Below are 46,640 nucleotides of genomic sequence, written 5' to 3'. Positions count from 1 at the left end.
GGCCGTGATGCCACCTTCGACGGACGAGCCGTCCCCGGTCTGGACTGCCTCGGCTCGGGCCCCGAAGACGTCGCGGAAGCCGTCGAGACGGCCGCGTGACGACAGGTACGTGTCACCCGTCAGGTCGTCCGGACTGATGGCGCCGGCGCTCGACCGGGCGGTCAGCGACATCGCGACGTGGGCAACGCGGCGGTGTCCGAGGCGCCTGACGTGGCGGGCGATCTCGGCTCCTGCCGCCCGCTCATCGATGCGCACCTGTGTCACGCGCTTGTCGTCCGGGACGCCCGTGCCGAACATCGGGATGCCGCGCGCCGAGAGGTGGTCGACGAGAGGCGAGGACTCCGGCCCGCAGAGCGAGAAGACGACGGCGTCGAGGGCGAGGCCCGCGATGAGCGGGAGCAGGCTGTCCTCGTCATCGGCGGGCTGGCCGAGCAGCAGCAGACCGGTCGGGATCGCGTCGAGCTCCTCCGCGAGCCCGTCGAGGACGGAGATGGCGAACGGGTCCCGGAAGGCGATCCGGACCCGGCCCTCGACGACGACCCCGACGACGCCGGCGCGACCCTGGCGCAGCGAGGTGGCGAGCGGGTTCGGGCCGGCGAAGCCGATCTCGGCCGATGCGGCGCGCACCCGCTCGGCGGTCGCCGCCGCCACTGGGCCCTTGCCGCTGAAGACGAGCGAGGCCGTCGAGACCGAGACGCCGGCCCGGGTCGCGACATCGCGCAGGGTGGGCCGCTGGGGGCGGGGTCCGCGACGTGGGCTATCGGTTTGACTGGGAGGCGCCATGCGAGGCATCATACTCGAATCGTTTCGATCGAATCGTTTCGACGCCTCCATCCGAGACCCGCTGCCCGTGACCGCCCGAGAGGCTCGCCGTATGTCCGTCATCGCACCGCCGCGGCCCGTCGTCCGAACGGCGCGCAACGCCGTCTTCACGGCATTCGCGGTCAACGGGGCGGCCTTCGCTGCGCTGGCCTCGCGGGTGCCGGACATCAAGCACCAGCTCGGTCTCAGCGCCGGGGAGCTCGGGCTCACCCTCTTCGCGCTGTCGATCGGGGCGGTCGTCGGCCTGCCGCTGTCCGGCTGGCTCGTCCACCGCTCCGGTGCCGCCAGGGCGGCGCTCGGCGCTGCCGCGGTCCAGGTGGTCGGTCTTGTCGTCGTCGGCCTCGCCGTCACGGCGCTGACCAGCCGTGGCGTCGCGATGGCGGGCCTGCTCCTCGTCGGCTTCGGCAGCGGCGTCTTCGACGTCGCCATGAACCTCGAGGGCGCCGCGGTCGAGCGTCGCCTGTCTCGCTCGATCATGCCGCACTTCCACGCGGCGTTCAGCGGCGGAACGGTCGTCTCGGCCCTGGCGGGCGCGGGGCTCTCGTTCCTGCACGTGAGCGTCCTCCTGCACTTCGTCGGCACGGCCGCCCTGCTGCTGCTCGTCACACCGTGGTTCCCGCGCGCGTTCCTCCCGCGCGATGCGGAAGATGGGGCTGCCGACGACTCCGAGCCGGGGCGCGCAAAGGCCGGCATCGCGTCTGCCTGGCGCGAGCCGCGGACGCTGCTCATCGGGGTCGTGGTGTTCGCCGCCGCCTTTACCGAGGGCACCGCCAACGACTGGATCGGGGTCGCGCTCTCGGATGGCTACGACCTGCCGCGGTGGGCCGGAGTACTGGGCTTCGCCGTCTTCCTCACCGCCATGACGACCGGCCGGATCCTGGGCACGCGCCTGCTCGATCGGCGTGGTCGCCTGCCCGTGCTCCGCGTGCTCTTCGTCGCCGCGGTGGCCGGGAGCCTCCTCGTCGTCTTCGGCGGCCCCGTCCTCGCCTTCGTCGGTGCGGCCGTCTGGGGCATCGGGGCCAGCCTCGGCTTCCCCGTCGGCATGAGCGCCGCCGCGGACGAGCCGCGCCGGGCCCCGGCCCGCATGAGCGTCGTGTCGACGATCGGCTACACCGCCTTCATCGCGGGGCCGCCCCTGCTCGGCTTCCTCGGCGACCACGTCGGCATCCTCCGGTCGCTCCTCGTCGTCGGCGGCATGGCGGCCGTGGCCATCGTGGCGCTCCCGGCCGTCCGCGAGCCCGCCCGCCGCTGAACCGAGCTGCGGTGGCCGTCTCAGGCCGGGGCCGTCAGCTCAGCCGCGGGGGATGGGATCGAGCTCTGGCTGCCCCCGGTGGGCCCGCCACTCCCGGGCGAGGATCGCCATGTCGTGCGCATCGACCCAGCTGCCGTCGTAGCGCAACGCCTCCCGCCTGGTGCCCTCGAGGACGAACCCCACCTTCTCGTAGACCCGTCGCGCTCGCGGGTTGAAGTCGAACACCTCGAGCCCGACGCGGTTGAGCCCCTGCTCGTCGAACGCGTGCCGCATCGTCAGCCGGGTCGCCTCGGTGCCGAGGCCGCGGTCCCGAGCGCCGGAGATCCAGATCCGGAAGCCGCACGAGAGGCTGGCCGCGTCCAGGTCGTTGAGGACCGACTCGCCGACGACGGCGCCGGTCGACCGCTCGACGATCGCCCAGACGATGCGGTCGTCCGCCGTCGCCCACCGGGCATAGACCGCCTCCAGCTCGGCCACGGGCCACCTCGCGGTGAAGTCCTCCTCGGCCGAGTGGATCGCTCCCGTGAGCCGCGCCGTCTCCACATCGGCCAGTCCGGCGCGCAGCGGCACCGCGTCGGCCGCGGTGGCAGGACGGAGGACGACGAGCTCGCCCTCGAGCGTCGGCTTGCGGGTGAAGTCGGGGGTCATCAGAAGTACTCCGTCATGAAGGGTGTGCACGAGAAGATCGCGTCGAGCGCGGTATCCGCCGCCGGGTCGCCACCCGTCGCCAGCCCGGCGAGGCGGAGTCGTGACATCGTCCACCCGCACCAGAGGGCCGCCATTCCGCGCGGTCCCAGCCGCACCGGTCCACGACCCATCCCGGATGCCGCTGAGGCGCCTCCGCCCGGAGCCGCACTGTCGACCGGGGCGGGGCGCGCGCCTGGTCGAGTGGACAGCTTCCAGGCCCGCCCGGCCCCGGCGGCGACCGAGATCGCCCACGTCGCAGTGTTGGCGGGGACCTCGGGATCGTCGAGCATGATCTGCGCCGACGCCGTCACGTGCGCCGAGAAGCCACGTGCCGCCATCGCCGCCGGCAGGTCGATGACCCTCAGCATCCAGCCGTGCTCGCGGACGTCGACGTCGGGCAGTCCGCCGAAGACGAGGCGGCCCGGGTTTCGCGGGTCGAGGTAGCTGCGCACGGTCGGAGCGGCGGACGACCCGGACCCGACCACGGCCCACAGCGCCGCCGTCGCCTCGGCCGACTCCGCGACCAGCTCCTCGACGGTGAGCACCTCCTCCGCGAGGGAGTACGAGACGAAGCCGCGCCGTCCAGCCCCGTCGTCGAGCACGTAGTTGATCAGCTCCTCGTCCTCGAGATGTTGCCGCCACGTCTCGACGGTCGGCAGCATCGGGCCGCTCAGGGCATCGCGCTCCTGGTGACCCCGGATGAGGGAGCAGATCAGCTCGGCGTCACCCGGCACCGCGGGCCTGGGACGCAGCCCACCACTTCGGGAACGGGCCGCGCGGACGTCGTGAGCGGCATACGAATAACGGGTGTGGACGCCACCGACCTCGTAGCCGACGCTCCGGTAGAGGTCGGGTGCCGTGGGGAACAGACAGGAGACGACGTCTCCCAGCTGCGCCATGCGCTCGACGAGACCGCGCATGAGCAGCGTGGCGACCCCTTGCCCGCGAGCGCTCGGCTCGGTGTAGACGCCGGCGATGCCGCCCATCCGCAGGTGCCGGCCGCCCCACACCTGCTCGTACGGGCGAGCCCGGCCCGTCGCGAGGACGGTGTCGTGCTCGTCGACGACGGCGAGCATGCGACCGGGGATGACCTCCTTGGCCACGCGGTCCCACCACGCTTGCCCGCCGGGGCCGAGGGGACCGAAGGAGCGGGTACGAATGACCAGCGCCGAGGGCAGGTCGGCCTCGGTGACGTCTCGGATGCGCAGGTCGTCCACCCTCCGGACTCTAGGGCGTTTGCGCCCACCGGCGTCCGCGGAGGTGCTCCGTGTCGGAGGCCGGCGCCCTCGGTGCCCGGTATTCCGCTGGCCGTCAGGCCTCTTGGGAGCGGTGCAGGTGGGTGAGTCGCTGCACTCGGGCCAGGCCCCAGCCCACCATGGCGGCCACCGCACCGCCGGCGCCGACACCGGCTCCGACCAGTCCTTCGCGGAGCACATAGCAGGTCACGGCGCCGAGGACGACGACGAGCGTGACGGGTCGGAGGTACCAGAGAACCATTCCCGTCGGTCCGGAGGCCGCTGTCGGCGAGCCGCGGAAGGCGGCCAGCAGATGGCCCGCGCCGAGCAGGGCCACGAGGAGCACGAGGGCGGCGAGGACCGTCGCGCTCCGACCGGCCCAGGCGCCGCCGGCCAGAGCATGGAGGCCGGCTGCCATGCCGAGGGCGCCCAGGGTCAGGGTCGCCGGCATGGCGAGGTGCGCGGCGGCCTGGGTCAGCGGTCCGACGCCGATGAGCGAGGGTGTGCCGATGTTGTCGGCCTGGAGGCGCAGCCCCTCGGCCCACGACCCGAATCCGAGGTAGAGCGGCACCATGCCGATCCCGAAGGCGATCGGCGGAGCTGCGGCTCGGGTCAGGGCCCACGTCACGACCACGGCACCGAGGACCACGAGGGCGGCACCGGACAGCAGGGCCGCGGGCTGCCGACGCAGGCCGAGCACATCCCGTCGGACGATGACCGGGACCGGCCGTCCGGGCCGGAGGCGCGATCCTCGAGCTCGTCGCACGGCCGGAGCGAAGGCCAGCCGGGCCGATCGCAGGTTGCCCGTGAGGGCGGAGCCAGCCAGCGTGGACGTGTTGGCCGAGTGGCGGCGCAGCGCCTCGGCGTGCAGGGTGCGCAGCGTGTCAGGCACCCGCCAGGGCCGGCGACCCACTCCCTCTCGCCTCGGGCCGGACCACGCCTGGGACCACAGCCACAGGCGTGCCGCCGCCAGTCCGATGAGGACACCCGCCAGGGCCACGCCGCCCATCGCCACCGCGCCGGTCACCTGGGCAAACGCCAGTCCGCTGCCGAGGACCAGACCGACGATGCCGCCGACGAAGCCCAGTCCGATGACGGCGAAGCGCCACCAACGGCGTACCCCGAGCGCCCGGTCGATGGGCGCGGCCAGCACGAGGTCGATCCACGGGAGTGGTGGAACGACCGGTCCGCGGATTCGTCCGGCCCAGAGGGCTGACGCAAGAACCGCGACGACGCCAGCGGTGATGACGGCAAGGCCGGCGGGCGAGGCGACCTGGTCCCGCAGCCACTCGCGATCGGTCGTGCGGAAGAGGGCCTGGACCAGGGGAAAGCCGTAGATCGCGGCGAAGAGCAGGAGGACGTATCCGGCGTAGATGCCCTGGCGCCGTGCCCTCCGCGCCGCCTCCCCGCCGATGATCCAGTCCGCCTGTCCCAGCCAATCGTGGTCGTCGACCTCGAGGACGGTCGTGGCGTCCTCAGGAGGCCCCGCGTCGCTCGCCATGGCCCCGCGCCGAGGCGTCACCGCGCAGGATCCACGTCGACGACGTGCGTGGCGAGCGCTCCCGTCATGACCGGGTCGTGACACGCCATGACGAGGGTCGCTCCCTCAGCGACACGCTCGTGCAGCAGGCGGGCCACGACCTGGCGGCGTGTCGTGTCCAAGCGCTGCTCGGGTTCGTCCAGGAGAAGCACGCTCGAGGGCCGGGTCAGGGTCAGGGCGAGCCGGAAGAGCTGCTCCTGGCCGGACGACAGCTCGTGCGGGAAGCGGTCGTCGAGCTCGCCGATCCCCAGCGCGTCGAGCAGCTCGATCCCCCTCTCGTCCGAGGTCGTGGGGTCGTGGCCCCACGTGGAGTCGATGAGGACGAGGTGGTCGATCAGGGTGAGGTCGCGGTAGGTCGTGGGGACGCCGATGAGTGCGGCCACCGCCGCACGAATGGCCGGATCGCGCTCGTCGGCCGCCCTCCCACCGATCGAGGCGCGGCCGGTCGACGGTGTCAGGAGGCCCCCGATGATCCGCAGCAGCGTGGTCTTGCCGGAGCCGTTGGGCCCGCGCAGGACGACGCACTCGCCGGGGTCGGCCTCGATGTCGGTTGCCCGCAGGAGGGTGGTGGTGTCGATGGTCTTGCTCACCGCTTCGGCGCGGACCTCACCTGTGAGCACCGCGACCCTGCTCATGGGACCCCCTCGACTGTCTGCGGGTGCAGACGGTCGTCACTCTACGGCGGGTGGTGCTCAGCCCTCGGTGCCCACCGGAGGACCGACCACCAGCGCGACACCAGTCAACGCGGCGACCGCGACGAACCCGACCGCGACGGCGACGACCGGGCGCGCGAGGAGCGCCGCGACGACACGCTCGGCCGGGTTGGCCGGCGCCTCCCCGTCGCGGCCGAGGCGCCAGCCCCCGTCGAGGCGCCCGGCTCGGTCGAGCCGGCGCTCCCACCACACGGTGAGGAACGGCGGCACGGCACTCGCGAGCCCGAGGAGGCCCTCGCGGACGGTCCACCGCTGGTTGACCCAGAGCAGGACGGTGACGAGGCAGAACGCGATGAACACGATGCCGTGGACCAATCCGAAGATCGTGACGCCGAGCTCGGTCGTCCGCGTGACGTACTTGAGGAACATCCCGGTGAGCAGGAGCGTCCAGGACACCACCTCGGCGAGGGCGATCCGGCTGTAGAGGATGCGGGGCGACATGGAACTCCTACGGGGCGTCGTAGCGGGCGCGGAGGCCCCATCCTCCGCAACACGCCCGGCTCCTCGCAACTCACCCTGTTGCTTCAGGGGTGCGTTTTGAGGAGCCGGGCGTGTTGCGGGAGGTGGTGGGCGTCCGGGCGGGGGGCGTCCACAACGCGGCCCAGCGGCATGCGACGTCGTCGGGGGTGGCGGTTAGGGTTCCTGCATGGCCACCGCCCTCTACCGTCGCTACCGGCCCGAGCGCTTCGCCGACGTCATCGGCCAGGAGCACGTGACGGAGCCGCTCATGCAGGCGCTGCGCACTGGGCGAGTGGGTCATGCGTATCTGTTCAGCGGCCCCCGCGGGTGCGGCAAGACGACGAGCGCGCGCATCCTCGCGAGGTGCCTCAACTGCGAGCAGGGGCCGACCCCAGAGCCGTGCGGCGAGTGCGACTCCTGCGTCGCGCTCGCCCGCGGGGGCCCGGGCAGCGTCGACGTCATCGAGATCGATGCCGCGAGCCACGGTGGCGTCGACGATGCACGCGACCTGCGCGAGCGGGCCTCCTACGGTCCCGCGCAGAGCCGCTACAAGATCTACATCATCGACGAGGCGCACATGGTGACGCCGCAGGGCTTCAACGCCCTGCTCAAGATCGTCGAGGAGCCGCCGGAGCACGTGAAGTTCGTCTTCGCGACCACGGAGCCGGAGAAGGTCATCGGCACGATCCGGTCGCGGACCCACCACTACCCGTTCCGGCTCGTCCCGCCGGTCAAGCTCACGGCCTACATGGAGCATCTCCTCGAGCAGGAGGATGTACCGGTCGCACCGGGCGTGCTGTCCTTCGTCGTGCGGGCCGGCGGCGGCTCGGTGCGTGACTCGCTCTCGGTGCTCGACCAGCTCATCGCCGGCTCCGGACCCGAGGGGCTGACCTACGAGAGTGCGGTGTCCCTGCTCGGGTTCACCGACGGCGAGCTGCTCGACGCCACGATCGACGCCTTGGCAGCGGGCGATGGCGCCGCGACCTTCCGGCAGGTCGACAAGGTCATCGAGTCGGGCCACGATCCGCGGCGATTCATCGAGGACCTCCTCGAGCGGCTGCGTGACCTCATCATCGTCGCGGCGGTGCCCGAGCCGGGCCAGGTGCTGCGCGGGACTCCGGAGGACCAGCTCGAGCGGATGCGGGTCCAGCAGGCGGCCTTCGGCCCGGGGGCACTCTCGCGGGCGGCCGACATCGTCAACACCGGGCTCACGGAGATGACGGGCGCCACCGCGCCGCGGATGCAGCTCGAGCTGATCTGCGCCCGCATCCTCCTGCCGGCGGCGTCAGGCGAGCAGGGCTTCGCCGCACGCCTCGACCGGCTGGAGCGCCGTCTCGAGGTCGGCGGGGTCCCCAGCGGCGCTGGCGGTTCCGCTGCACCAGCGCCATCGGTCCGTATGCCGCCGAGCTCGCCCCCGCCCGCACCCGCCGTCCCAGCCTCCACCCCACCGTCGAGTGTGCAGCACGCGCCGCCGCCCGCTCCGTCGAGTGTGCAGCACGCGCCGCCGCCCGCCCCGTTGAGTGTGCAGGACGCGCCGCCGCCCGCCCCGTCGAGTGTGCAGGACGCGCCGCCGCCCGCTGCGATGGACACCGACGCCATCCGACGCGCCTGGCCCCAAGTGCTGGGGCGCATCTTCGGGATGCGTCGCGGCACGTGGACCTTCGTCTCGCAGCATGCGAAAGTCATGGCCTACGACGGCAAGACCCTGACGCTGGGCATCTCGACCGCCGGGCTGACCAACGCCTTCCGTGCCGGCAACCACGCCGACATCGTCCGGCAGGCCCTCATCGACGAGCTCGGCGTCGAGGCGGTCATCGACGGTGTACACGTGGCCGACGCCGGTGAGTCAGCGGCGGTGGCTCCTCCCGCCGGTGCGGTCCGGCCCGCGCCAGAGCCCGTGGCCGACGCCGGGCCGCCTGCACCGACCGGTCGATCACTCGAGGACAACGCAGGCTGGGGCAGCGCCACGGCAGCCGCCCCAGATTGGGCCACGAGCGCCGCGCCGCCGGCGGCACCGGGTGCCGGGGCGGTGCGCGAGTCGCTCGATGCTGCCCGCAGAGGCGCGTCCGGCAGGTCGGGTGGCGGAGCCGATGACGCCTCTTCTGTCACCGACGACGCAGGGGTCAGCGACGACGACGAGGACATCGAGCTGTCCGGCGACGTGGGGCGCTCCGTGATCGAGAAGGTTCTCGGCGGGCGCGTCATCTCCGAGTCGGAGGAGTAACGCCCTCCTCGGAGCAATTGCCACGAAACGTCGTACCCGGGACTTCCTGACGGCGTACCCTCGGGTCCGTGTTCGACGTCGCTGCGGACGCGTACGCGCAGTTCATGGGCCGCTACTCCGAGCCGCTTGCCGAGCAGTTCGTGGAGTGGGTCGGCGTGCGCCCGGAGGACCGCGCGCTTGATGTCGGCAGTGGACCGGGCGCTCTCACAGCGCGACTCGTCGAACGACTCGGCGTCAACGCCGTCTCTGCGGTCGACCCGTCTCAGCCCTTCCCCGCATCCATCCGAGCTCGGCTGCCCGGGCTCGACGTGCAGTACGGCTCGGCGGAGCAGCTGCCGTTCCCGGACGACTTCTTCGACCATGCCATGGCCCAGCTGGTCGTCCACTTCATGAAGGACCCCTTGGCCGGGCTGGCGGAGATGGCCCGCGTGACCCGTCCCGGGGGCGCCGTCTCGGCGTGTGTCTGGGACTTCGCGGGTGGCCGGTCGCCACTGGCCACCTTCTGGCGGGCAGCGACGGATCTCAATCCCGAGGCGCGCACGGAGGATGACCTCACCGGGGCGCGGGAGGGCGAGCTGGGCCGTCTCCTCGAGGCCGCCGATCTGGCGACCATCCGCTCTGGCGAGCTGACGATCCGAGTTCCGCACCAGAGCTTCGACGAATGGTGGGAGCCCTACACCTATGGGGTCGGTCCGGCGGGTGAGTACTTCGCGTCGCTCGGCGACGAGGCGCGGGACGACCTGCGCGAGCGCTGTCGCGAGCTGCTGCCGCCGGCGCCGTTCGACGTCGAGGCCGTGGCCTGGGTGGCGGCCGGTCTCGTCTGACGTCGTGGCGGGCGCCGACCACAGGTCCGCCCTAGAGTGAGCGCATGTTCTACAGCCTCGGTCATGGGGTGCTCGTGCCGCTGAGCCGCCTGCTGTATCGCCCGACCATCGAAGGCAAGGACAACGTGCCGCTCCACGGGGGAGTCATCCTCGCGAGCAACCACCTCTCCTTCATCGACTCCTTCGCGATCCCGCTCGTGTCTCCGAGAAAGGTCCGATTCCTCGCCAAGGAGGAGTACTGGACCGGCGACGGGGTCAAGGGACTCCTGCAGAAGGGGTTCTTCTCCGCTGTTGGCATGGTCCCCGTCAACCGGCAGTCACCGACGGCGGCCCAGGAGAGCCTCGACAAGGGCCTGGAGGTGCTCAAGGCAGGCGACGCCTTCGGGATCTACCCGGAGGGGACACGGTCTCGGGACGGGCGCCTCTACCGTGGTCGCACTGGTGTCGCCTGGCTCGCCCTCAACGCCCAGGTCCCCGTCGTCCCGGTCGGCCTCATCGGCACCCAGGACATCCAGCCGGTCGGAGCCCGCTTCCCGCGGCTGGCCAAGGTGACCGTTCGATTCGGCACGCCGATCGGTGTGGAGGCCTATGCGGGACTCCCCGCAGGCCGCGCCCGCCGGCAGCTGACTGACGACGTCATGGTGGCCATCGCGGCCCTCACCGGTCAGGAGCGCGTGAGCGCGTACAACGACGTCCCCAGCGGGGTCAACGACGACTGAGCCACACCGTCGCCACGTGCCGGGCTTGGCCATCGGGGGGCTTAGGCTGCAGGGGTGTACGAAGGCGCGGTGCAGGACCTGATCGACGAGCTCGGCCGACTTCCGGGCATCGGTCCCAAGGGTGCGCAGCGAATCGCGTTCCACCTGCTCCAGGCCGACCCCGAGGAGGTCGCCCGGCTGGTCACGGCGCTGACCGAGGTCAAGGCCAAGGTGCGGTTCTGCGAGGAGTGCGGCAACGTGGCGCAGGCCGAGCGGTGTCGGATCTGCGCGGACCCACGACGCGACCACGCGTCGATCTGTGTCGTCGAGGAGCCCAAGGATGTCGTGGCGATCGAGCGCACGCGCGAGTTCCGTGGCACCTACCACGTGCTGGGCGGCGCGATCAGCCCCATCGACGGCATCGGCCCCGACGACCTGCGGGTGCGCGAGCTGATGCAGCGGCTCGCATCGGGCAGCGTGCAGGAGGTCATCATCGCGACCGACCCGAACCTCGAGGGCGAAGCGACCGCCACCTACCTGTCTCGCCTCCTCCGCGACGTCGGCGTCACGGTCACGCGGCTCGCCTCCGGCCTGCCGGTCGGCGGCGACCTCGAGTACGCCGACGAGGTCACGCTCGGACGCGCCTTCGAGGGCCGGCGCCGGGTCGACGCCTGACCGGGCCACCCGGCAGACTGGACGGGCGAGCGACACCCAGCTCAGCGGCATACGACACGCCAGACCGGCAAGGGGCTGTGATGACCACGGACGACACCACCCGCACCACCGACGAGCTCGGAGGCCTCGCCGACCTGACGGCACACGAGGCGAGTGCCTTCCTGACCGCGGTCACAGAGGTGGCGTCCGGCAACTCACCTGACACTGCCATCCCGCTGCTCACCCTCGCCGTGTCCCAGGTCCTCGTCGCTGGCTCCCGGCTCGGCGCGATCCAGGACGTCGTCCTCGAGGAGCGTTATGAAGCCGATCCCGGTCCGGATGACGACCCCGACCCGCTCCGAGACGGGCTCGCGAACCTCCTCGCTGGCATCGACGACTACGTGTACGTCATTGATCCAGTGACCTCGCCGGAGCGAGCTGACGGCTCGATCACCAACGACCTGGCCGACGTCGCCCTCGCCTTGACGCACGGGCTCAAGCACTACCAGGCCGGTCGGAAGATCGAGGCGCTGTGGTGGTGGCAGTTCAGCTACCTGTCGTCGTGGGGCGACCGGGCGCTCGCATCGATGCGCGCGTTGCACTCGATCCTGTCCCACCTGCGGCTGGACGCGGACGAGGAACGGGTCTCCGAGGCTGAGTTCGACGCTCTGCATCCGTGACTCGCGTGCTGACTCGGGATCTGTCCTGCGCGACGGAGGGCAGGGCGCGGATCGCCAGACTGGCCCACTGATCCGCCAGACGAATCAGTGTGTTGCTGATCGCCGACGCACTGACCCGCCAGACGAATCAGTGTGTTGCTGATCGGGAACGCACTGACCAGCGTGGCGACTCAGCGGGCCAGCCTCCGGCGGGCCAGTCCCCCGTTGGACAGGGGCGCCGCTGGCGCTGTCAGTACCGACTGCGAGGGTTCTCCTGGGGCAGCCGAGGAGGTGTGTTTCGTGGCTGCTGGGAGAGCTGAGCGCGAGGACTTCGACGTCTCGCGCTTCGTCATCCGATCCCGACGACGTGGTGACCTGAGCCAGCGTGACCTGGCCGATCGAGTCGGCGTGAGTCAGGCAACCATCGCCGCGATCGAGTCCGGTCGTCGCGACGTGACGGTGACGATGTTCCGGCGGATACTCCGTGCCGGAGGACTTCGGGTTGCCGTCGTCGACGAGGCCGGGGAGCTGGTCGGTCCCATTGCGAGGGGAGTGGTTCGCGACCACGCGAATCGGAGGCTCCCAGCCCACCTCGACGTCGATCCGCCGGACCAACCGCCGAGCACCCGGCTGACGGCTTACCGGTCGGAGCGCCCGGCTCCCAACGCCTGGTACCACCACCGGGAGGAGCGCGACCGTCGCCGACTGCCGGGTGAGGAGCCGGCAGATCACCCCACGGTGGCCGAACTGGAGGCCAGGCGCCGCCGGATCCTCTACGGCCCCCGCCCGCCCGCACCCGGTACGGATCCGGAACCGCAGGAGTGCCAGTGTCCTACCGAGTGCTGGCTTGCAACTGCGTGTGTGCCGGACTGTGCGTGCCGCTGTGAGTCGGAGCCGGCAGGCCCGGTCGCTGGACGTCTCACGATGCCGAACGGTCCGGGGAGTGCTGATACCCAGTCATAGACTGCGAGTCCCGCACCAGCGTCAACCGGGAGCCTGATGTGAGCATCGTCGTCCAGAAGTACGGGGGGTCATCCGTCGCTGACGCCGAGTCGATCAAGCGCGTCGCGCGCCGGATCGTGGAGACACAGCGCGCCGGGAACGCCGTGTGCGTCGTCGTCTCGGCCATGGGCGACACGACGGACGATCTGCTCGACCTGGCCGAGCAGGTCACTCCCGCTCCGCCGGCCCGAGAGCTCGACATGCTCCTCACCTCGGGTGAGCGGATCTCCATGGCGCTGCTCGCCATGGCCATCGCCCAGCTCGGGGCCGAGGCTCGCTCCTTCACCGGAAGCCAGGCCGGCGTCATCACCGACGAGGCGCACGGGGCGGCTCGGATCATCGATGTGACCCCGGGTCGCATCCAGAGCGCCTTGGACGCGGGCCACATCGCCATCGTCGCCGGCTTCCAGGGCGTCAGCCAGACCACCAAGGACATCACCACGCTCGGGCGCGGTGGATCCGACACGACCGCCGTGGCACTGGCGGCTGCGCTCGACGCGGATGTGTGCGAGATCTACACCGACGTCGACGGCGTCTTCACCGCTGATCCCCGCGTCCTGCCGAGCGCCCGCAAGATCGACGTGGTCTCCATGGAGGAAATGCTGGACCTCGCCGCCAACGGCTCGAAGATCCTGCATCTGCGCTGCGTCGAGTACGCACGGCGCTACGGCATCCCGATCCACGTTCGCTCATCGTGGTCCCGCAAGCCGGGCACGTGGATCAAGGACAACCCCTACGAAGGAGAAGGCGCTGTGGAAGCACCGATCATCGCCGGCATCGCGCACGACCGCAGCGAGGGGAAGATCACCATCGTCGGCGTGCCCGACCGGGTCGGGATTGCGGCCACGATCTTCGGCGCCATCGCCGAGGCCGGCATCAACATCGACATGATCGTCCAGAACGTGTCCGCCGCGGAGACGGCCAAGACGGACATCTCCTTCACCCTTCCGGAGGGCGACGGGCCCAAGGCCATCTCCGTGCTGCAGGGCATCAAGCACGACGTCGACTTCGAGGACCTGCGCTTCGACGACAGCATCGGCAAGATCGCCCTCGTCGGCGCGGGTATGCGGTCCCACCCGGGCGTCTCTGCCAAGTTCTTCAAGGCGCTCGCCGATGCGGGCATCAACATCGAGATGATCTCGACGTCGGAGATCCGGGTGTCGGCGGTGACCCGCGTGGACCAGCTCGAGGAGGCGGTCCGCGCCGTACACACCGCGTTCGGCCTCGACTCGTCCGAGGACGCGATCGTCTACGGCGGCACCGGCCGCTGAGTCGCTAGCCGACGAAGCCGTGCCGGGCGTTCCAGAGGCGCGCCCCCTGGTAGGCATCGACGAGACCCCACACCCAGAAGCCGACGACGCCGAAGATCCCGATGATGATGATGACGAGCAGGAAGCTGACGAAGTAGCCGAGCATGATGACAAGGCCCTTGCCGACGTCGCCATTGATGATCGACCCGAGCCCCGGAACGAAGAACGAGGCGAGCAGCGACAGGCCCGGGCTCTTCGGCGCGACGTAGCCGACCGGCAGTGGATGGGGCTGGACCCAGGTCTGCGGCTGGGGCGCCGGCCACTGCTGTGCCGGGTGCGCCTGGTGTCGCAACCCGTGCCTGTCGACCGCCGGCGGCTGCTGTGATGGCGGAGCGGCGGGAGCCCGGACGTGTTCGGTCCACGCCAGGCCGTCCCAGTACCGCTCGCTGTCGCCGACCGGGTACCACCCGGACGGTGGATGGGACTGATTCGTCATCGACGGTCCTCCTCGTGCGCCTTGCCGTCGAGCCTAAACGCTGGTGCCGCTCTCGGCAGCGCGGACCAGCAAACCGGTCCTGGATTGGCTCATCCGGATGGTCCGATGGGCGCCTAGCGTCGATCCCATGACGACCATCACCGACCCGCTTCACAGCATCCCCGTCCGCCTCGACATCGACGCCGCCGTGCCTGCGTTCACCAAGGCGCTGAGCCATCTGGACACGACGACGACCCGCGCGCTGGATCGGGTCGGCTTCCCCGTGGCCCTCCGTGAGCTGGTCCGGCTGCGCGCCTCCCAGCTCAACGGCTGCTCCTACTGCGTCGACTCCCACTCCTCCGACGCCTTGACGGCGGGGGAGAGCGTGCAGCGGCTCATGGCGGTCGCAGTCTGGCGGGAGTCGCCGTTCTTCACCGCCCGCGAGCGGGCTGCCCTGGCGTTCACGGAGTGCGTGACGCTGGCGTCCCGGACGAAGGTGCCTGCCGAGGAGTACGCCGCGGTGGCCGACCACTTCGCGCCGGAGGAGGTCGGGGCCCTGCTGGCGCTCATCGTCACCATCAATGCGTGGAACACCATCGGCGTGGCCGCCCGGCCCTGGGAGCCGACCCTTCGCCAGTGACCCGCGCGGTCGGCTGGGTAGGTGCAAGGCATGTCTCCCCGTGAATCGCGTCTACTGTCAGACGGCGGGGTCTTCCCGCCGGTGACGCCCGATCCGCCTGCACCGCCCGGACAGGAGGAGATCGTCGTCCCCGACCTCGTCGTCCGACCCGACCCCGCCGAGAGCGACACGCCGGCCTCCGCCGAGCCGACTGGCCCCGCGGAGGGAGAGCCGGACGAGCCTCCCGGGTGACCAGCCGTATGCCGCTGGGCTCGGCAGGCGCGTGGGTGATCTGCCTGCCCCTCGCCTTCGCGCTCGGGGGCTGCGGTTCATCGGAGGCGCCGTCGGCCGCCGCCGCTGCCACACGGTTCGTCGACCTCGCCTCCAGGGATCCCGGTGCGGCGTGCGGGCTGCTGGCTCCTCGCACCCGCGAGAAGGCCGCCGATGACGGGGACGGCAACTGCGCCAAAGGCCTGCGGTCATCCGGGCTCCCGTCCGCCTCCTCCGGTTCGGACGTGCCGGACGTGCCACCAGAGGTCGCGGGCCACACGGCGCTCGTCACGACGAGCAGCCAGGCGGTCTTCCTGAGCCTCTTCGACGATGGCTGGAAGGTTGTCGCGGCCGGCTGTACGAAGGTGTCCGAGGACGCGGCGGTGCCCTATGACTGCGCCATCCAGGGGGACTGACATGCGAGTGATGTTCTGGGTGCTCATCGGTGTCATCGCGGCCGGCCTCTGCTTCCAGATCGCCATGGGGCTGTTGCAGCGATGAACGGCCAGCGACGGCGAGGCTTCCTCAGGGACAACGCGTTGTCGTTGGCCTTTCTGATACTGCTCATGGGCAGCCTTGTCGGTCAGGCGATCTCGGGTGTCGCCGGCTACAACCTGGAGGCGCGCACCGCCGGTCTCCAAGAGATCTCGCTCTGGCGCTATGTCACCTCATCGCGGTTCGCCGTCGACACTGCAGAGAACTGGCAGTCCGAGTACCTCCAGTTCACCGTGTTCATCTTCCTCACCATCTGGCTCGTCCAGCGCGGGTCCTCCGAGTCGAAGAAGCCGGGAAGCGAGGGTCGCGAAACCGACAAGAAGCAGCTGCTCGGCCGATACGCCCGGGAGGACTCACCAGCGTGGGCGCGGGCCGGTGGCTGGCGGACCGCCGCCTACTCGCACTCGCTGCTCATCACCATGACGGCGATCTTCGTCCTCGCGTGGACGGCGCAGGCGGTGGCGGGACGGGTGGCCAACAACGAGGAGCGGATGCGCGACCTTCTCGAGCCGCTCAGCCTCGGGCAGTACCTCGTGTCCCCGGACTTCTGGGGCCGGACGTTCCAGAACTGGCAGTCTGAGATGCTCGCCATCGCGACCATGGCGGTGTTCTCGATCTTCCTGCGCGAGCGGGGTTCTCCCGAGTCGAAGCCGGTCGGCCTGCCCCACGACGAGACCGCGTCGGACGACTGACGGTGGCCCCCGCGGCGGGGACGCGGGTCACTCGGCGTCGTCCGGCTCGGCCCCCGTCTCGATGACCCGTGCCGCGATCTCGCGCAGCTTGATGTTGCGGTCCTGGGACGCCTTCTTGAGCTTGGCGAACGCCTCGGCGGGCGTCACCCGGTGGCGCTCGATGAGGATGCCGATGGCTTGGCCGATGAGCCGGTGGCTCTCGATCGCGCGGGCCATGTGGGTCTCACGGTCGGCAAAGGTGTTGGCCGCGACGACCCGGTCCACGGCGAGCGCGAACGCCTGGCCGAGCAAGTCTCCGACGATCCGCTCGTCCGTGGCGACGACCCGGGGACGCGGGAACTGGACCCACACCCGGCACTCCGACGACGGATGGTTCTGCGGGGAGATGAGCAGCCCCCGGACCGGTTCGTTCGGTGATGGAGCCTCCGGCTCGGCCGCAGTGAGGCTTTGCCACAAGGCGGCGTCCACGTCGGAGCGCCGCACCGGCCCCGCAGCGGTGAAGACGTGCTCTTCGGGTCCCGCCAGGGCCCGCACGGTCGACGTACCGTCGAACAGGTCGGCGAAGCCGTTGACCGCGGCCTCGAGCACCTGCTCCAGGTCTGCGGCGCTGCCGAACTCTGCGCTCAGCTCGGCGGCCGCGTGACGGCGAGCCCGCGCAGCGTGCTCGCGGGTCACGTCCTCGAGGGTCATGACGACGTAGTCGGGCCGGTCGCCGAAGCCCTCGACCTGCTGCGTGCTGACCAGCACCCAGACATCCCGCTGGTCCTTCGTCACGAGGCGGCACTCCTGGCCGCGGACCGTCGACCCGCCCAGGGCATCGGCCATGATCTGCTCGACCTGCTCCCGATCCGTGAGCTGGTCGGCGCCAGCGTCCTTGGGCTGGCTGGCGGCCGGCCACCACGGGTACGGCACGGTGAGCCCGCCGTCGAGCGGGGAGTACCCGAGCAGCTGGGTGAACGTCTCGTTGACCTCGATGACGTGCCCTGCGGCGTCCGTGATGAGAAGGGCGTCCTTGAACGACTCCATCACCGCACGCCGCCACGCGGCATCGCGCAGGCGGGCACGGGAGCGCTCGAGGTTGCTGGCCAGCCGGGCCCGCAGCTCCGTCAGGGAGAAGGGCTTGGAGATGTAGTCGTCCGCCCCCGACGTGAGCCCCTCCTCCGTGTCCCGCTCCGCTGCCCGGGCGGAGAGGATCAGCACGGGGACGTGGCGCAACGCGCTGTTCTTGCGGATGGCCCGGGTCAGCGCGAAGCCGTCGAGGCCGGGCATCATGGCGTCGGCGAGCACGATGTCAGGACGCTCGGCCAGGGATCGCTCGAGGGCAGCAGTGCCGTCGGGGACCAGCTCGATGTCGTAGTCGGCCGAGAGGGCGCCGCGCAGATACGTCCGCATGTCCGCGTTGTCCTCCGCGACGAGCAGTCGTGGGCGTCCGCTCCCGACTGCGTCGACAGGCCCGGTCGGGGACTGCGCCACCGCCTGCGGTCCGGTCATCTCGGGAGCCGGCTCAGCGGCATACGGCAGGTCCCACCCCTCCGTCTCCGCGAGGAAGGCGTCGATGTTTCGGGGGGTGATCGAGCGGCCCTCAGCCGGCCCCGAGGGCGGCTCGCCCCACGGTAGGCGGATGGTGAAGGTCGAGCCACGACCCAGCGCCGACTCGAGCTCGACGGTCCCGCCCATGAGCTCCGTCAGCTGCTTGACCATGGCCAGGCCGATGCCCGCTCCTTCGTGGGACCGGGCCCTGCCGGGTCGAGGCAGCTGCTCGAAGCGCTCGAAGACCCGGTCGAGGTCGCGCTTGCGGATGCCGATCCCCGTGTCCGTCACCGCCACGGCGAAGCCGTCCGCTTCGGCCCGCAGGCGCACGGTCACGGAACCTGACGGCGTGTACTTCAGGGCATTGCTGAGCAGGTTGAGCACGATGCGCTCGTACATGTCGCGATCGAGGTAGGCCGGGCGGTCTGCCTCGTCGAGCTCCGCCACGAAGTCGAGCCCCGCACGGCGGAAGGCGCGGGCGAAGGACTCCGCCATGGTGCGGGTCAGGAGGGTCACGTCGAGCGCGGCGAGATGCGGTTGCACCTTGCTCGCGGCCATGCGGCCGAAGTCCAGCATGGCGTCGACCATGCGGGCGAGCCGCACGGTGTTGCGGTCGACCAGCTGCAGCCGTTCGCGCTGGTCATCCTTCAGGCGCGGGTCTGCCAAGGCGTCCGAGATCGGGCCGCTGATCAGGGTGAGGGGCGTGCGTAGCTCGTGACTCAGGTTGGTGAAGAAGGCACTCTTCACGGCGTCCAGCGCCTCGGCCGTCTCGGCTCGGTGCCGCTCGGAGTCGAGGAGCCGGATGTCGCTCAGCGCGGTCCCGAGATGGGTGACACAGAGGGCGACGTACGTGGCGAGCGCCGGGTCCCATTGGCGGTGCGCCGAGCGGCCGATGATGAGGACCTCGGACATCTCGTCGTCGCCAGGCAAGGTGATGGGAAGGGCGTGCAGTCCAGCGACGGCCACGGTGGTCCCGCCGTTGTCGAGGTGGACAGGTGAGGGCAGATCGTGGTGCACCTGACGTCTCAGCGTGACCGCCTGTGTCGCGGCGGCGGACACGTCGGCCTTCAGGGCCTCCGGGACCATGAGGTCCCGCGGGTCTTCCGGCAGGGCACGGGCGTCCACCATGACCGCCAGCGGATGGTCCTGCGGATTGGACTTGAGCACGGCCGTGGCGAGGCGGCGGACGTCGTCCGCATCGGAGGCTTCGCCGAGTCGCCGCGACAGCACGCCGAGGGTGCTGAGCCGGCGCTCGCTGAGAACGTGGTCCGTCGTCTCCACCACGGCCGTGAAGATGCCGCTCACGTCGCCGGAGTCTCCGGTGATCGGGCTGTACGAGAAGGTGAAGTAGCTCTCCTCGACGTAGCCGTTGCGATCCAGCATCAGCTTCTGGTCACGCGACCACGTGGCGACACCGGAGTTCATGACGCTGTCGAGCATCGGGCCGATGCTGTCCCAGATCTCCGGCCAGATCGCCTTGCCCGGCGACCCGAGGGCGTACGGATGCTTGGTGCCGAGCATCGGCCGGTAGCCGTCGTTGTAGATCATGACGTACTCGGACCCCCACCAGATGAGCATGGGGAAGCGCGACGTCAGACAGATGCTCACGGCTCCTCGGAGCTCCGAGGGCCAGGTCGAGATCGGGCCCAATGAGGTGCCGGACCAGTCGAACGCCGCGAACCGCGCGCCAAGCTCGCCGCGGGGCTCGGCCCTGACACTGTGGCCCGGCAGGGAAGGTGGTGCAGTCATGTTGTGCTTGCCTTCGATGCTGGCGACCCATCGGCGCGTTTTTCCACCGATCCGCCTCTTGCGAAGCGTCGCACGGAGTGCCATCAGAGGCAAGTCGAGCGGATCACCGAATTCTGGACACAGCCTCGAACGCCTCGAGACTCTTGCGGTACAGCTCGGCGAAACTCGCCCCGTTGCGCTGGCCCGGGGTCCACGGCAACTGGGCGACCGATCCGCTGATCGAGTGGGTCGCCGGGTCCATCCACGCGTCGACGAGCTCCAGACCGGCCGCGATGGACTGCACGACGTCTTCCGGAACGGCGTCGCTGATGGTGTGGGCCTCGATGTCCTCCTCGGCACGCGTGTGGCCGGCGAGCGCCTCCTCGAGCAGGGCGAAGTAGATCATGAAGTCCATCGAGTCCGAGTCGAGATCCTCGAGGTGCGTGATGACTGCCTCGATCTCACGCTCCTCGACGACCCGGCCCTGGACGGCTGCCAGGTCACCGACCCGCGTCAGGCCGACCGGATGCATGAACGTCTGCTCGGCGGACTCGTGGAGGGCGACGTAGTGCAGCAGGTCGGCCACCGCGGCGCCGCGCTCCGATCCGGAGGAGTCCGTCACCCGAAAGACGAGCGAGGCGATGTGCGCGTGCTGGCGGCGCAGCACGCGCAGCAGGCTCTCGGGCGAAGACATACTTTCCTCGCGCTCGTGTCGAGTGGGTCAGCAGGCAGGTACCCACGCCACCAGTGGGTAATCGCTCTGTTGCACTGAGGAGTGGGTGGAGGTGGGCAATGCGGCTGCGGAGGAGCGACGTCGCGAAGCCAGGGTTGAGGCGCGTCCGGCGAGGCAAGGGCTTCGGCTACGTCGACCGAGAGGGCAAACCGGTGGACGCGGCCACGAAGGAGCGGATCCGGTCGCTCGTCATCCCGCCTGCCTGGGAGGACGTCTGGATCTGCCCTTGGCCCAACGGCCACATCCAGGCGGTCGGGACGGATGCAGCGGGGCGGCGACAGTACCTCTACCACCCGGCCTGGCACGCGAGCCGCGACCGCGACAAGCACGATCGGGTGCTCACCCTCGCCCGACGCCTCCCCGAGGCGAGAGCCGAGATCGGGCGGCGGCTGCGACGGTCTGGGCTGGGTCGTGAGCGCGTCGGCGCGACAGCCCTGCGACTCCTCGACGCGGGCCTCTTCCGGACCGGTGGAGAAGAGTATGAGAGCGACAACGGCAGCCACGGCGTCGCCACCCTCGCCAAGGATCACGTCACGGTCACCGGCGACGTCGTCTCCTTCTGCTTTCCCGCGAAGTCCGGTGTGGAGCGTGAGGCCGAGGTGCGTGACCCGGCACTGGCCAGGGCGGTGGGTTCCCTCAAGCGAAGCCGCGGGCCGACCGAGCGCCTGCTCCAGTACCGGGACGGCGACCAGTGGTGCGAGCTCTCCTCGGCGGACATCAACAGGGACTTCAAGGAACTCGTCGGGGACGAGTACAGCGTCAAGGACCTGCGGACGTGGGCCGCAACGGTTCTCGCAGCAGCGGCGTTCGCCGAACGCGGGGATGGCGCCCCTCCATCCTCGGAACGCGCACGCAAGAAGGTGGAGCGGGACGTCATGACCCTCGTCTCCGAGCACCTGGGCAACACCCCGGCGGTCGCCCGCCGGTCCTACGTCGACGGCCGGGTGGTCGAGCAGTATGCCGTTGGGCACACCATCGCTCGGGCGCTCGGCCGGGCCTCGGCCGCGGACCGCAAGCGGTTGCACGACGGTGACCTTGCGGAGGTCAATGGCCGCGCAGCACTCGAGCGAGCGGTCGTCCGTCTCCTTGGGTGAGGCTCGCAGCAGTTAGAGGTGGCACCCTCGGGGTAGGCGCCGCTCATGATGACGCAGACCACGCCGCCGACGACACCGCGGACGACACCGAGGTCGGACACGATCCCGGAACCCCCGGACCGGCCGATGCCGCCCCCGGAGCCCGGCCCTGCGCCAGACCCGCCTCCGCCGGGGCCGTTCCCCGGTCCGGATCCCACTCCGGGTCCGGCGCCCTTCCCGGAGCCGTATCCCACTCCCTCCCACCCGGGCCCACCGAGTCCGTCGGAGCCCGCACCACCCACCGACCCGGAGGTGATCTGACATGTCCACCCAGACGCGGAACCAGGCATCGGAGATCATCGCCGCGTGGCCGGACGACTCGAAGGAGGCCGCGCAACTCGTCCTCGACGCGTACGGCGAGCCGCAGGAGACCACGCAGGAGCAGCTGGTCTGGCACGGGGTCGGCCCCTGGAAACGGGTCGTGGCGACCAGGGCCGCCCACCGGCACGACTTCCCGGCGCCACACATCGACGCCGTGGAGTCCGTCATCGACTACCGTGTGCCGCCGGGCAAGGTGTCCGCCCTGGCCATCTTCGATGGGAGCGTCGTCGTCGAGCGCACGGTCGGCGAGCTCTCCGCGCGGTGTCATGACGAGGAGGCGAACACCCTGGCGCTCAACCTCGCGCACGACATCGTGACGGGCGAGAAGACGGCGGAGCAGGCTCGGGAGTACTACGCCAAGGAGTTCCTCGACTACCGGCGGGGCAAGCCCACGCCCTACATGGACGAGCTCCGCATCCCGGCGCAGACGGACACCGCCGACCCGGACGTGCGGCTCCTCTCCGACGAGGACCTCGAGCAAGCCACGCAGGACGGCGACCGGCAGAGCTGACGGCGGCAGAGCACGCCGTGGTCAGGTCCGCGTCCTGCGCGTCACGGGCCCAGAGGTGACGAGTCGCAGGGCATCGTCCATCATCGAGCGCCGCCGCGTGGCCGGGGTGTTCCCTCCGTCCGCGCGCGCCACCGCCTCGACCAGCTCCCGCCAGCTGTCGGCTCCCGAATGCCCGGCCTGCCAGCCGAGCTCCCGGTGCGCCCGGGCGCTGTCGACCAGGGGCACCTCCGTGGCCATGTGCAGCCATCCTCCCTCGAGCGGCAAGAGATGTGCCGCCCAGAGTGCGTCCGTGAGGCGGAGCAGCAGCTTGGCCGGCAGCCGTAACGGCCTGCCTCCCAACGGCGCAGCAATCTCTCGCGGTCCCAGGACATCCGGCGCCGCGAGATTGACCGGGCCGGGGAGCCGGGACTCGATGATCCGGGCGATGGCGTCGGCCACGTCGTCCGCGTGCACCACCTGCAGCTGCGCGTTTCGACCAAGCGGCATGACCGGTAGGTGCGGCAGGAGGCGCCGGGGGAGGATCGGTGGCACGCCGACCCGTCCGAGTGCGCCGGCAGCTGATCGTTGGGCCACCAGGGTGGGACGCGGGCAGCTGATGACGAGTCGGTCGCTGAGGTCCACGGTCCCGAGCGCCGTTGCGATCACGGCTTCCGTAGCAGCCTTCTGTCGGCTGTAGGAGCACCTGGGGTTACCCGTCACGGGGTGCGACTCGTCGACCCGGCGCCCATCTCGGCCCGGTGTGTAGGCCCCGGTCGAGCTCAGCACCACGAGCTGGCGCACTCCGGCAACCCTGCAGGCGGCGATGGTGCGGGTGAGCCCCTGCACCCCGACCTGCTCCTGGTAGTTCGTGCGCCGCATGGGCTGGATCGCCCATGCTGCGTACACACACGCATCGGCTCCACGGAGCAGCTGGGCCAGGTCTTCAGCCGCCGAGGGCGCGGTCACATCAACGTGACACCAGGTGGCCACGCTGCCGATCCGGTCGGGGCGGGGCAGCCGTCTCGCCGCAGCCGTGACCTCGTGCCCCTCGTGCGCGAGCCGGGCTACCGTCGCCGAACCGATGTTGCCGGTCCCGCCGATGACTGTGATGCGCATGGCACCTCCGTGCCCGATGGTTACCCGTTCCCGGCGACCAACCACAGGGTCGGTGGGCCATGTGGTTGGTCGGCGACGGGCCGGCCCCGCTGCGTCGAGATGGGTAGGGGAGGGGCCGTGGACGGGATGCAGCATGACGCGGTGGTGATCGGCAGCGGGCCCAACGGCCTCGTCGCGGCCAACCTCCTGACCGACGCTGGATGGCAGGTCCTCGTCCTCGAGGCGCAGCCGACAGCGGGCGGCGCGGTGCGCAGCGCCGAGGACGTCAGACCGGGGTGGATCCACGACACGTTCAGCTCCTTCTACCCACTCGCGGCGGCGTCGCCGACGATCCAGGGGCTGGGCCTCGAGCGTTTCGGCGTCGAATGGGTGCGGGCGCCTGCGCCGGTCGGCAATCCGCTCCGAGGAGGCCGGTGGGCACTCGTCCATCCACGGCCGGAGGACACTGCGGCCGCTCTCGACGAACTCCACCGTGGCGACGGGGAGGCGTGGATGCGAGCCTGCTCCCTGTGGGACCAGATGGGCGAGGACCTGATCGGGGCGCTGCTCACCCCCTTCCCGCCCGTCCGGCCCGGTGTGCGGCTCGGCCTCAAGGCGCCGCGACTGGGCGGGCTGGCATTCCTGCGCGAGCTCCTGCTCCCGGCGCGGCGGCTGGGCGACGAGTGGTTCGGCGGCGAGGCGCCCAAGCTGCTCCTGGCCGGCAATGCGGCTCATGCCGACATCCCGATGGACGCGCCGGGCTCCGGTCTCATGGGCCTGCTGCTCGTCATGCTCGGGCAGTCCCATGGCTTCCCCGTGCCGCGCGGCGGCGCCGGGCAGCTCACTGCGGCGCTGCTGAAACGGCTGGAGGCAGGGGGCGGCCGGGTGCGGACCGGGGCCCATGTGCGAGAGGTGGTCGTCCGGTCCGGCCAGGCAGTCGGGGTCCGGCTGGACTCGGGGGAGCTGATCCGGGCGAGCCGGGCTGTCCTGGCGGATGTCAGCGCGCCGGCCCTCTTCGGCGGCCTGGTGCCCTGGTCCGAGCTGCCGGATCGGCTGCGCCGCCGGATGGGTGCCTTCGAGTGGGACCTCGGAACGGTCAAGATCGACTGGGCCCTGAGCCGGCCCGTCCCGTGGGCCGCGGGACCGGACCTCATGCCGGGGACGGTCCACCTCGCCGACAGTGTCGCGGCGCTCGCCATCGCCGGGGCCGAGCTCGCCGCGGGCCGGTTGCCCGAGCGCGGGCTCGTCATCCTCGGCCAGATGGCGGCCACCGATCCCACTCGAGCACCGGAGGGGAGCGAGTCCATGTGGGCCTACATCCATGTCCCGCAACGTGCCTCCGCCGCGGATCGCGCGCCAGCCGACCCGGTTGACGAGGCGCAGGCCGAGCAGCTCGCGACCCACGTGGAGTCCCGGATCGCGGAGTTCGCCCCCGGCTTCCACGAGACGATCCTCGACCGTCGGGCGCTCGGGCCAGCGGCACTCGAGCGGCGGAACGAGAACCTCGTCGGCGGAGCGGTCAACGGCGGCACGTCGGCGATGCACCAGCAGCTCTTCTGGCGTCCGGTTGCGGGGCGTGGACGAGCGGAGACGCCGATCCGGGGCCTCTACCTGGCGTCGGCATCGGCACATCCGGGGGGCGGCGTCCACGGTGCCTGCGGGTCGAATGCCGCGCGGGCAGCCCTTCTCCACGACCGGCTGCGGCTGGCCCAGCGGCGGCTGGTCCCGGTGTCGAGCCGCCCGGGTGGGTAAGGAACGACCATGAGCCGCACCACTCGCTTCATGCGCTGCGCGCCCGACGACGTCTTCGAGGTCCTCGCGGACGGATGGAGCTTCGCCTCATGGGTCGTCGGTGCAGCGCGGATCCGGGAGGTCGACGGCACGTGGCCCCAGGCTGGTAGCCAGATCCACCATTCCGTCGGCCTGTGGCCGATGCTCATCGACGACACGACGTCGGTCGTCAGCATCGATCGGCCCCGCGCGATCGAGCTCAAGGTCCGAGCCTGGCCGACCGGGGAGGGCCGGGTCCGCCTGGAGTGCACCGCCGAGGAGGGCGGGACGCGTGTCGTCATGACCGAGGACGCCACGGCCGGACCTGCCAAGGTCGTTCCCCGCCCGGTGCGCGACCCGATGCTGACGGCCCGCAACGGTGAGGCGCTGAAGCGGCTGGCGTACCTCGCCGAGCGCAAGGTCGCGGACTCGACTCAGCTCCAGCGGGTAGCGAGCACAAGGCAGTAACAGAGCGGCAACTGTTCCCACCACCACCGACCCGAAGGGAAGGCGCACATGTCCGGTGTCGTCACGCTGATCAAGGAAGACCACCAGAAACTCGAGGCCGTCTTCAAGAAGCTCGAGAAGGCAGAGCCGACCGAGATCCCCGACCTCCTGCGTCAGGTGCAGGAGATGCTCGTCCCGCACTCCAAGGCCGAGGAGCAGGTGGTCTACCCGGCGATCAAGGCGACCGTGCCCGACGAGTCGTCGGACGTCGACGACGGGCTCGAGGAGCACCACCACGTCGAGGAGACGCTGGATCAGCTGCTGGCTTCGGATCCGGGCGCTCCCGGCGTCGACGGGCTCATCGCGGCGATGATCGGCGAGGTGCGGCATCACATCGAGGAGGAGGAGGAGCAGATCCTCCCCGCCTTCGGCAAGGCAGCGAACAACCAGCAGCTCAGCGAGCTCGGCGAGCAGTTCACCGCCGCCAAGGAGCAGGCTCTGCAGTCACTTCGGCCGCGCTGATCGGCGCCGGTTGCAGGCGGCTGGCAGGGGTACGGGAGAGGCGTCTCCACAACTCGGAGAAAGGAAAGATCATGCCTCGTCGTGGCCCCGGCCCGTCCGTCAAGGACAAGAAGATGTATGAGTCGCTGCGTGAGGACGGTGCGAGCAAGGAGAAGGCCGCCCGCATCTCGAACGCCGCAGCCAAGTCCTCCCGCAGCTCCGTCGGCCGCAAGGGCGGCTCGTCGGGCGACTACGAGGACTGGACCAAGGACAGGCTGCTCAAGCGCGCCCGAGAGATCGGTATCGAGGGCCGGTCGCGGATGGACAAGGGCGAGCTCATCAGGGCCCTGCGCAACCATTGATCGGTCGCGCGTCATGGTCATGACCGAGGGCTTCGCCCTCGCCCTCGGCTGGCTCGTGTTCATCGGGCTGCTCGGCTTCCTGGTGCACACGCTCCTGAGCGGACGCCGATGAGGTCACCGTGGTGGGCCACCGCCGCGGCGTGTCTGGTCCTGTCGGGATGCGTGGCTCCTGCGCTCGACTCGGGAGCCTTCCAGCACAACGCGATCGGTGCGCTCGACTCCGCCGTGTCCACGTCCAGAGTGGCGGCCCTGGCGCTCGATGCCCGGGTCGACGAGCGCATCACGGCGGCCTACGCCGACACCGTCGTCACCGAGGCGGAGGAGGCGATCGGCCCGGTCGAGGCGAGCTTCGGCACCGTGGATCCGCCTGATCCCGCGCTCGACCAGCTCCGCCGTGAGGTGCTCGACCAGCTCGGAACCACGGGCGACCTGCTCGCCGAGGCCCGGATAGCGGTTCGGCGTGGCGACTCGCACGCCATGAGGACGGTCGCCAGCGAGCTGCGTCGGACCGCAGACACCATGGACCAGCACGCCGAGGCACTCCAGTGAAGAAGGTCTTTGCCGTCGCCCTCGGGATCCTCACGGCGATCGGTGGCTTCGTCGACATCGGCGACCTCGTCGCCAACGGTCTCGTCGGCGCCCGCTTCGGGTTCTCCCTTGCCTGGGTCGTGATCGTCGGCATCATCGGCATCTGTGTGTTCGCAGAGATGAGCGGTCGGGTCGCCGCCGTGAGCGGACGCGCGACCTTCGACCTCATCCGCGAGCGGCTCGGTCCGAGGATGGGGTTGCTCAGCCTCGCGGCCTCGATGGCTGTCACCCTGCTGACCTTGGCGGCCGAGATCGGCGGCGTGGCGCTCGCCCTCGAGCTCGTGACGAGCGTCAACCCGTACCTGTGGATGCCCGTGGTCGGCGCGACCGTCTGGATCGTCCTCTGGAGAGTTCGGTTCTCCGTCCTCGAGAACGTCTTCGGTCTCGCCGGCCTCGCCCTCATCGTCTTCGCGGTCGCCCTGTGGCAGCTCGGTCCGGACTGGTCCGCCCTCTGGGAGTCGGCAAGTCGCCCCGCGGTGCCGGAGGGCGAGACGCTGCCCGTGTACTTCTACTACGCGATCGCTCTCTTCGGCGCCGCCATGACGCCCTATGAGGTCTTCTTCTTCTCGAGCGGAGGGGTCGAGGAGGGGTGGGGCAAGAAGGACCTCGGGCTGATGCGCGCCAACGTCTTCATCGGCTTCCCCCTCGGCGGGCTCCTGTCGCTCGCCATCGCCGGCGTGGCCGCGGTCGTCTACTTCCCACAGGGCATCCAGGTCGACAGCCTCAGCCAGGTCGGGCTCCCCGTCGGCATTGCCCTCGGCAAGCTGGGTCTGGCCTTCGCGCTCCTCGGCTTCTTCGCCGCCACCTTCGGCGCGGCCTGCGAGACGGGTCTCTCGGTCGGCTACAGCATCGCGCAGTACTTCGGGTGGCAGTGGGGCAAGTTCGTCGAGCCGCTTCGGGCCGCCCGCTTCCACACCGTCATCCTGCTCAGCACCATCGTCGCCGTTGGAATGCTGCTGACCACCGCCGACCCGATCATGCTCACCGAGTACTCGATCGTCTTCAGCGCCGTGGCGCTCCCCCTGACCTACTTCCCGATCCTGGTCGTGGCCAACGACCGGACCTACATGGGCACGTACGTCAACGGCCGCCTTGCCAACACGCTGGGGACGGTCTATCTGGTCGTCGTGGTGGTGGCCGCCCTGGCGGCGGTCCCGCTGATGATCCTGACGAGAGCGGGGCAGTGACATGGCTGGTGACCTGGCGGCGAGAGGGCACCCGGTGAACCGGCCCGCGCGCCTCGACGTCGTCCTGCGCGTGCTGGATCATCAGGTCGTCGGCCCGGAGAAGGAGCTGGTGGGCAACATCGACGACCTCGAGCTGACGCCGACCGGGACAGCGCTGGCGGTCACCGGCTGTGCCGTCGGAATCGGAGCCCTGAGCCAGCGACTGCCCGGGCGCCTCGGCACATGGGTCGGCGCGGTGTGGCGACGGTTGAGCACCGACTCCGATCCCCAGCCCACGGTCATCCCGGTCGGCCACATCGCCGCCCTCGGGTCGGCGATCACCGTCGATGCCCCGTCGACCAAGGCGCTCGCCGAGAGCTTCGAGCTCGAGCACTGGCTCCGCCGTTTCGTCGTCTCCCGCATCCCCGGTGCCAAGGGCGGAGCGGATCCGGCGCGCGATGAGGGAGGCGGCCCGAGCCGGCCGGTCAACGTGCTCGAGCCACCCACCCGGCCGCCGCTGCCGGGCTGTCGCTGGGTCAGCGACCTGCTGCGGGCCCCCGTCGTCGACGACACGGGCCACCGGCTGGGGACCGTCATCGAGCTGCGCTGCGACTCGAGGTCCGAGCCGTGGCGGGTGACCCACATCCAGTGCACCCAGTCGGTCCTCGGGACGGAGCTCGGATACCACGCGGACCCGGACCTCGGCCCGCTCCTGCTCCACCGGTTCTTCCGACGGCTCCAGCGGCACGACCTGCTCATCGACGTTGCGGACGTCACCGAGATCCGCCTCGACCCCGCTCGCATCATCGTCGCGACGCGTGACGACCGAAGGCACCCGCACCACGCCCGGGACGGCTGACCCGGGAAGCCGGCTCAGCGGCATACGGCATCGGGACCACCACGACGAAAGGCAAGGTCATGAGCACTCCGGCAGGCAGGCACGGCAGCGTGTGGCTCGAGGTTCCCAGCCACCGCAGGGAGCCGGCGCCGCCCTTGGCAGGTGACGCCGAGGCCGACGTCGTCGTCGTGGGCGCTGGCATCTCCGGGTTGACCACGGCACTGCTCGCCGCGCGTGCGGGGATGCGCGTCGTCGTGCTCGAGGCCCGTCGGATCGGTGATGGGACCACCGGCTACACGACCGGCAAGGTGACGGCACAACACTCGCTGATCTATGCCCACCTCGTCGAGTGGGCCGGCGTCGACCGGGCCCGCCAGTATGCCGACGCGAACCGGGCCGGCGTCGACCTCGTCGCCGACCTCGTCGAGGAGCTCGACATCGACTGCTCGCCGACCCGCGCGGACGCCCTCGTCTACACGACGTCAAACGACGCCAAGGGGATTGGGGTCATGGAGGACGAGGCGGTGGCGGCGCAGCGCCTCGGACTTCCCGCGACGCTCGTCAACGAGTCAGGCCTGCCCTTCCCCATCACCGCCGGGGTGCGATTCACCAACCAGCTGCACGTGCACCCCCGTCACTACCTCGAAGGGCTCGCGGACGCCCTCGTCGCGGCGGGCGGCACCATCCACGAGGGCAGCCGCGTGACCCACGTCGCGGAGGCGCACGGCCGGGTCACGGCCGAGACCCAGGCAGGCACGGTCGAGGCAACGAGTGCCGTGGTGGCCACGCTCCTGCCCATCGGCCTGCTCGGCGGCTACTTCGCGCGCACCAGGCCGAGCCTGTCCTACGGCCTGGCCGTGCGCCTGCGTCACGCGGCGCCTGTCGAGATGACGATCTCGCTCGACGAGCCGGTGCGGTCCACGCGCCCCTGGCCGGACGCCGGGCCAGAGGGGCTCATCGTCGTGGGCGGCGGGCACGAGGTCGGCGCGGACGTCGACACGGAGGGCCGCTACGCAGACCTCGAGCAGTGGACCCGCGACACCTTCGACGTGATCGAGGTGTCACACCGGTGGAGCGCCCATGACTACGTGACGCCGGACCGCGTCCCCTATGTCGGCCGCAGCCCACTTCACCAGCACGTCCATGTGGCAACGGGCCTCGGCAAGTGGGGGCTGTCCAACGGCAGCGCGGCCGGACTCATGCTCAGCGACCTGTTGGCCGGCCGTGACCCTGCCTGGCTCCCCGTCTTCGACTCGCGACGCACCGACGGCATGCGCTCGGTGCCAAAGCTCGTCACCGGCAACCTCAAGGTCGCCGCCCAGCTCGTGACCGGCGAGCTGAGGCGGGAGGCGCCGCGGTGCTCGCACATGGGGTGCCGGCTCCGGTGGAACGTCGCCGAGGAGACGTGGGACTGCCACTGCCACGGCTCGCGGTTCGACTCGGACGGCCAGGTCATCGCGGGGCCGGCGGTCAGGCCGATCGACATCGAGGGCGGTAGGGCTGGGTAGGGGTCTGGAGTGACAGCACGGTGGTACCGCAGCGGGGTGATCTACAGCCTTGACGTGCGACTGTTCCAGGACTCCAACGGTGACGGGATCGGCGACTTCGCCGGCCTGACGAGCCGGCTCGACCACTTGAGCCGCCTCGGGATCAGCATCCTGTGGCTGAACCCGATCCACCCCACGCCCTTCCGCGACGGCGGCTACGACGTCGCCAACCACTACGACATCGATCCGGCGCTCGGCAGTCTCGGGGACTTCGCGGAGTTCATGGACGAGTGCGACGAGCGCGGCATCCGGGTCATGCTCGACCTCGTCCTCAACCACACGAGCGACCAGCACCCGTGGTTCCAGGCGGCTCGCTCCGATCCCCGCTCGCCGTACCGGGACTGGTACGTGTGGTCCGAGGACGAGCCGGAGCACCGGGACGAGGGCATGGTCTTCCCCGGCGTCCAGGAGTCCACCTGGACCTACGACGAGACGGCCGGGGCGTGGTACCACCACCGCTTCTACGCCTTCCAACCGGACCTCAACGTGCTCAACCCCCAGGTGCGCTCGGAGATGAAGAAGATCCTCACGTTCTGGGAGCGCTTGGGCGTCAGCGGATTCCGCCTCGACGGCGCGCCGTTCCTCATCGAGAAGATGACGGCTGACGGCGCCGAGGGGCGTGCCCATGGGTTCCTCGTCGAGCTGCGCGACCGCCTGTCCTGGCTGCGCGGTGACGCGATCTTCCTCGCCGAGGCGCACGTGCCCGACGATGAGCTGCTCGAGTTCTTCGGCGATGCCGACGGTGGCGCCAGCCGGGTCCACATGCTCTTCGCGTTCCGCCTCAACGAGGCGCTCATGCTCTCCCTGGCGCGGAGGGACGCGAGCGCCCTCGCCGAGGCGCTCACCTCCCTGCCTCCGCTGCCCCGCAATGCGGCCTGGGCGACCTTCCTGCGCAACCATGACGAGGTCGACCTGTCGCAGCTCAGTCCCGGCGAGCGGGCCGAGGTGTTCGCGGCGTTCGGGCCCGATCCGGAGCACCAGCTGTACGAGCGTGGCATCCGGCGGCGGCTCGCGCCGATGCTCGACGGGGAGGAGGCGCGGGTCCGACTGGCGTACAGCCTCCAGTTCACCCTGCCGGGTACGCCGGTGCTGCGGTACGGCGACGAGATCGGCATGGGGGAGAACCTTGAGCTCCCTGAGCGTGACGCGATCCGGACTCCGATGCAGTGGTCGGGCACCGAGAACGGCGGCTTCTCGACGGCACCGCAGGAGCGCCTGCTGCGTCCGCTCGTCGAGGCGTCGCCCTACGGCTTCAAGGACGTCAATGTCACCGACCAGCGGCTCATGCCGGACTCGCAGCTCACCTGGTTCGACCGGATGCTGCACACCCTGCGCGAGTGCGAGGAGATCGGAGCCGGCAGCCACCGGATCATCGACGACACTCCCGCACCGGTCCTCGCCCACGTGGCCGAAGGTTCCACCGGAGTGATCCTCTTCGTGCACAACCTCGGAGACTCGCCCCAGCTCGTCGAGCTGCACGACGTCCCCGTCGGGGACCAGCCACCGGTCGAGGTCTTCTCCGACCACCCGTACGACGGGGAGCTCGACCCGACGCGCCTCGAGGTCGGCCCCTACGGGTTTCGCTGGATCCGCCTGCGCCGCTCACACGGTCCCGCGCCGGGTTGAGACGATGCCGTATGCCGCTGGGTTGGCTCGTGTGTCGAGTGGGCAGTTCGTGCCTAGGCAGTTTCGGTGGGAGAAGTGACGGGATAGCCGTGCCGGACTCACGCTCGTGCGGCAGGCGACCCGTGGACCCTTCCCGTCAATTCTCCCGAGCCGTATGCCGCTGGGCTGGCTTTGCTGGTCAGCCGGCCATCTCGTCAGGCGGAGAACTCGACCTGGAGGTCCCTGCCGCCGTTGGGCAGGACGAACCCGCCATCGGTGGGCGACACGTCCGAGCCGTCGTGGCGAACCGTGTCGGGTTGCGCTCCGTGGACGACGAGCCGGAAGGCGGTGCGCCGGAACTCGGGATAGCCGTCGCCGGTCGCCTCGCCCGTAAGCATGACGTCGTCACCGCTGCGGGTCACGGTGAACGTGGTGGACAGGTGGGCTCCGTCGCGGGAGGCGAAGGTGAGGCCGTCGTCCTCGACGAGCCGGGACTCGTAGTGGCCATCGCCCAAGGGCACGAAGAGGTGCAGCTCGACGACCTCGGGGTGGTAGCCGTCGGTGGAGGGCGGGGCCTCCGGCCACATCGGGATCACGGAGCCGGCGCGGGCGTAGACGGGGATCCGGTCCATCGGGGTGGGCGCGATGACATAGCTCCGGCCGACATGCGGTTCGTCGGCCTCGTCACCGAACCAGTCGTACCAGCCGCCGGCCGGCAGGTAGACCTGACGGGCCGTCATCCCCGGCTCGTCGACGGGTGCCACGAGCAGGTCGTGGCCGAAGAGGTACTCGTCGTCGATGTCCGCGGCAGCGGACTCGTACTGGAAGTCGAAGACGAGGGGGCGCTGCACCGGCTCTGCGGTCTCCGACGAGCGGACGAAGGACGCATAGATGTACGGCAGGAGCCGGTATCGCAGCCGCACCGCCGCACGCACGAGGTCGTGGATGACCTCACCGAAGGCCCAGGCGTACTGGTCGATGTAGCCCGTCTCCGAGTGGTTGCGGCAGAACGGCGTGAGGGCGCCGTACTGCATCCAGCGCAGGAACAGCTCGGCGTTGGCGTTTCCCTGGAAACCGCCGATGTCGGCTCCGACGAACGGCTGGCCCGAGACGCCGAAGCCGCAGCCCATGGTGATGCTCAGCCACAAGTGGTCCCAGCGTGACTGGTTGTCTCCCATCCAGTTGGCGGCATACCGCTGAATCCCCGCGAAACCCGCCCGCGTGAGGATGAAGGTGCGGCGCTCGGGCATGGCCTCGAGCAGTCCCTCGGTCGTGCCCATCGCCATGAGCAGTGCGTACTGGTTGTGGTAGCGCTCGTGCGGGAACTCGCCGTGCCCGAACCGCATTGTCTTGGAGGAGATGACCCCGGTCGCGGGCTCGTTCATGTCGTTCCAGATGCCGGCGAGCCCGGACTGGACGTGGGCCGCGTTGAGCTCGCCCCACCAGGCACGCGCCTCCTCGGTCACGAAGTCCGGAAAGGCGGTGTTGCCCGGCCACACCTGGCCGACGTACACGTCGCCACCCTCGGTACGGCAGAACAAGTCGCGCTCGAGTCCTTGGTCAAAGACCCAGTAGCCGGGCTCGTGCTTCACGCCGGGGTCGATGATGGTGATGACGCGGAACCCCTTCTCTCGCAGGCGCTTGACCATGCCTGGACCATCCGGGAAGGACTCGGTGTCCCACGTGAAGACGCGGTAGCCGTCCATGTAGTCGATGTCGAGCCAGAGCGCGTCGCACGGGAAGTCGTCGTCGCGATGCCGTTGCCCGAGTGCTTCCACCGCGGCTTGGTCGTACTTGTGCCACCGGCACTGGTGGTACCCGAGCGCCCACAGCGGCGGCAGCTGCATCCTGCCGGTGAGGTCGGTGTACGACTGGAGGATGGACGGCATGTGCGGTCCGGCGAAGACGTACTCGGTGTACTGCCCGCCGTCGAAGGTGATGCGGTACTCGTTGGCGGGCGAGAACTCGTAGTGGCCGCGGTAGCCGTTGTCGACGAACGACGCGCTCATCTGCCCATGCGGGTACAGCTGGTGATGGAAGAAGGGCACGCTCACGTAATAGGGGTCGAACTCGGTGCTCGTGCGGTCGCCGCGCGGGTCGCCGGGCTCCTTGCCGGAGGTGAACTCCAGGGAGCCGACCTCGCTCAGGACGTCGTTGTTCCAGAGGGTGAAGTCGCGTCCCTTCCGGTCATGCCGGCCGCTCTTCTCGCCCAGGCCGAAGATGCGATCCGCTCCACCGCACCGACGGCGGATCGTGAAGGCGTCGTTGAGGGTTGCGTACGTCCAGTACCGACCCTGCTCATCGGCGGCGGCCTCGACGACCGGGGTGCCGTCAGGGCGGTGGACATCGATCCGGAACGGGTCCAGCCACAGCGAGACCACCAGGCCGGACGTCGTCAGCCGGACGCGCTCCTCGTCGCGCTCGAACTGGAACTGGACGGGCTCCGCAAGGGGATCAGCGCAGACGGCGTGCGTGGGCGCCTCGTCGAACACCCCGCCGCGGCTGATCTTGATCCGCACGACGTCATCGCGCACGAGGTCGATCCGCAGCTTCTCGGTGTGCACCTCGGCGATCAGGCCGCGTGCAGTCTGCTCCGCTGACATGATGCGCTCGAAACGGATGAAGTGGTCGGTCGGCAGCATGCTTCTCCTCGTGGGCCGGTCGGGCTTGACGTGGTCAGCACGTCCAACCTATGTCGGCCCCGGCGTGACATGCGATGCCGCGAGGAACTCATCGGATTTCAGAACGGTGGTGGGTCGTTCCAGTCGGGGCGTTGCCGTCGTTCCCGGGCTTCGCGGGCGCGGCGCTGTCGGGGGGTCTCGGGTGGGCGCCGGGACGGTGGGGCGTGCTCGGGGGCGTCGGGGTCACCGAGTGCCTCGGTCCATGACTTGGGGTAGGTGATGTAGTCGCGTCCGGTCAGGGTGCGCCAGGCCAGGCCGCGCTGGTTGCGGGCGGCCAGCGTCGCCGCGATGCCCGGCCCCGTGTCGGGCAGTGGGGTGCAGTCCCACAGCCCGGCGGTCTTGAGGTTGTGGTGGCGCCGGTGCAGCGGGCCGAGGTTGGAAACGCTGGTCGGCCCGTGCGGGTAGGGCACGTGGTGGTCGAGGTCGCAGCGGTTGGCCGGGATCTGGCAGCCGGGGCCGCGGCAGTGCCCGTCGATCGCGCGGACCTGTTCGGTCATCGCCGGGGTGGGCCGGTACCGGTCGGTGCCCAGTTGCAGGGCTCGTCCGGTGGCGTGGTCGACGGCCAGCCAGCGCCACACCGAGCCGGGCGCGGTGATGACCGCGCGGGCGTGTTCGGCGGTGACCCAGCCGTGTCCGGGCCGCTCGCAGGCGGCGTTGCTGGCGCCGGTGGCGACCTCGAACGGGACCACGATCCACGCCGTCGCCGGCGGCGCGGCCGGGGCGCAGCCACACCCCGGGCCCTGCCCACCGAACCCGTCGCCGTCGCCATTCCCGTCGACGTCGACGGCGTCATTCCCGTGGTCACCGCCGTCCACGTCGCCGCTCGCGCCGTCGTCCGTGTCACCGGTCGGAGCGGCGGCGCCCGCGGAGGCGGCGACGGCGTGGGTGGGGCATGGGCCGTAGCCGTGCCGCAGCAGCGCCTCCGCCGCGAGGTCGGCCCGCAGCTGGTCCAGGGTGCGCGGGTCACCGGCCTGACGCATCGCCCGGGCCAGGTGCTCGACCCGGTCCAGGACCGCGACCACCGCCTCGGCGCCGGTGCGCAGCGAGAGCACGCCCATCCCGTCCTCGTCCAGCTGTCCCCACAGCGCCCGCCGGGCCCGTGCCCGGGTCCGGCGGGCACGGGTCGCGGCGGGATCGGCCAGCTTCTTGAGCACCCGGGTCAGCCGGGCCCGGATCAGCGCGTGCCCGGGCCGGGACCCGTCCGGCAGCAGCGTCAGCACCCGCTCGGTCACGGCCCCGGTGACCTGAGCGGCCCGCTCCTGGTCGAGTCCCTCGGCGGCGGCCAGCGCGGCGCACTCCTGGGCAATCAGCGCGGCGTGCAGCAGCGACACCGTCCCGGCGGCCAGCCGGGAGCGCAGCCCGGCGCAGCCGTCCCGGTCGGTGGCCAGCCGCAGCCGGCGGGCCGCTTCGCCGGCCGGGACCGCGGTCGCCGTGGTCAGCTCCATCACGGCCAGCTCGCCGGCGCTCACCCCGGCCGCGGCGTACCCCAAGATGCCCTCGACCCGGTGCGCGAGCTGCGCATCCAGCACGGTGTGTAGCGCCCCGTACGCGTCCACGATCCGCCCGTCGAGGCGGGAGCGGTCCGCCTCCAGCGCCTCGACCCGGGCCAGGATCGCCTCCCCGGCCTCCCGCAGGCTCAACCCGACCGGTCCATCCGCGGGCCCGTCGCCGTCGTCGCTGCCCGCGGTGCCCACGGCGCTCTCATCGGCGGGTGCCAGGGGCCGGATCGGGTAGTCGGCCAGCGCCTGCGGGCTCAGCTGCTCGTAGACGCCCGGGACCAGCGTCGCCTGCTCCAGCTGGGCCGCGAGCACCCGCTCCTGCCAGTCCTCCTCGCCCCACACCTCGTCCCAGGCGTCCCCCGAGCCGTCGCCGAGCGGTTCGGCCAAGGCCACGGAGCGGGCCAGCACGTCGTCCGGGTGCAGGTACGACACGAACGGTCCCCCTCCCTGACGACACGGAACCGGCTACCCCCATTCCAACACATGTTCGAACATCGCCGCAAGACTTTTCCACAGCGGACTACGCGGACTCAACTGCAGCGCAACGGAATCGGCCCGATGCTGCGAGCCCAGCGGCATACGGCACGAGGTTGGCTTTGGCAGTTGACCTACGCATGGGGACGGTCCTGCGCCATGCTGGCTGACCGATGAGAACCTTCGCCCTACTGGTCAGAGCAGGCTTCCGGCGGCACTCCACCTATCGCTTGGCCATGCTGGCCGGGATGACGACGAACTCCGTCTTCGGCCTCATCCGTGCGTCCGTGCTCGTTGCCGCGGTCACGTCCGCAGGGAGCCAGATCGGCGGATACGACGCTCCCACGGTGCTCGCCTTCGTGTGGTGGGGTCAGGCCTTGCTCGGCGCGGTGAACATCTGGGGCTTCCAGGAGGTCGGCGACAGGGTGCGCACCGGCGACATCGCGATCGACTTCCTCCGGCCGCTCAACCCGCAGCTCACCTACCTCGCAGGAGATCTCGGTCGCGCGGGGATCAGCCTCATGGTGCGTGGCGCACCAACGCTGCTCATCGGCGCCCTGCTCTATGACCTCGCAGCCCCGCCCGGGCTGGACTCGTGGGTCCTCGGCCTCGTCTCGGTCGTCCTTGCCGTCGTGGTCGCGTTCGCCGGCACCTTCATCGTCAACCTGCTGGCCTTCTGGGTCATCGAGGTGCGCGGCATTCGGCTGGTCTGGATGATCACGTCCGGCTTCCTCTGCGGTCTCTACGTGCCCATCCCGTGGTTCCCCGACTGGCTTCACACGTTCGCGCAGTGGACGCCGTTCCCCGCGATGCTCCAGAACCCGCTCGACATCCTCTCCGGACGCGTCGATGGAGGCGCCATCTGGACAACCCTCGCGGGGCAGGTGGCCTGGGGAGCGGCCATCATTGCGCTCGGGCAGGTGGTCCTGCACCGTGGCCGTCGCCGTCTGGAGGTACAGGGTGGTTGACCTGACGCCCTATCGAGCCATCCTCCGCTCCCGCATCCGCGCGCAGCTGCAGTACCGTACGTCGTTCGTCACCGACATCCTCGGAACGGTGGGCGTCGGGCTCACGGAGCTCGCAGAGGTCTGGGTCATCTTCCACAACGTCGATGTCCTCGGCGGGCTCGACTTCACGGCAGCCCTGCTCGTCTTTGCGCTGTCCAACATCTGTTTCTCGCTCGCCGACATGGTCGTTGGCCATCTCGACCAGCTGCCCACGTACATTCGCGCCGGCACGATCGACGCGTTCTACGTGCGGCCGCTGCCGCTCCTCGCCCAGTTCATGTCGAGCGAGATCTCCCTGCGCAGGATCGGGCGGCTCACCGTGGCCGTCATCGTCCTCGCGATTGCCCTGACAAAGGCTCACATCGCTTGGGACACAGGAACTGTCGTCCTGCTGATCCTTTCTGTCGTCAGCGGAACCGCCATCTTCTCCGCGCTCTTCACCGCTGCCGGTGGTCTGCAGTTCTTCGTCGTCGACGGGGCGGAGCTCACGAACGCCCTCACCTACGGCGGTTCCTACGCCGCCCAGCAACCGCAGCGCGTCTTCCCCGATCCGCTGCGGATCTTCTGGACCTTCGTCGTCCCGACCGCGTTCGTCGCCTACCTCCCGGCAATCGCCATCCTCGACCTGCCGGGTAACGTGCTCACACCGACCTGGCTGGCCTGGTGCACGCCGCTCGCAGCAGTCTTCGCCTGGGTCATCGCCGGCATCTGCTGGCGGGCCGGCACGCGCCGCTACCAGGGAGCAGGGGGTTGACCGTGACACCCGTCGACACCGCGTCGGCACCGATCATCGAGACGCAGGACCTGGTCCGCGACTTCCGGCGTGGCGCGCGGCGCACCCGGGCGGTCGACCACATGACCTTCGCCATCCAGCCGGGCGAGGCCGTCGGCTACATCGGCGCCAACGGAGCCGGCAAGTCGACGACGATCAAGATGCTGACCGGCATTCTCAAACCGACCTCCGGCCTGGCGCGGACGTGCGGACTCGACCCGATGGGGCAACGGATCGACGTGGCCCGTCAGGTCGGGGTCGTCTTCGGCCAGCGGTCGCAGCTGTGGTGGGACCTGCCGCTGCACGAGTCCTTCACCATTCTCGCCGCGATCCATCGGCTGGATCCCGCTGAGGCGCGGGCCCGCACGGCTCGGCTCGTCGACCAGCTCGAGATGGGTCCGCAGCTCGACACACCTGTGCGCTCCCTGTCGCTCGGGCAACGGATGCGCGCCGAGATCGCCGCTGCCCTGCTGCACTCGCCTCGGCTGCTCATCCTCGACGAGCCCACGATCGGCCTCGACGTGCTGTCCAAGCAGCGGCTTCGTGAGTTCCTCGTCGAGGAGCGCCGCCAGCTCGGCACCACGCTGCTGCTCACCACCCACGACATGGGCGACATCGAGCGGCTCTGCGACCGGGTGCTCGTCGTCGACCACGGCCGACTGGCCTTCGACGGGACCCTCCAGGGCCTTGCGGCCACGGTGGGTGCCGAGCGACTTCTCGTCATCGACCTGGCCGAGCCGACGTCGCCCCTCGAGGGAGTCGCGAGGGCGCGGCTCGTCGGGTTCGAGTCCGATGGCCTGCGCCAGCGGCTCGCCTTTGACCCGGCGCAGACGACGGCTGCGGCAGTGCTCGCCGAGGTGTCCCGTCGCGCGGAGGTTCGCGACCTGACGATCGAGGAGCCTGACATCGAGGATGTCGTCCGCCGGATCTACGCGACCTCCCGCGAGTAGACAAACAAAGGGGTATGCCGCTGAGCTGGCTTGCGCTGGAAGTGAACTCAGCGGCATACGGGCTATTCAAGCGTGCGGAGCATCCTGGTGTTGCCCAACGTGTTGGGCTTGACGCGCTCCAGGTCGAGGAACTCGGCGACGCCTTCGTCGTAGGAGCGGAGCAGCTCGGCGTAGACCTCGGCCGAGACCGCTTGACCCTCGATCGGCACGAAGCCGTGACGGGTGAAGAACGGCACCTCGAAGGTGAGACAGAAGAGCCGGCGGACCCCGAGCTGGCGGGCGTCCTCGACGAGGGACTCGAGGATGCGGCCACCGAGGCCGGTGCCGAGCAGGTGGTCGGTCACGGCGAGCGTGCGAATCTCCGCAAGGTCCTCCCACATGACGTGCAGGGCCCCGCAGCCGACGAGGATGCCGTCGCGCTCGGCGACGACGAACTCCTGGACGCTCTCGTAGTAGGTCACCGCCTCCTTGCTCACGAGCACCCGGCGCTCGGCCAGCGGCGCGACGAGGGAGCGGATTCCCTTGACATCGGAGGTTCGGGCACGCCGGAGCACCACATCGTCAGTTGACGGGGTCGAGGTCACGAGAGGTTGCCGTCCGCGAACGACGCGAAGAGCCGCCGAGCCTGGTCACCGAGCACGACGATGGACTGGGATCCGGCCCAGCCGAAGGGCCCAGCCGCGACCCCGCGTCCGACCTTGGTGGGATTGACCCGGTAGAGGCCGGCGGCGAAGGTGAGCATCTCCTCGGCGGAGAGGTCGCTCTGGCCCACGCTGCTGAAGCTGGTCAGGGCGCCGGGCACCGCGATCGGCCCGGCAAGCTTGGCCTTGATCGCCGCGGCGACAAGGAGCTGCCCTTGATGCCGCGAGCGTCCGAAGTCGCCATCGGGCAGGGTCTTGCGCTCGCGGGCGTAGGCGAGGGCCTCCTTGCCGCTGAGCACCCGCGCACCCTTCTTGATGACGAGGCGGGCGTGCGAGGCGTTGACCGTCTCCGGGACGACGATGGGGATGCCGCCCTGGTCGTCGATGAGCTTCTTGAAGCCCTCGAAGCCGATGACGGCATAGCCCTCGATCGGCAGTCCGGTCGCCTTGCGGACGGTGGCGAGCTGAGCTGCCGGCCCGCCGAGTGCCATCGCGGAGTTGATCTTGCCCTTGCCACCGGTGCTGAGTGGCACCCAGAGGTCCCGGGCCATTCCCATGACGCCACCGCCTCCGGTGCCGTCGAGGCCGACGACCTGGAGCGTGTCGGCCCGTGAGCGGGCCAGGTTCTGTCCCTTGCGCGCATCGGAGCCCAGCGCGAGCACCCAGCGTGGGCCGCCGCCCAGGGCGGGGCCCTTCGTGCCGAGCGACGGCCACCAGCCTCCGACGACCTGCCACGTCGGGCCCACGGCCAAGGTCACGTCGTCCCCGGCCGTGACCACGGCGATCGGCGTGTCGAACCAGGAACCCACGGCCGCCTTGGCACCCGCCGGCACGGTCGAGCCAGGTCCGGTTCGTCCGGCGAGGACCTTGGCGGTCTCGGCGTTGGCCGCCTTACCGAGGTCGGCGCCGCCGTAGAGGCGCTCGACGAGCGAGGCCAGGTCAGCTGGGGCGCCCTCGACAGGGGCCGTTGGCGCCGGCGCGCCCGTCGGGGTTGTCACCCCGCCCGCGCTGGTGCCGCCCGCCCGAGGCTCGGAGTCTCCGGTGCAGGCGGCCAGCAGTGCAACGGTGGCGACCGACGCGGTGAGGGCGGCCACCCGGCGGTGACGTGCAGGTCCGAGGATCACAGGGAAACCGTAGACGACCGGACCTCCGTGTCAGGGGGCGACACCGATCAGGGCGTCACGCCCGCCGCCCGGCGGACGAGGCCCCGCGAGGCCGCCACCGACACCATCATCGTCGCCGCGGAGACGGCCGCCGCCACGAGGAACCGGATGACGAGCGTCATGTCCAGGTACGACAGGAACGGCAGCATGAGGACCAGGACGAAACCAGCGGAGAGGACGACCGTCACGGCCAGCGGGAGCCCGATCTCGTGGGAGCGCGCCCGGTGCAGGGTCGACAGGGGAGTGCCGGCGAGGCTGAGCGCGCGGTACTGGGCCCGCTGGTCGAGCACCCGCGCGGCCTGGACGACGCCGGTCGACGTCGCCGCGATGACCGTGATGATCGCGAGCGTCACCATGGCGCCGGTCGACATGTCCCTGGCCATGACGGCATCGGCGGCGCGTTGCTGGCTCGCCTCCGAGGTCGCGAGCGTCGTGAACCCGGTCACGATGATGCCCAGGCCGAGGGCGCCCACCGCCCGCCAGGTGCTTCTCGGGTCGTCGACGATGCGCCGGGCGGCCAGCAGGGTGGCCGACGTGGGCGCGAACCGGGCGGCGACCCGCCCGGCCACCATGACGACCCACGGGCCAAGGCCGTTGACGGCGAGGATCATCGCGGACAGGACGACGACGGCGGTGGCGCGGGCCGGCCGGTCCATCGAGTTGATCGCGACGAACCAGACGACCCCGACGATCACGGCCGCGACCAGTCGCCCGGCGCTGAGCCGGCGCGGTGTCGTCCGCGCCGCCACGCCGAGCGGTCCGATGACGACCTTGGCCAAGGAGGAGAGTCCCGAGCTGAGGGCGACCGCGACGACGGCAACGACGACGAGGGCGACCTGGCCGATCGGCAGGATGAGCTCTGACACCTCGAAGGTCCGCCCCTGGAAGCTCAGCTGCGCCACGAGGGGCAGGGCCGCCGCATAGACGAACACGCCCGCCAGGGCGCCGAGGAGCGCCTGGGTCGCCGCTTCGGCGAGCGTCATGACGGTGACCTGGGCGGACGTGGCGCCGCTGAGGCGCAGGGCGGCGAGCCGTTGGTCACGACGGGCAATGGCCAGCCGAGCCGCGACGCCGCCGAGGGTGAGGATCGGGATGACGAGGCAGGTGACGGCCACCCAGGCCAGCGTCACGTAGGTCTCCCCGATCGTCGGCCAGAGGGCGTCCGGGCCGGACACGTCAGCGGCGTTCCGCGTCTCGAACCCGTGCAGGCCGCCGAGGCTGACGAGCAGCGCGCCCGTCGCGACGGCGAAGGCGATGACCGACAGCAGCCCGGGCACCCGGTCGTCCCTGGCGTCCAAGGTGCGCATGCGCCACCACAGGGAGAGCGCCGCGGTCATGCCTGCACCTCCGCGCCGTCGATGCGGCCGTCACGCATGCGCACGATGCGGGAGCACCACGCTGCAACGTTCTCGTCGTGCGTCACCACGACGAGCGACGCGCCGCTGTGGGAGGTGAGGGCGGTCAGGTGCCGCATCACCTCGGCACTCGTCGACTGGTCGAGCGCGCCGGTCGGCTCGTCGGCGAAGACGACACCCGGACGCCCGACGAGGGCCCGGGCGATGGCCACCCGCTGTGCCTGCCCTCCGGAGAGCTCGCCGGGCCGGCGCCGCTCCAGGCCGGCAAGGCCGAGTGGTTCGAAGAGCGCCCGGGCCCGGCCCGACGCCTCGCTCCGACGGACGCCGCCGAGCATCAGCGGCAGCGCGACGTTCTCCACCGCGGGCAGCTCCGGCAGCAGCATGCCCTGCTGGAAGACGAAGCCGAAGTCCTGCCGCCGCAGCAGCGTCCGGTCGGCATCGCTGAGCCTGGCCACGTCCCGGTCGTTCCAGAGGACCTGGCCCGAGGTCGGGCCGAGGATGCCCGCGAGCACGTGGAGCAGGGTCGTCTTGCCGGAACCCGACGGCCCCATGACGGCGACGCTCTCGCCCGGCTGGATCGTCAGCGACAGTCCGCCCAGCGCGGGAAGTGTGCCGTCCGATGCGGAGCCGTAGCGCATGACAAGGTCTCGCGCGATGAGGCGCCCGTCGGGGGCTGGGAGGGAACGGTCCCGCGAGCGCGCGCCCAGCGGCATACGGCTGCGTGATGTCTGAGTCTGTGTCATGCCCCAAGGCTCGCCCGGGCAGGCCGCCCGCCGCGTCGACCGTCGGTCTGGAGGTGGGGCGGCGTGGCTACGACCTGGGTATGACGAAGGGGCCGAGGACGTCGTCCTCGGCCCCTCCGGGTGGTGGCGGGTCAGGCCGTCTCGGTGCCCGACCCCGCGCTCGGCCCGGCGCTGCCGGTCACGTCGCGGGTCGGGTCTGGGACACCGACGAGGTCGGCGCCGAGTGCCTCGTCGAGCGCCGCACCTTCCGGCAGCTCGGGCAGGTCGTCGGCGGGGCGGTGACCGGGGTGGGCCATGCTGCTGAAGGTGAACCGCTCCTCCTTGCCCTCGCCCTCGGTGCTGATCCGGACGTACTGGCCGGAGCTGAACTCCGCGTAGAGGATCTTCTCCGAAAGGGCGTCCTCGATCTCGCGCTGGATCGTGCGGCGCAGGGGCCGCGCGCCGAGCACGGGGTCGTAGCCCTTCTTGGCGAGCAGGTCCTTGGCCTCGGGCGTGAGCTCGATGCCCATGTCCTTGTCCTTGAGCCGCTTGTCCAGCTTGGCGATCTCGAGGTCGACGATCTGCGTGATCTCGTCGCGCGACAGGTGCGGGAAGACGATGACCTCGTCGACGCGGTTGAGGAACTCCGGCCGGAAGTGCTGCTTGAGCTCATCCGTGACCTTCGCCTTCATCCGCTCGTAGTCGGAGCGGCTGTCGGGCCCGGCCGAGAAGCCCATCGACGCCTTGGAGATGTCTCGGGTGCCGAGGTTGGTCGTCATGATGATGACGGTGTTCTTGAAGTCGACCATCCGGCCCTGCGAGTCGGTGAGGCGGCCGTCCTCGAGCACCTGCAGGAGGCTGTTGAAGATCTCCGGGTGAGCCTTCTCCACCTCGTCGAAGAGCACGACCGAGAACGGCTTGCGGCGGACCTTCTCGGTGAGCTGGCCGCCCTCCTCGTAGCCGACGTAGCCGGGCGGGGAGCCGAAGAGCCGGCTCACCGTGTGCTTCTCGGAGTACTCGGACATGTCGAGGCTGATGAGCGCGTCCTCGCTGCCGAAGAGGAACTCGGCGAGCGTCTTGGCGAGCTCGGTCTTACCGACACCGGTCGGACCGGCGAAGATGAACGAGCCACCGGGACGGCGCGGGTCCTTCAGGCCGGCGCGGGTGCGCCGGATGGCCTGGGACAGGGCCTTGACGGCGTCGTCCATGCCGACGATCCGCTTGTGCAGCTCGTCCTCCATGTGGAGCAGTCGGCTCGACTCCTCCTCGGTCAGCTTGAAGACCGGGATGCCGGTGCTGGCGGCGAGGACCTCGGCGATGAGCTCCTCATCGACCTCGGCCACGACGTCCATGTCGCCGGACTTCCACTGGGCCTCACGCTCGGCCTTCTCGGCGCGCAGCCGCTTCTCCTCGTCGCGGACCCGGGCGGCGCGCTCGAAGTCCTGGCCGTCGATCGCCGACTCCTTCTCGCGGACGAGGTGGGCGATGCGCTCGTCGAACTCGCGCAGGTCCGGCGGAGCCGTCATCCGGCGGATGCGCAGGCGCGCGCCCGCCTCGTCGATGAGGTCGATCGCCTTGTCGGGCAGGAAGCGGTCGTTGATGTAGCGGTCAGCCATGTTGGCCGCCGCGACCAGCGCGCCGTCGGTGATGGTGACGCGGTGGTGCGCCTCATACCGGTCCCGCAGGCCCTTGAGGATCTCGATGGCGTGCGGCAGCGTCGGCTCCTGCACCTGGATGGGCTGGAACCGTCGCTCGAGCGCCGAGTCCTTCTCGATGTGCTTGCGGTACTCGTCGAGCGTCGTCGCGCCGATCGTCTGCAGCTCCCCGCGGGCGAGCATCGGCTTGAGGATGCTCGCGGCGTCGATGGCGCCCTCGGCGGCACCCGCACCGACGAGGGTGTGGATCTCGTCGATGAAGATGATGATGTCGCCGCGGGTGCGGATCTCCTTGAGGACCTTCTTCAGCCGCTCCTCGAAGTCACCGCGGTAGCGGCTGCCTGCGACGAGGCTGCCGAGGTCGAGCGTGTAGAGCTGCTTGTCCTTGAGCGTCTCGGGAACCTCGCCCTTGACGATGTCCTGGGCCAGTCCCTCGACGACCGCGGTCTTGCCGACGCCGGGCTCGCCGATGAGGACGGGGTTGTTCTTGGTTCGGCGGGACAGCACCTGCATGACCCGCTCGATCTCCGTCTCGCGCCCGATGACCGGGTCGAGCTTGCCCTCGCGGGCCGCCTGCGTCAGGTTCCGGCCGAACTGGTCGAGGACGAGGCTCCCTGCAGGGGTGCCCTCGCCGGTGGCCTGGCCGACTCCGGCGCCGGTCTTCTCGCCCTGGCCGCCCTGGCCCTGGTAGCCGGAGAGCAGCTGGATGACCTGCTGGCGGACCTTGTTGAGCTCGGCGCCGAGCTTGACGAGGACCTGCGCGGCGACGCCCTCACCCTCACGGATCAGGCCGAGGAGGATGTGCTCGGTGCCGATGTAGCTGTGGCCGAGCTGCAGGGCCTCGCGGAGCGAGTACTCGAGGACCTTCTTGGCCCGCGGTGTGAAGGGGATGTGGCCGGTGGGGGCCTGCTGGCCCTGGCCGATGATCTCCTGGACCTGTGCCCGCACGCCCTCGAGGGAGATGTCCAGACTCTCCAGAGCCTTGGCAGCGACGCCCTCGCCTTCGTGGATCAGACCCAGGAGGATGTGTTCGGTGCCGATGTAGTTGTGGTTGAGCAGGCGTGCTTCCTCCTGCGCCAGGACCACCACCCGTCGGGCCCGGTCGGTGAACCGTTCAAACATGTCTTCTCCTGCCTGATCGAGATACCTCGATGCTATCCACGCCCGCTGTCAGCAGGCACCCCGCACAACGCGAGCCTGTGCGTGCGTGTTCCCATCTTGAGCCTGCCTGCCTCAGGTTTCGGCTTCCTGTTCGCCGTGAGCGGAAACCGCCGGGGCGGTCCCCTTCCACTACCCG

The 46,640-nt window shown here is 70.5% G+C and carries 43 protein-coding genes; 26 read left to right on the top strand and 17 right to left on the bottom strand.

The annotated features are described in order from the left end of the window. Positions 1–783 (bottom strand): LacI family DNA-binding transcriptional regulator (locus ABF401_RS03120; protein WP_353508074.1); only part of this gene is annotated, 783 nt, incomplete at its 3' end. 91 nt (positions 784–874) lie between these two features. Here ABF401_RS03120 and ABF401_RS03115 point away from each other — a divergent pair. Further along, a complete protein-coding gene (locus ABF401_RS03115) occupies positions 875–2,074 on the top strand; it encodes an MFS transporter (RefSeq protein ID WP_353508073.1) in 1,200 nt (399 codons plus the stop codon). Between the two features lie 39 nt (positions 2,075–2,113). On the opposite strand, the gene ABF401_RS03110 is transcribed toward ABF401_RS03115, so the two are convergent. The 5 genes from ABF401_RS03110 to ABF401_RS03090 all read right to left on the bottom strand — a co-directional run bounded on the left by ABF401_RS03110 (position 2,114) and on the right by ABF401_RS03090 (position 6,690). Beyond that, positions 2,114–2,722: a GNAT family N-acetyltransferase gene (locus tag ABF401_RS03110; protein ID WP_353508072.1), complete on the bottom strand. Its 609-nt coding sequence runs from the start codon at positions 2,720–2,722 to the stop codon at positions 2,114–2,116. Then, entirely contained in the window at positions 2,722–3,978 is a 1,257-nt protein-coding gene (locus ABF401_RS03105; protein WP_353508071.1) for a GNAT family N-acetyltransferase, read from the bottom strand. The genes ABF401_RS03110 and ABF401_RS03105 overlap by 1 nt, the downstream gene beginning before the upstream one ends. A gap of 94 nt (positions 3,979–4,072) precedes the next feature. Then, on the bottom strand, positions 4,073–5,518 hold the full coding sequence (locus ABF401_RS03100; protein WP_353508070.1) for a hypothetical protein: 1,446 nt from the start codon (positions 5,516–5,518) through the stop codon (positions 4,073–4,075). Beyond that, complete coding sequence (locus tag ABF401_RS03095) at positions 5,515–6,171, bottom strand: ABC transporter ATP-binding protein (protein ID WP_353508069.1); 657 nt, start codon at positions 6,169–6,171, stop codon at positions 5,515–5,517. The genes ABF401_RS03100 and ABF401_RS03095 overlap by 4 nt, the downstream gene beginning before the upstream one ends. 57 nt (positions 6,172–6,228) lie before the next feature. Beyond that, positions 6,229–6,690 carry a DUF3817 domain-containing protein gene (locus tag ABF401_RS03090; protein ID WP_353508068.1) on the bottom strand — a complete coding sequence of 154 codons (462 nt, stop codon included), beginning with the start codon at positions 6,688–6,690 and terminating at the stop codon, positions 6,229–6,231. A 205-nt stretch (positions 6,691–6,895) separates the two neighbouring features. Between ABF401_RS03090 and ABF401_RS03085 the strand changes: the two genes are divergently transcribed. The 7 genes from ABF401_RS03085 (at position 6,896) to ABF401_RS03055 (ending at position 14,040) form a co-directional block, all read left to right on the top strand. Then, positions 6,896–8,932, top strand: coding sequence for a DNA polymerase III subunit gamma and tau (locus ABF401_RS03085; protein ID WP_353508067.1), 2,037 nt, complete (start codon positions 6,896–6,898; stop codon positions 8,930–8,932). 68 nt (positions 8,933–9,000) lie between these two features. Then, a complete protein-coding gene (locus ABF401_RS03080; RefSeq protein WP_353508066.1) occupies positions 9,001–9,756 on the top strand; it encodes a class I SAM-dependent methyltransferase in 756 nt (251 codons plus the stop codon). A gap of 44 nt (positions 9,757–9,800) precedes the next feature. Then, positions 9,801–10,475: a lysophospholipid acyltransferase family protein gene (locus ABF401_RS03075; RefSeq protein ID WP_353508065.1), complete on the top strand. Its 675-nt coding sequence runs from the start codon at positions 9,801–9,803 to the stop codon at positions 10,473–10,475. 54 nt (positions 10,476–10,529) lie between these two features. Then, positions 10,530–11,129 carry a recombination mediator RecR gene (gene recR / locus ABF401_RS03070; protein WP_353508064.1) on the top strand — a complete coding sequence of 200 codons (600 nt, stop codon included), beginning with the start codon at positions 10,530–10,532 and terminating at the stop codon, positions 11,127–11,129. Positions 11,130–11,209: 80 nt separating this feature from the next. Further along, positions 11,210–11,788 carry a DUF5063 domain-containing protein gene (locus tag ABF401_RS03065; RefSeq protein ID WP_353508063.1) on the top strand — a complete coding sequence of 193 codons (579 nt, stop codon included), beginning with the start codon at positions 11,210–11,212 and terminating at the stop codon, positions 11,786–11,788. A 132-nt stretch (positions 11,789–11,920) separates the two neighbouring features. Further along, a complete protein-coding gene (locus ABF401_RS03060; protein ID WP_353508062.1) occupies positions 11,921–12,730 on the top strand; it encodes a helix-turn-helix domain-containing protein in 810 nt (269 codons plus the stop codon). A 38-nt stretch (positions 12,731–12,768) separates the two neighbouring features. Beyond that, positions 12,769–14,040 carry an aspartate kinase gene (locus ABF401_RS03055; protein ID WP_353508061.1) on the top strand — a complete coding sequence of 424 codons (1,272 nt, stop codon included), beginning with the start codon at positions 12,769–12,771 and terminating at the stop codon, positions 14,038–14,040. Positions 14,041–14,044: 4 nt separating this feature from the next. Here the strand turns inward: ABF401_RS03055 and ABF401_RS03050 are convergent, their stop codons facing one another. Continuing rightward, complete coding sequence (locus ABF401_RS03050) at positions 14,045–14,515, bottom strand: DUF2510 domain-containing protein (protein WP_353508060.1); 471 nt, start codon at positions 14,513–14,515, stop codon at positions 14,045–14,047. A gap of 127 nt (positions 14,516–14,642) precedes the next feature. Here ABF401_RS03050 and ABF401_RS03045 point away from each other — a divergent pair, with 127 nt between their 5' ends. The 4 genes from ABF401_RS03045 (at position 14,643) to ABF401_RS03030 (ending at position 16,570) form a co-directional block, all read left to right on the top strand. Then, the gene (locus ABF401_RS03045; protein WP_353508059.1) at positions 14,643–15,134 is read left to right on the top strand and encodes a carboxymuconolactone decarboxylase family protein; all 492 of its coding nucleotides are present in this window, start codon (positions 14,643–14,645) and stop codon (positions 15,132–15,134) included. A gap of 30 nt (positions 15,135–15,164) precedes the next feature. After that, a complete protein-coding gene (locus ABF401_RS03040; RefSeq protein ID WP_353508058.1) occupies positions 15,165–15,365 on the top strand; it encodes a hypothetical protein in 201 nt (66 codons plus the stop codon). Next, positions 15,362–15,799 (top strand): hypothetical protein, encoded by a 438-nt coding sequence (locus ABF401_RS03035; protein WP_353508057.1) that lies wholly within the window; start codon positions 15,362–15,364, stop codon positions 15,797–15,799. Before ABF401_RS03040 ends, ABF401_RS03035 begins: the two co-directional genes overlap by 4 nt. A gap of 81 nt (positions 15,800–15,880) precedes the next feature. Beyond that, positions 15,881–16,570 carry a DUF6766 family protein gene (locus tag ABF401_RS03030; protein WP_353508056.1) on the top strand — a complete coding sequence of 230 codons (690 nt, stop codon included), beginning with the start codon at positions 15,881–15,883 and terminating at the stop codon, positions 16,568–16,570. 27 nt (positions 16,571–16,597) lie between these two features. Here the strand turns inward: ABF401_RS03030 and ABF401_RS03025 are convergent, their stop codons facing one another. Beyond that, positions 16,598–19,708: an ATP-binding protein gene (locus ABF401_RS03025; protein WP_353508055.1), complete on the bottom strand. Its 3,111-nt coding sequence runs from the start codon at positions 19,706–19,708 to the stop codon at positions 16,598–16,600. 244 nt (positions 19,709–19,952) lie between these two features. Then, on the bottom strand, positions 19,953–20,522 hold the full coding sequence (locus tag ABF401_RS03020) for a hypothetical protein (RefSeq protein WP_353508054.1): 570 nt from the start codon (positions 20,520–20,522) through the stop codon (positions 19,953–19,955). A 98-nt stretch (positions 20,523–20,620) separates the two neighbouring features. Between ABF401_RS03020 and ABF401_RS03015 the strand changes: the two genes are divergently transcribed. Both ABF401_RS03015 and ABF401_RS03010 read left to right on the top strand, forming a co-directional pair. After that, positions 20,621–21,655 carry a DNA topoisomerase IB gene (locus tag ABF401_RS03015; RefSeq protein ID WP_353508053.1) on the top strand — a complete coding sequence of 345 codons (1,035 nt, stop codon included), beginning with the start codon at positions 20,621–20,623 and terminating at the stop codon, positions 21,653–21,655. Positions 21,656–21,956: 301 nt separating this feature from the next. Further along, positions 21,957–22,526: a hypothetical protein gene (locus ABF401_RS03010; RefSeq protein ID WP_353508052.1), complete on the top strand. Its 570-nt coding sequence runs from the start codon at positions 21,957–21,959 to the stop codon at positions 22,524–22,526. 21 nt (positions 22,527–22,547) lie between these two features. Here ABF401_RS03010 and ABF401_RS03005 read toward each other — a convergent pair whose 3' ends face one another. Beyond that, the gene (locus ABF401_RS03005) at positions 22,548–23,621 is read right to left on the bottom strand and encodes an NAD-dependent epimerase/dehydratase family protein (RefSeq protein WP_353508051.1); all 1,074 of its coding nucleotides are present in this window, start codon (positions 23,619–23,621) and stop codon (positions 22,548–22,550) included. A 126-nt stretch (positions 23,622–23,747) separates the two neighbouring features. Here ABF401_RS03005 and ABF401_RS03000 point away from each other — a divergent pair, with 126 nt between their 5' ends. The 9 genes from ABF401_RS03000 (at position 23,748) to ABF401_RS02960 (ending at position 32,445) form a co-directional block, all read left to right on the top strand. Continuing rightward, positions 23,748–25,352 (top strand): phytoene desaturase family protein, encoded by a 1,605-nt coding sequence (locus ABF401_RS03000; RefSeq protein ID WP_353508077.1) that lies wholly within the window; start codon positions 23,748–23,750, stop codon positions 25,350–25,352. 9 nt (positions 25,353–25,361) lie between these two features. Next, on the top strand, positions 25,362–25,838 hold the full coding sequence (locus ABF401_RS02995; protein WP_353508050.1) for an SRPBCC family protein: 477 nt from the start codon (positions 25,362–25,364) through the stop codon (positions 25,836–25,838). A 48-nt stretch (positions 25,839–25,886) separates the two neighbouring features. After that, the gene (locus ABF401_RS02990) at positions 25,887–26,339 is read left to right on the top strand and encodes a hemerythrin domain-containing protein (RefSeq protein WP_353508049.1); all 453 of its coding nucleotides are present in this window, start codon (positions 25,887–25,889) and stop codon (positions 26,337–26,339) included. 71 nt (positions 26,340–26,410) lie between these two features. Next, the gene (locus ABF401_RS02985) at positions 26,411–26,680 is read left to right on the top strand and encodes a DUF7218 family protein (RefSeq protein WP_353508048.1); all 270 of its coding nucleotides are present in this window, start codon (positions 26,411–26,413) and stop codon (positions 26,678–26,680) included. 162 nt (positions 26,681–26,842) lie between these two features. Further along, complete coding sequence (locus tag ABF401_RS02980) at positions 26,843–27,229, top strand: hypothetical protein (RefSeq protein ID WP_353508047.1); 387 nt, start codon at positions 26,843–26,845, stop codon at positions 27,227–27,229. Then, positions 27,226–28,455 (top strand): NRAMP family divalent metal transporter, encoded by a 1,230-nt coding sequence (locus tag ABF401_RS02975; RefSeq protein ID WP_353508046.1) that lies wholly within the window; start codon positions 27,226–27,228, stop codon positions 28,453–28,455. Before ABF401_RS02980 ends, ABF401_RS02975 begins: the two co-directional genes overlap by 4 nt. Position 28,456: 1 nt before the next feature. Continuing rightward, the gene (locus ABF401_RS02970; RefSeq protein WP_353508045.1) at positions 28,457–29,293 is read left to right on the top strand and encodes a hypothetical protein; all 837 of its coding nucleotides are present in this window, start codon (positions 28,457–28,459) and stop codon (positions 29,291–29,293) included. A gap of 59 nt (positions 29,294–29,352) precedes the next feature. Further along, positions 29,353–30,780 (top strand): FAD-dependent oxidoreductase, encoded by a 1,428-nt coding sequence (locus ABF401_RS02965; RefSeq protein WP_353508044.1) that lies wholly within the window; start codon positions 29,353–29,355, stop codon positions 30,778–30,780. A gap of 54 nt (positions 30,781–30,834) precedes the next feature. Continuing rightward, positions 30,835–32,445 (top strand): alpha-amylase family protein, encoded by a 1,611-nt coding sequence (locus ABF401_RS02960; protein WP_353508043.1) that lies wholly within the window; start codon positions 30,835–30,837, stop codon positions 32,443–32,445. A 194-nt stretch (positions 32,446–32,639) separates the two neighbouring features. On the opposite strand, the gene ABF401_RS02955 is transcribed toward ABF401_RS02960, so the two are convergent. Together ABF401_RS02955 and ABF401_RS02950 are read right to left on the bottom strand one after the other, a co-directional pair. Further along, the gene (locus ABF401_RS02955) at positions 32,640–35,066 is read right to left on the bottom strand and encodes a glycoside hydrolase family 31 protein (protein ID WP_353508042.1); all 2,427 of its coding nucleotides are present in this window, start codon (positions 35,064–35,066) and stop codon (positions 32,640–32,642) included. 98 nt (positions 35,067–35,164) lie between these two features. Continuing rightward, positions 35,165–37,036 carry an HNH endonuclease signature motif containing protein gene (locus ABF401_RS02950; RefSeq protein WP_353508041.1) on the bottom strand — a complete coding sequence of 624 codons (1,872 nt, stop codon included), beginning with the start codon at positions 37,034–37,036 and terminating at the stop codon, positions 35,165–35,167. Between the two features lie 290 nt (positions 37,037–37,326). On the opposite strand from ABF401_RS02950, the gene ABF401_RS02945 reads away from it, so the two are divergent. From ABF401_RS02945 to ABF401_RS02935, 3 genes are read left to right on the top strand one after another with little or no spacing between them, the layout of a single operon-like run. Then, positions 37,327–38,046: an ABC transporter permease gene (locus ABF401_RS02945; protein WP_353508040.1), complete on the top strand. Its 720-nt coding sequence runs from the start codon at positions 37,327–37,329 to the stop codon at positions 38,044–38,046. Beyond that, a complete protein-coding gene (locus tag ABF401_RS02940) occupies positions 38,039–38,839 on the top strand; it encodes an ABC transporter permease (RefSeq protein WP_353508039.1) in 801 nt (266 codons plus the stop codon). Before ABF401_RS02945 ends, ABF401_RS02940 begins: the two co-directional genes overlap by 8 nt. Further along, on the top strand, positions 38,836–39,807 hold the full coding sequence (locus tag ABF401_RS02935; protein WP_502908185.1) for an ABC transporter ATP-binding protein: 972 nt from the start codon (positions 38,836–38,838) through the stop codon (positions 39,805–39,807). Before ABF401_RS02940 ends, ABF401_RS02935 begins: the two co-directional genes overlap by 4 nt. A 62-nt stretch (positions 39,808–39,869) precedes the next feature. Here ABF401_RS02935 and ABF401_RS02930 read toward each other — a convergent pair whose 3' ends face one another. From ABF401_RS02930 to ABF401_RS02910, 5 genes are all read right to left on the bottom strand, one after another. Further along, positions 39,870–40,391 carry an amino-acid N-acetyltransferase gene (locus tag ABF401_RS02930; protein WP_353508038.1) on the bottom strand — a complete coding sequence of 174 codons (522 nt, stop codon included), beginning with the start codon at positions 40,389–40,391 and terminating at the stop codon, positions 39,870–39,872. Continuing rightward, a complete protein-coding gene (locus tag ABF401_RS02925; protein ID WP_353508037.1) occupies positions 40,388–41,572 on the bottom strand; it encodes an LCP family protein in 1,185 nt (394 codons plus the stop codon). The genes ABF401_RS02930 and ABF401_RS02925 overlap by 4 nt, the downstream gene beginning before the upstream one ends. 47 nt (positions 41,573–41,619) lie before the next feature. After that, positions 41,620–42,948, bottom strand: a complete 1,329-nt coding sequence (locus tag ABF401_RS02920; RefSeq protein ID WP_353508036.1) for an FtsX-like permease family protein — start codon at positions 42,946–42,948, stop codon at positions 41,620–41,622. Beyond that, positions 42,945–43,679 carry an ABC transporter ATP-binding protein gene (locus ABF401_RS02915; protein WP_502908186.1) on the bottom strand — a complete coding sequence of 245 codons (735 nt, stop codon included), beginning with the start codon at positions 43,677–43,679 and terminating at the stop codon, positions 42,945–42,947. The genes ABF401_RS02920 and ABF401_RS02915 overlap by 4 nt, the downstream gene beginning before the upstream one ends. A gap of 161 nt (positions 43,680–43,840) precedes the next feature. After that, positions 43,841–46,465, bottom strand: a complete 2,625-nt coding sequence (locus ABF401_RS02910; RefSeq protein ID WP_353508035.1) for an ATP-dependent Clp protease ATP-binding subunit — start codon at positions 46,463–46,465, stop codon at positions 43,841–43,843. Positions 46,466–46,640 lie beyond the last annotated feature (175 nt).

Origin of the sequence: Intrasporangium sp. (genome assembly GCF_040414665.1) — a bacterium.
Lineage (GTDB): Bacteria > Actinomycetota > Actinomycetes > Actinomycetales > Dermatophilaceae > Intrasporangium.
This window is presented reverse-complemented; position numbering and strand designations above follow the sequence as displayed.

Excerpts from the sequence above, each read along its gene's own strand:
- ABF401_RS03115 (WP_353508073.1), top strand. The coding sequence starts at position 875 with ATGTCCGTCATCGCACCGCCGCGGCCCGTCGTCCGAACGGCGCGCAAC.
- ABF401_RS03110 (WP_353508072.1), bottom strand. The coding sequence starts at position 2,722 with ATGACCCCCGACTTCACCCGCAAGCCGACGCTCGAGGGCGAGCTCGTC.
- ABF401_RS03095 (WP_353508069.1), bottom strand. The coding sequence starts at position 6,171 with ATGAGCAGGGTCGCGGTGCTCACAGGTGAGGTCCGCGCCGAAGCGGTG.
- ABF401_RS03090 (WP_353508068.1), bottom strand. The coding sequence starts at position 6,690 with ATGTCGCCCCGCATCCTCTACAGCCGGATCGCCCTCGCCGAGGTGGTG.
- ABF401_RS03085 (WP_353508067.1), top strand. The coding sequence starts at position 6,896 with ATGGCCACCGCCCTCTACCGTCGCTACCGGCCCGAGCGCTTCGCCGAC.
- ABF401_RS03075 (WP_353508065.1), top strand. The coding sequence starts at position 9,801 with ATGTTCTACAGCCTCGGTCATGGGGTGCTCGTGCCGCTGAGCCGCCTG.
- ABF401_RS03065 (WP_353508063.1), top strand. The coding sequence starts at position 11,210 with ATGACCACGGACGACACCACCCGCACCACCGACGAGCTCGGAGGCCTC.
- ABF401_RS03050 (WP_353508060.1), bottom strand. The coding sequence starts at position 14,515 with ATGACGAATCAGTCCCATCCACCGTCCGGGTGGTACCCGGTCGGCGAC.
- ABF401_RS03045 (WP_353508059.1), top strand. The coding sequence starts at position 14,643 with ATGACGACCATCACCGACCCGCTTCACAGCATCCCCGTCCGCCTCGAC.
- ABF401_RS03040 (WP_353508058.1), top strand. The coding sequence starts at position 15,165 with ATGTCTCCCCGTGAATCGCGTCTACTGTCAGACGGCGGGGTCTTCCCG.
- ABF401_RS03030 (WP_353508056.1), top strand. The coding sequence starts at position 15,881 with ATGAACGGCCAGCGACGGCGAGGCTTCCTCAGGGACAACGCGTTGTCG.
- ABF401_RS03020 (WP_353508054.1), bottom strand. The coding sequence starts at position 20,522 with ATGTCTTCGCCCGAGAGCCTGCTGCGCGTGCTGCGCCGCCAGCACGCG.
- ABF401_RS03015 (WP_353508053.1), top strand. The coding sequence starts at position 20,621 with ATGCGGCTGCGGAGGAGCGACGTCGCGAAGCCAGGGTTGAGGCGCGTC.
- ABF401_RS03010 (WP_353508052.1), top strand. The coding sequence starts at position 21,957 with ATGTCCACCCAGACGCGGAACCAGGCATCGGAGATCATCGCCGCGTGG.
- ABF401_RS03005 (WP_353508051.1), bottom strand. The coding sequence starts at position 23,621 with ATGCGCATCACAGTCATCGGCGGGACCGGCAACATCGGTTCGGCGACG.
- ABF401_RS03000 (WP_353508077.1), top strand. The coding sequence starts at position 23,748 with ATGCAGCATGACGCGGTGGTGATCGGCAGCGGGCCCAACGGCCTCGTC.
- ABF401_RS02995 (WP_353508050.1), top strand. The coding sequence starts at position 25,362 with ATGAGCCGCACCACTCGCTTCATGCGCTGCGCGCCCGACGACGTCTTC.
- ABF401_RS02990 (WP_353508049.1), top strand. The coding sequence starts at position 25,887 with ATGTCCGGTGTCGTCACGCTGATCAAGGAAGACCACCAGAAACTCGAG.
- ABF401_RS02985 (WP_353508048.1), top strand. The coding sequence starts at position 26,411 with ATGCCTCGTCGTGGCCCCGGCCCGTCCGTCAAGGACAAGAAGATGTAT.
- ABF401_RS02970 (WP_353508045.1), top strand. The coding sequence starts at position 28,457 with ATGGCTGGTGACCTGGCGGCGAGAGGGCACCCGGTGAACCGGCCCGCG.
- ABF401_RS02965 (WP_353508044.1), top strand. The coding sequence starts at position 29,353 with ATGAGCACTCCGGCAGGCAGGCACGGCAGCGTGTGGCTCGAGGTTCCC.
- ABF401_RS02955 (WP_353508042.1), bottom strand. The coding sequence starts at position 35,066 with ATGCTGCCGACCGACCACTTCATCCGTTTCGAGCGCATCATGTCAGCG.
- ABF401_RS02945 (WP_353508040.1), top strand. The coding sequence starts at position 37,327 with ATGACGACGAACTCCGTCTTCGGCCTCATCCGTGCGTCCGTGCTCGTT.
- ABF401_RS02920 (WP_353508036.1), bottom strand. The coding sequence starts at position 42,948 with ATGACCGCGGCGCTCTCCCTGTGGTGGCGCATGCGCACCTTGGACGCC.
- ABF401_RS02915 (WP_502908186.1), bottom strand. The coding sequence starts at position 43,679 with ATGCCGCTGGGCGCGCGCTCGCGGGACCGTTCCCTCCCAGCCCCCGAC.
- ABF401_RS02910 (WP_353508035.1), bottom strand. The coding sequence starts at position 46,465 with ATGTTTGAACGGTTCACCGACCGGGCCCGACGGGTGGTGGTCCTGGCG.